The 57,671-nt window shown below is 36.3% G+C and carries 47 protein-coding genes and 1 other annotated feature (1 of these 48 running past the window's edge); of the genes, 12 read left to right on the top strand and 35 right to left on the bottom strand.

All coding sequences use genetic code 11. The features are described from left to right. Positions 1-91, top strand: partial view of an ATP-binding protein gene (locus AC3WJF_RS10985; protein ID WP_492452057.1) — the 3' end only. Its footprint begins 1,154 nt before the window's first position; only the last 91 of its 1,245 coding nucleotides appear in the window; its start codon lies off the left edge, out of view; the stop codon is at positions 89-91. 169 nt (positions 92-260) lie between these two features. Here the strand turns inward: AC3WJF_RS10985 and AC3WJF_RS10980 are convergent, their stop codons facing one another. The 12 genes from AC3WJF_RS10980 to AC3WJF_RS10925 all read right to left on the bottom strand — a co-directional run bounded on the left by AC3WJF_RS10980 (position 261) and on the right by AC3WJF_RS10925 (position 16,290). Then, a complete protein-coding gene (locus tag AC3WJF_RS10980) occupies positions 261-2,123 on the bottom strand; it encodes an arginine--tRNA ligase (RefSeq protein ID WP_492452055.1) in 1,863 nt (620 codons plus the stop codon). 43 nt (positions 2,124-2,166) lie between these two features. Next, positions 2,167-2,380 (bottom strand) — a binding site (T-box leader). A gap of 101 nt (positions 2,381-2,481) precedes the next feature. After that, on the bottom strand, positions 2,482-4,644 hold the full coding sequence (locus AC3WJF_RS10975) for a bifunctional glycosyltransferase/CDP-glycerol:glycerophosphate glycerophosphotransferase (protein ID WP_492452053.1): 2,163 nt from the start codon (positions 4,642-4,644) through the stop codon (positions 2,482-2,484). A 159-nt stretch (positions 4,645-4,803) separates the two neighbouring features. Next, a complete protein-coding gene (locus tag AC3WJF_RS10970; protein ID WP_492452052.1) occupies positions 4,804-7,008 on the bottom strand; it encodes an ATP-dependent helicase in 2,205 nt (734 codons plus the stop codon). Positions 7,009-7,535: 527 nt separating this feature from the next. Next, positions 7,536-8,078 carry a histidine phosphatase family protein gene (locus tag AC3WJF_RS10965; RefSeq protein WP_492452050.1) on the bottom strand — a complete coding sequence of 181 codons (543 nt, stop codon included), beginning with the start codon at positions 8,076-8,078 and terminating at the stop codon, positions 7,536-7,538. A 258-nt stretch (positions 8,079-8,336) separates the two neighbouring features. Continuing rightward, on the bottom strand, positions 8,337-9,275 hold the full coding sequence (locus AC3WJF_RS10960; RefSeq protein ID WP_492452048.1) for an aminopeptidase: 939 nt from the start codon (positions 9,273-9,275) through the stop codon (positions 8,337-8,339). Positions 9,276-9,292: 17 nt separating this feature from the next. Beyond that, on the bottom strand, positions 9,293-10,054 hold the full coding sequence (locus AC3WJF_RS10955; RefSeq protein ID WP_492452046.1) for an IclR family transcriptional regulator: 762 nt from the start codon (positions 10,052-10,054) through the stop codon (positions 9,293-9,295). A 47-nt stretch (positions 10,055-10,101) separates the two neighbouring features. Then, the gene (locus tag AC3WJF_RS10950; protein WP_492452044.1) at positions 10,102-11,370 is read right to left on the bottom strand and encodes a M20 family metallopeptidase; all 1,269 of its coding nucleotides are present in this window, start codon (positions 11,368-11,370) and stop codon (positions 10,102-10,104) included. Continuing rightward, positions 11,363-12,316: a DUF1177 domain-containing protein gene (locus AC3WJF_RS10945; protein WP_492452042.1), complete on the bottom strand. Its 954-nt coding sequence runs from the start codon at positions 12,314-12,316 to the stop codon at positions 11,363-11,365. The genes AC3WJF_RS10950 and AC3WJF_RS10945 overlap by 8 nt, the downstream gene beginning before the upstream one ends. Before the next feature lie 103 nt (positions 12,317-12,419). Beyond that, positions 12,420-13,403 (bottom strand): ABC transporter ATP-binding protein, encoded by a 984-nt coding sequence (locus AC3WJF_RS10940; RefSeq protein ID WP_492452040.1) that lies wholly within the window; start codon positions 13,401-13,403, stop codon positions 12,420-12,422. Further along, positions 13,396-14,409, bottom strand: coding sequence for an ABC transporter ATP-binding protein (locus AC3WJF_RS10935; RefSeq protein ID WP_492452038.1), 1,014 nt, complete (start codon positions 14,407-14,409; stop codon positions 13,396-13,398). The genes AC3WJF_RS10940 and AC3WJF_RS10935 overlap by 8 nt, the downstream gene beginning before the upstream one ends. Positions 14,410-14,428: 19 nt before the next feature. After that, positions 14,429-15,283, bottom strand: coding sequence for an ABC transporter permease (locus tag AC3WJF_RS10930; protein WP_492452105.1), 855 nt, complete (start codon positions 15,281-15,283; stop codon positions 14,429-14,431). A gap of 41 nt (positions 15,284-15,324) precedes the next feature. Next, a complete protein-coding gene (locus AC3WJF_RS10925; protein ID WP_492452036.1) occupies positions 15,325-16,290 on the bottom strand; it encodes an ABC transporter permease in 966 nt (321 codons plus the stop codon). A gap of 265 nt (positions 16,291-16,555) precedes the next feature. Here AC3WJF_RS10925 and AC3WJF_RS10920 point away from each other — a divergent pair, with 265 nt between their 5' ends. From AC3WJF_RS10920 to AC3WJF_RS10905, 4 genes are all read left to right on the top strand, one after another. After that, positions 16,556-18,136 (top strand): ABC transporter substrate-binding protein, encoded by a 1,581-nt coding sequence (locus AC3WJF_RS10920; protein WP_492452103.1) that lies wholly within the window; start codon positions 16,556-16,558, stop codon positions 18,134-18,136. 88 nt (positions 18,137-18,224) lie between these two features. After that, positions 18,225-19,334 (top strand): amidohydrolase family protein, encoded by a 1,110-nt coding sequence (locus tag AC3WJF_RS10915; RefSeq protein ID WP_492452034.1) that lies wholly within the window; start codon positions 18,225-18,227, stop codon positions 19,332-19,334. After that, complete coding sequence (locus AC3WJF_RS10910; RefSeq protein ID WP_492452032.1) at positions 19,318-20,475, top strand: amidohydrolase; 1,158 nt, start codon at positions 19,318-19,320, stop codon at positions 20,473-20,475. The genes AC3WJF_RS10915 and AC3WJF_RS10910 overlap by 17 nt, the downstream gene beginning before the upstream one ends. Further along, positions 20,476-21,147 (top strand): AroM family protein, encoded by a 672-nt coding sequence (locus AC3WJF_RS10905; RefSeq protein WP_492452030.1) that lies wholly within the window; start codon positions 20,476-20,478, stop codon positions 21,145-21,147. It begins immediately after the preceding gene. Between the two features lie 147 nt (positions 21,148-21,294). Here AC3WJF_RS10905 and AC3WJF_RS10900 read toward each other — a convergent pair whose 3' ends face one another. Beyond that, positions 21,295-21,612: a M20/M25/M40 family metallo-hydrolase gene (locus tag AC3WJF_RS10900; protein WP_492452028.1), complete on the bottom strand. Its 318-nt coding sequence runs from the start codon at positions 21,610-21,612 to the stop codon at positions 21,295-21,297. Positions 21,613-21,685: 73 nt separating this feature from the next. Here AC3WJF_RS10900 and AC3WJF_RS10895 point away from each other — a divergent pair, with 73 nt between their 5' ends. Next, positions 21,686-22,147, top strand: coding sequence for a GNAT family N-acetyltransferase (locus AC3WJF_RS10895; protein ID WP_492452026.1), 462 nt, complete (start codon positions 21,686-21,688; stop codon positions 22,145-22,147). A gap of 158 nt (positions 22,148-22,305) precedes the next feature. Here AC3WJF_RS10895 and AC3WJF_RS10890 read toward each other — a convergent pair whose 3' ends face one another. Next, complete coding sequence (locus tag AC3WJF_RS10890) at positions 22,306-23,493, bottom strand: amidohydrolase (RefSeq protein WP_492452101.1); 1,188 nt, start codon at positions 23,491-23,493, stop codon at positions 22,306-22,308. 251 nt (positions 23,494-23,744) lie between these two features. Beyond that, entirely contained in the window at positions 23,745-25,376 is a 1,632-nt protein-coding gene (locus tag AC3WJF_RS10885) for a catalase (RefSeq protein ID WP_492452024.1), read from the bottom strand. A 276-nt stretch (positions 25,377-25,652) separates the two neighbouring features. On the opposite strand from AC3WJF_RS10885, the gene AC3WJF_RS10880 reads away from it, so the two are divergent. Both AC3WJF_RS10880 and AC3WJF_RS10875 read left to right on the top strand, forming a co-directional pair. Beyond that, entirely contained in the window at positions 25,653-26,897 is a 1,245-nt protein-coding gene (locus AC3WJF_RS10880; protein ID WP_492452022.1) for an aminopeptidase, read from the top strand. A gap of 295 nt (positions 26,898-27,192) precedes the next feature. Further along, positions 27,193-27,774 carry a M15 family metallopeptidase gene (locus AC3WJF_RS10875; RefSeq protein ID WP_492452020.1) on the top strand — a complete coding sequence of 194 codons (582 nt, stop codon included), beginning with the start codon at positions 27,193-27,195 and terminating at the stop codon, positions 27,772-27,774. Between the two features lie 973 nt (positions 27,775-28,747). Here the strand turns inward: AC3WJF_RS10875 and AC3WJF_RS10870 are convergent. Further along, entirely contained in the window at positions 28,748-29,074 is a 327-nt protein-coding gene (locus tag AC3WJF_RS10870) for a YnfA family protein (RefSeq protein ID WP_492452018.1), read from the bottom strand. Between the two features lie 100 nt (positions 29,075-29,174). Continuing rightward, positions 29,175-29,972 (bottom strand): RDD family protein, encoded by a 798-nt coding sequence (locus tag AC3WJF_RS10865; RefSeq protein ID WP_492452016.1) that lies wholly within the window; start codon positions 29,970-29,972, stop codon positions 29,175-29,177. A 201-nt stretch (positions 29,973-30,173) separates the two neighbouring features. Here AC3WJF_RS10865 and AC3WJF_RS10860 point away from each other — a divergent pair, with 201 nt between their 5' ends. After that, complete coding sequence (locus AC3WJF_RS10860; RefSeq protein WP_492452014.1) at positions 30,174-31,148, top strand: stage II sporulation protein M; 975 nt, start codon at positions 30,174-30,176, stop codon at positions 31,146-31,148. On the opposite strand, the gene AC3WJF_RS10855 is transcribed toward AC3WJF_RS10860, so the two are convergent. From AC3WJF_RS10855 to AC3WJF_RS10825, 7 genes are all read right to left on the bottom strand, one after another. Then, positions 31,126-32,484, bottom strand: a complete 1,359-nt coding sequence (locus tag AC3WJF_RS10855) for a DUF58 domain-containing protein (RefSeq protein ID WP_492452012.1) — start codon at positions 32,482-32,484, stop codon at positions 31,126-31,128. The two genes, AC3WJF_RS10860 and AC3WJF_RS10855, sit on opposite strands and share 23 nt — an antisense overlap. Then, positions 32,435-33,364 (bottom strand): AAA family ATPase, encoded by a 930-nt coding sequence (locus AC3WJF_RS10850; protein ID WP_492452010.1) that lies wholly within the window; start codon positions 33,362-33,364, stop codon positions 32,435-32,437. The genes AC3WJF_RS10855 and AC3WJF_RS10850 overlap by 50 nt, the downstream gene beginning before the upstream one ends. Continuing rightward, the gene (locus AC3WJF_RS10845) at positions 33,361-34,476 is read right to left on the bottom strand and encodes a DUF4350 domain-containing protein (protein ID WP_492452008.1); all 1,116 of its coding nucleotides are present in this window, start codon (positions 34,474-34,476) and stop codon (positions 33,361-33,363) included. Before AC3WJF_RS10845 ends, AC3WJF_RS10850 begins: the two co-directional genes overlap by 4 nt. Beyond that, positions 34,466-35,131 (bottom strand): DUF4129 domain-containing protein, encoded by a 666-nt coding sequence (locus tag AC3WJF_RS10840; RefSeq protein WP_492452006.1) that lies wholly within the window; start codon positions 35,129-35,131, stop codon positions 34,466-34,468. The genes AC3WJF_RS10845 and AC3WJF_RS10840 overlap by 11 nt, the downstream gene beginning before the upstream one ends. A 5-nt stretch (positions 35,132-35,136) precedes the next feature. Further along, positions 35,137-36,057, bottom strand: a complete 921-nt coding sequence (locus AC3WJF_RS10835) for a hypothetical protein (protein WP_492452004.1) — start codon at positions 36,055-36,057, stop codon at positions 35,137-35,139. A gap of 183 nt (positions 36,058-36,240) precedes the next feature. Further along, the gene (locus AC3WJF_RS10830; protein WP_492452099.1) at positions 36,241-37,752 is read right to left on the bottom strand and encodes a DHA2 family efflux MFS transporter permease subunit; all 1,512 of its coding nucleotides are present in this window, start codon (positions 37,750-37,752) and stop codon (positions 36,241-36,243) included. Positions 37,753-37,908: 156 nt separating this feature from the next. Next, on the bottom strand, positions 37,909-38,529 hold the full coding sequence (locus AC3WJF_RS10825) for a TetR/AcrR family transcriptional regulator (protein WP_492452002.1): 621 nt from the start codon (positions 38,527-38,529) through the stop codon (positions 37,909-37,911). Positions 38,530-38,862: 333 nt separating this feature from the next. Between AC3WJF_RS10825 and AC3WJF_RS10820 the strand changes: the two genes are divergently transcribed. Then, entirely contained in the window at positions 38,863-39,042 is a 180-nt protein-coding gene (locus AC3WJF_RS10820; protein WP_492452000.1) for a hypothetical protein, read from the top strand. 384 nt (positions 39,043-39,426) lie between these two features. After that, positions 39,427-40,137 carry a response regulator transcription factor gene (locus AC3WJF_RS10815; RefSeq protein ID WP_492451998.1) on the top strand — a complete coding sequence of 237 codons (711 nt, stop codon included), beginning with the start codon at positions 39,427-39,429 and terminating at the stop codon, positions 40,135-40,137. Here AC3WJF_RS10815 and sinI read toward each other — a convergent pair. Next, complete coding sequence (sinI, locus tag AC3WJF_RS10810) at positions 40,124-40,279, bottom strand: DNA-binding anti-repressor SinI (RefSeq protein WP_492451996.1); 156 nt, start codon at positions 40,277-40,279, stop codon at positions 40,124-40,126. The two genes, AC3WJF_RS10815 and sinI, sit on opposite strands and share 14 nt — an antisense overlap. Before the next feature lie 157 nt (positions 40,280-40,436). Between sinI and AC3WJF_RS10805 the strand changes: the two genes are divergently transcribed. After that, positions 40,437-45,677, top strand: a complete 5,241-nt coding sequence (locus AC3WJF_RS10805) for an AAA family ATPase (RefSeq protein WP_492451994.1) — start codon at positions 40,437-40,439, stop codon at positions 45,675-45,677. 118 nt (positions 45,678-45,795) lie between these two features. Here the strand turns inward: AC3WJF_RS10805 and AC3WJF_RS10800 are convergent, their stop codons facing one another. The 10 genes from AC3WJF_RS10800 to AC3WJF_RS10755 all read right to left on the bottom strand — a co-directional run bounded on the left by AC3WJF_RS10800 (position 45,796) and on the right by AC3WJF_RS10755 (position 57,443). Then, on the bottom strand, positions 45,796-46,038 hold the full coding sequence (locus AC3WJF_RS10800; protein ID WP_492451992.1) for a hypothetical protein: 243 nt from the start codon (positions 46,036-46,038) through the stop codon (positions 45,796-45,798). Then, positions 46,016-47,824, bottom strand: a complete 1,809-nt coding sequence (gene pepF, locus AC3WJF_RS10795; RefSeq protein ID WP_492451990.1) for an oligoendopeptidase F — start codon at positions 47,822-47,824, stop codon at positions 46,016-46,018. The genes AC3WJF_RS10800 and pepF overlap by 23 nt, the downstream gene beginning before the upstream one ends. A 255-nt stretch (positions 47,825-48,079) precedes the next feature. Beyond that, entirely contained in the window at positions 48,080-49,495 is a 1,416-nt protein-coding gene (locus AC3WJF_RS10790; RefSeq protein ID WP_492451988.1) for a toxin Cry1Ac domain D-VI-related protein, read from the bottom strand. Between the two features lie 494 nt (positions 49,496-49,989). Next, positions 49,990-50,364 carry an MmcQ/YjbR family DNA-binding protein gene (locus tag AC3WJF_RS10785; RefSeq protein WP_492451986.1) on the bottom strand — a complete coding sequence of 125 codons (375 nt, stop codon included), beginning with the start codon at positions 50,362-50,364 and terminating at the stop codon, positions 49,990-49,992. A gap of 15 nt (positions 50,365-50,379) precedes the next feature. Beyond that, positions 50,380-50,775, bottom strand: a complete 396-nt coding sequence (locus AC3WJF_RS10780) for a VOC family protein (RefSeq protein WP_492451984.1) — start codon at positions 50,773-50,775, stop codon at positions 50,380-50,382. A 156-nt stretch (positions 50,776-50,931) separates the two neighbouring features. After that, positions 50,932-51,471 (bottom strand): GNAT family N-acetyltransferase, encoded by a 540-nt coding sequence (locus AC3WJF_RS10775; protein ID WP_492451982.1) that lies wholly within the window; start codon positions 51,469-51,471, stop codon positions 50,932-50,934. A 333-nt stretch (positions 51,472-51,804) separates the two neighbouring features. After that, entirely contained in the window at positions 51,805-53,355 is a 1,551-nt protein-coding gene (locus tag AC3WJF_RS10770; RefSeq protein WP_492451980.1) for a hydantoinase/oxoprolinase N-terminal domain-containing protein, read from the bottom strand. Then, complete coding sequence (locus tag AC3WJF_RS10765; RefSeq protein ID WP_492451978.1) at positions 53,348-54,451, bottom strand: S-methyl thiohydantoin desulfurase family protein; 1,104 nt, start codon at positions 54,449-54,451, stop codon at positions 53,348-53,350. Before AC3WJF_RS10765 ends, AC3WJF_RS10770 begins: the two co-directional genes overlap by 8 nt. Further along, positions 54,448-55,716, bottom strand: a complete 1,269-nt coding sequence (locus AC3WJF_RS10760) for a cytosine permease (protein WP_492451976.1) — start codon at positions 55,714-55,716, stop codon at positions 54,448-54,450. Before AC3WJF_RS10760 ends, AC3WJF_RS10765 begins: the two co-directional genes overlap by 4 nt. Positions 55,717-55,841: 125 nt before the next feature. Next, positions 55,842-57,443: a PucR family transcriptional regulator gene (locus AC3WJF_RS10755; RefSeq protein WP_492451974.1), complete on the bottom strand. Its 1,602-nt coding sequence runs from the start codon at positions 57,441-57,443 to the stop codon at positions 55,842-55,844. Positions 57,444-57,671 lie beyond the last annotated feature (228 nt).

Genomic DNA, 57,671 nt, shown 5'->3' with positions numbered 1-57,671 from the left:
CACCATCAATAAAGTAAAGGGAACTATTGAAATCAATAGTCATATTGGAAAAGGAACGACCTTTCTATTAAAAATTCCCGTCCAACCTTGAAAACTGTAGAAAGTCTACTTGCTTGAATGTCTACTGGCCCAAGACATTGCTCGCCACACCATCGAAATGAATGGGCTAAAATGATGATTAATCATGACAACCACAATCTCTTCCATTAGTGGGATAAGGGACAATCTATTCCCTTATCCCTACTCTTTTTTAATAAATTTCACATACGGCTTGGAGCTGGTATCCCAAGAACCGAAAGTGCTTCAGCGATTGTTTTCTTGAATTTCAAGGTGAGCCAAAGTCTAAAATTTTTCTTGTCGTTATCAGCTTTAATTATTGGACAAACAACATAAAAGTTGTTGAATAATGTTGCCAGCTCATAAGCGTAATTACATATCATATTTGGAGATAGTTCATTACAGGCTGTATAAAGGGTATCCTGCCAAATTGCAATATGTCTCAGTAATGCGTATTCAGGTTTTTCCATTTGATTTATCGTGGCCGGTACTTTTGGCTTCATATTTAATTCATCCTCAGCTTTATTCAAGATGCTAACTGCACGGGCATGAGAATACATTAAATATACACCAGTATTTCCGGTTACTTCTGTCGCCTGTTGGATATCAAAAACGACCTCGGTTAATAAGCTAAATCGAAGTAGGTAGTAACGAATAGCTGCTGCTGCAATCATTCTGCTAGGCAAACCATTCTTATCTGAACGTTTCTTCTCAATTATCTCTTCCATCAGATCCAGTAAATCGGATATTTTGATCCCAATTCCCTGTCTTCCGGACATTGCGTACGACGATTTGCCATCTGTAGTATCTATTCCAAGTTCCTCTGCAGCCCCTGGACTTAATGAAACTACTCCATAACTGACATGACGAAGCTTCTCCGCTTGTTTGCTATATCCTAAGTTTTCAAGTGCTTGCTTTACCATTGTTTGCGGATATTCTTGTCTGTGATCAATGACATTTATTACGATATCCGCTTGACCAAATGGTGTATGGATTCCTTTCCGATTCGTCGTCCAAAGCCCTTCTGAAAAGCGTTTGTATTGGAAGTCCTTTTCTAGTAAGCCAAATTTCCATAGATGATAAGCAATATCTTTAGCTGTATAGGTCAATATACCGTTTGAACGGACTAACACTTTATCCATACTATGATCTGATTCTGTATTGTCTACATCTGATGAAGGTTGTTTTAATACCCAACACCCTTTTAATTTGCCGGAAGTTTCTTGATAAAATTGCGAAGTTTCGTTTAGTAAGCTAAAAGCTGATTCCCAAAATCCTTCCCTAACAATATTGCTTTCCCATACCAGCAAATCATAGACAATGCCAAATTCATTCATTTCTTCAAGATGTTCATGGACAATCCCTTCAGCTACTAGTAGCCCTATCCAAGATAAGTTCTCGTTCCCTGTCTCCAACGAATGAAGTACATTTATCCTTTGTTCAAGTAATTTTGGGTTTTGTTTGTATTCTTTATTCACTTTAGAATAAATATCCCAGCAATAATCGCCAAAACGTGATTGCTCATTTTTATGAGAAATATTCAATAAACCAACAACCGTGTCAGCAAGCTGATTTCCCAAGTCATCAATATAATTATGCACTTCCACATTATATCCAGCTCTTTTTAAGAGTCTCACGAGGGAATCGCCAATACAAGCGTTTCTTAGGTGACCAATATGTGCAGATTTGTTAGGATTGATGGATGTATGCTCTAATACTACCTTTTCTCCATTACTAGGTGGTAAAGTAAATTCTCTCTTAGCCCATTCGCTCCAATCGATATACATATTAATAAATCCTGGAGAGGCAATTTCGATTTTTCGAACCAAATTATCTATGAAACCGTCTTGTTCCAGTTTGATTTTCAATATGTTCGCAATTTGTATTGGTGGCTTGCGAAAGACTTTGGCAAGCTGCATAGCAACATTCGTAGAATAGTCACCATGCTCTAAATGAGCTGGCTGCTCGACACTAATTTTTAAGTCATCGTTACTGCTAAGACCCTTTTCATCCAAAAGATCCTTCACAGTTTTTTCGATACTGCTTGTAATCAACTGGCTTATCACTTTAAAAAACCTCCTTTAAAAAAATTAAAGCCTTCGTCTCTAAAAAAGAGACGAAGGCTTTTGCATTCGCGGTACCACTCTTGTTGTTAAACATACATTTAACCACTCAAAAGATAACGGTCTTAGCCGTGACTTCCTACTAACCATTCAGAAATCATTCTTATGGGTCCGTTTCACTGTTAACACTGTACCGGCTCCCACCATTCCGGCTCGCTTTGACGTTCTTCAACAGTTACTCTCCCAATCCTCGAATATAAAATATATTGAAAACATTATATCCGATTCCATAAAAAAGTCAAACTTTAAAATTTAGACAGAAAAATTAGCTTCCTTTGAACTTAATTTAAAGAAGACAAAACTAATTATTCATTGTGAGACTATTATCCTTATAAAGCTGCTTAGTCTCTTGTAAAAAAACGTTCTCTACAACTTTCACAGATGCATCTCCATTATCCCAATCACAATACGTTTGATAAAATTTCTCATAACGATCCTTATATTTTTCTATTACATTCTCAATATTCATCACTGCATCAATAACCTGTTCTGAAGTATATAGCAGTGGACCAGGGACATCAGTTTCAATATTAATATAAAACCCTCTTAATGTATCCCGGTATTTTTCAAGATCATATGTATAGAATAAAATTGGTCTTTTTAAATTTGCATAGTCAAAAAAGACAGAAGAGTAGTCAGTGATTAATATATCGGATATTAAATAGAGCTCTGCAATATCATCGTATTTCGATAAGTTATATGCAAATCCTTCCGCTCCTGTAGTTTCAATATTATCTGCGATGAAATAATGCATTCGCAACAGGATAACATATTGATCTCCCAGTTTTTCTTTCATTTCTTGGAGATTTAGCTGCAAATTAAATTTATATTTACCTGGTTCATAAAATTCGTCATCTCGCCAAGTCGGAGCATATAATACAACTTTCTTATCCGATGGAATACCTAATTTTCGCTTTATATTGTTAGCTATAGAATCCCGGTCTTTGTGATACAAAATGTCATTTCTAGGATAGCCAAATTCCAAAACGGTCTTATCAAATTTGAATGCCCTCTTAAAGATATCGGTAGAGTATTGATTTGGTGAAATAAGATAATCCCATCTTCTAGATTGTTCATAGAAATGCTTTTTATAATTGGGATTAGCAGAGTATATATCATTCATATCAAAGACTAGCTTTTTTAATGGAGTGCCATGCCATGTTTGAAGATATATATTACCCTCTCTTTTCTTTAAATGAAGCGGCAATCTTGAGTTACTAACCCAATATTTCGCAGTTGCCAAATAATAATAATAAGATAAACTAAAACGTTTAATTTGTTTTGGGTTCCCTGGAATATCTTTGACCTTTCGATTAAATATCCATACATACTCAAAATCCAAGTTTTCATTATTCATGTATTCATATATGTATTTAGGACTATCCGAGTAATTCTTTCCTAAGAAGCTTTCAAAAACAATCGTTTTTTCTCTCATCGGCATTTTTAACAAAATGGAATTATAAATAAATAAGCGCATTTTAGTTCTTCCACTAATTGCACGCTTTAAATTCCTAGCAATATGATGAAATGATAATAATTTCGAAAATTTTTCTTTCTTCTCATTTGCTAATAATTTTATTTCCCTCTTCACAACAATGTTCGTATTTTTTATATTTTTTTGGGAAATCTTTTTTGCAGAATCAGATAATAAATCAAAATAGTTATCAATATTGCTTTTATTAGCAAATAACATGACAATATTTTTTCGATAAATATTTAGAAATTTCCGATCTAAGAATTTATCAATTAGCGAATTTTCCTCTTCCTTGTCCTTTAAATCATTATATACAGAAATAAAATCTAATAATTTTTGTTCTCTACTAGATTGCATTAATGCCGGATTTGAAATTGGGTCATTTCTTAGTCTTTTGAAATACAAGCTATCATTCACATATGGTATTTCATCTATCAATTTTAATATAGCATTAATAACTGGTAATTCTGAGTAGCAATTTACATTTTCACTGAAAAGAAAATTGTTTGATATAAAAAATTCTTTTGAGATTAAATGATGAGTGATGGATATTTTTTTGAAATGTGACAGACTGTTTTTGGAAATTACCCTACTCTCAATTTCATCTAATTGATATGTATCTTTTTTCTTTTTGATTTTTTTATTTCGACCGGCTATGAGACTACAGTCGTTAATATTGTCTAGGAGTTTCTCTAATGTAGAACTTTCAATATAATCATCACTATCCAAAAAGTATATATAATTGCCAGTAGATTGACTTACACCATAGTTTCTAGCAGCACCAACACCCTTTCGAAAAGGGAAAGAACTACTAATAATTCTAGTATCCTTTTTTGCGTATTCTTCTATAATGTTGGAGGAATTATCAGTAGATCCATCATTAATTACTATTATTTCTATGTTGTTATATGTCTGATCTATTACTGACTCCAAGCATTCCGGCAAAAATTCTGCTGTATTAAACACCGGAATGATTACGGATATCTTCATTTGCTTCATATCCTTTCACATTAATCGATTCAATAGTTTGAAACTTCATCTATTCAATAAATTAATAATTTCCTATAAATGTACTAACTATTATTTATGTTATACGCTACCATAAAGTTATCGTCAAGTCACCTGAAAAAGGTTGGAAAATCAGCATTCTTAATGTACTGCTTCTAACAATCCCATTTCTAAACATGTCTTAACTGCAAGGTTTTTGACACCTGATTGAAACCGAATTTCGACTGTTTCCTCTTTAACTACTATTATTTCCCCACATCCAAAGACTCGGTGTTTGACCTCTATTTCCGGCAACAATTCTTTCTGATCCCTTATAGCATTTGGATTGTACGGAATGATTGTATTTCCTACTCTTATTACTCTATTATTTTTCGATGTATCCGTATTATTATTTATCAGCTTTTCGAATTCTGGATTTATTATTTTTTTTACTTGCGATACAAATGGAGATTCCTGCACTATTTGTCCATCTCTTTCCTTATAACTAATGAGTTCCAGATGTTTTTTCGCTCTGGTCATCCCAACATAGAACAACCGAACCGCTTCTTCCATGGCATCGTCTCTTGCTGCTCCACTTTTGGAGTCGTCAGAAGTCGGAATGATTCCGTCGATTAGGTCAATCATATATACTCTTTCAAACTCTAACCCCTTCGAACTATGAAACGTGGAGAACGTTACTACATTCTGTCCTTTTTTGAATCTAGCATTTTTAAGAACAGACTCCAAATACTTTAGACGACCCGCGAACTCCTCCATCGTTTCTAACCCAATTGCAATTTCCTCTAATGTATTTAAGATTCCAAGCAAGTATTCTTTTCGGAACCCAAGTCGCTCACACATTTTTTCAATCGCTTTCTCATAACCTAAACGTTCTCGAATAACTCTAATTGCATGCAGCGGTGGCATGCCTTTCATTTCCTGAAACGTTTCTTTGCTTTCGGTTAAAAGCTTCACTTGATATTCCTGAAGCGGAACAAATTTTAATAAATTATCAAAAACTGACTCATTATTATGGATTTCTTTTAATTTCTCCATTTGTTTTTTGCTAATGTATCCATTAAATTTTAAATGGATTTTCTCTAAAATGTCCGTACGTTTATCCGTAAACGTCATTCGCATGAAATTTAGAATATCGTCCACTACCCAATGTGAAAAGAATCGATTATCTGCATCCTTCATGTAAAAAGGGATTCCCGCCCGCTCAAACTCATTCATTAGAGCAATGGACGATGAATTATTTCGGTATAACACAGCTACCTCTGCAAGATTATCAGCCTTCCCTATCTCCTCTACTAAATACTTTGCTTGATTTAAATAGTTCGGGAAACTTTTGATTTCGATTGGGTGATGCGATAAATTTTGGGTAAACATATTTTTGTTATAGCGATTCTTATTTCGCTTGATAAACTGATTGGCTATGTCCACAATATCCTTTGTTGACCGATAATTTTGTTCCATGAAAAGAATACTGGCATTCGGATATACCTCCTTGAAGTTTAAAAGGTACGAGGGTTCTGCACCACGCCAGCTATAGATGGACTGGTCATCATCAGCCACTACACAAAGATTTGTATGCTTCTTCACTAATTTTTCGATAACCTTATGCTGCACCAAAGAAGTATCTTGGCTTTCATCTGTTAAGACATAATCATAACGATCTTGATAAAACTGTAGGATTTCTTCGTTAATTTCCAAAACATGCTCAGCAAGGGCAAGCATATCATCATAATCGAGTAACAACTTATGATATCCCGTTTTTTTGAAAGCCTCATACTCCCGAAAGATTTTCTCTGCTTCCGGAACATCCACTTTCACTTGTCCCCATTTATTTAGAGGAATCATTTTATTTTTGATAAAACTAATGTAGGTTGTCAGTTCATCTAATTGATCATCCGTAATATTTTCGCCAACTATATTTTTGAAAATATTTCGTAGAATGATTTTTTTATGTAAAAGAGAAGCCTTGAAATCTCCTGTCTCACCTTCAATAATCTGATAAGAAACCCCTGTTTTTCGGTAATGATCTCGTACCACCTCAAAAGCAAAGCTGTGGATAGTGGAAAAATCTACAGGTGGTAGATGAGGGAAAAGTCGTTTGAAACGCTCCACCATGTCGATAGCAGAAGCCTTGCTAAAAGTAACCGCCTTAATTCTTTTAGGGTTTATCCCTTTTTCTTCTATTAAATATCCAATCCGCATAATAATCGTAGTGGTTTTCCCTGATCCAGGAGATGCCAATAATAACAATGGACCCTCTGTTTGTAGCACCGCGCTTTTCTGCACCTCATTAAGAGACACTCCTATTTCATTCTGCTTGCCGTTTAAAAAATCTTTCCTTACCTTCATTGCATACTTTCCCTTCACCAATTCTATTATTTTATTATAACACCTGTGAATTGCTCGGGACTACAATACATTGAAGCAGATACAATATATATTTCATAAGAAATATAATTCAGAAACACTAATCTTTCAAATAAAATCCTGTCAACAAATCGTTTAATGCCCTTCACACCCAAAGATAATTCTTTTTCCATCTATAAGGACAAGTATCACGATATTTTTAACCATGTTGGTCATTAGAAGCTTGTTTAAGGACATCTCCCTCGATATTTTTGATTACTTTGGCTTTAATAAGTTTAATAAAAAGACATTGTCTCGGTGATAATCTATGATTGTCTACTATCCTGATGAATACATTACATAAAAAAGCTCCCCAGTTATTTAACAAATTGGGGGGAAGCGCTTAAAACATGTACTTTTTCCTAGTGCTCTACATAAGCGGAATTCATTTTTCTATTAAAATATACTTCTATGAATTTGCTCTTAGCAGGCTAACATGTATTCTTACAGTAGATAACTAAAAGTTTATCTTAATTCCATATTCGATTTATTTGTGTAGAAGTTCCATTAAACTTTAAACAAAATACGTCTGGATTAGAGAGAGCTTTCCACTCTTCAAACCCAAAAGATTGATCAAAATGCTTTAACATTAAGGACATCAAATTTCCGTGCGATGCTATCACAATATTATTTGATGGTCCCTTTAAAACTTCCTCTATTACTTCAATGCCACGATTCATTGCCTGCCTGCTTGATTCTCCACCTTCGTAGCAAATATCCAAATCATTAAATGAATGTTCAAGCATTTTAAACCAATCCTCGTTATCTGGTGAACTTAAAACTCTTTCTGAAAGGAGCTCATCCTCTTTTATTTGTAAACCCATCCTATCTGCTAATGGTTTAATAGATTGTATCGCTCTTCTATATGGACTGGAAATGATTAAATCTATTTGTTTATCTAATAAAAACTCAGTTAACATCTCGGATTGCGATATCCCTATTGGGGTTAGTTGTGCATCAAATGCTTGTCCTTCTGCTTTGCAATGGCGAACAAGATAGATTGTTTTATACATAAGATACCACCCTTTCAACATTCTTCAGATAGTGTGAAAATTCACTAAAAAATTCATATTAAATAATTTATATCATAAATGAGTTATCCATTACACATAAATAACTAAAAGATTTTCTAGTAAGAAGAAATAAGGACTAAAACATGAAATGCTCAACACTGAAGATTAAGCTGACTAGGATACTCTAATAAAAAAAACCGACTTACTCTTATTAATGGAAGTCGGTTAAATATTATAAAAATGCATATATAGATAACTCTAAAATTTGTGTAATATAAGTTTCTCTCCATCAATATGCACTAGAGGATTTTTAATAACACAATCAATATGTACTCCTGCTTCATTCATTCCACCAAAAGGTTTATTGCTTCCGAATGCAATATGGACGGTTCCAAGTACTTTTTCATCTTCTAATACATTACCCGTTAACCTTGCCTTGCTATTCGTTCCAATCCCAAATTCTGCTATGATTCTTCCATTTTCGTCTCCGAGTATTTGAAGTAGCCGCTTGCCCTCTTTTCCGGTGGCATTAATCAGCCGACCATTCTCTATTGTAAGAGTTATAGGTTCACTTAAAACACCAATCCCTGCAATTGATCCATCAATCATGATGGTTCCATTTGCGGAGTCTTCTACAGGTGCTATATAACTTTCACCTGATGGAAGGTTACCCGATTCTCCCTGTTCACGAAAGACACCGGTACTTTTGATACCTTTGCGATCTTTAATTGAAAATACTAATTTCGTGCTTGCCTTTTCAATGATTACTGTATCTCCATTATCCAATAGACAACAGTATTGTTCCGTAAGCTGTTCTACTTCTTCATAGTCCGCTGTAATTGCCCCTTCTTGCAACATATCCATTGTAATACCTGGCATAGTAGCAACCCTTGCACCATTTGCAGATGCTTCTTTTCTAGCCTTAGTATGAGTAAGTGAATGGTGGGTAATACAAAGAACTACTTCAGCAACCTTCATAGCTTGTGCTACAGATCGAGGGGGCTCTTCACCTGATTTACTTCTCGTCACCATCTTTATCAATAAAGTTTCATTTCCTAAAGCAATGCCTGCTAGATAAAAAATATTTGCGACTTCCCTTGACTCCGAATCCGTGACAATCAAAATCTCCTCATTGTCTTTGAGATTTAAATTAAATTTTAGTATCGATTTAGCAACCTCAATCAATTTATCCAACATAATCACCCCTTGATAAACTAAACCTTTAGCTTCAATTGAAATTTGTAGATTACATCTTGGATTTTATCTCTTGCCTCTTTTAATAATGGTAAAAACTTTTCAATTTTCTCATCAGACATTCGATAAGTTGGGCCAGACACTGTAACTGATCCGATAATTTCATTCCGTTCAAATAAAGGTACTGCTAGAGCAACCACATCAGGTGTATATTCACTTTGACTTAAAGCCCATCCTTCACCCTTAATTTTTATCAATTCAGCTCTTAATTCATTCGGATCTGTCATTGTTTCCGGTGTATACTGTACTAGCTCAGAATCTATTACTGTCTTAATAGATTCTTCATCCATGTAAGCTAGAATTGTCCTGTAGGAAGCACCGACATAAAGTGGAGCTCTACTTCCGGCGGAAACCGAAAATTTCACCTTATTTTCGGGCTCTACCGCCACAAGGGTGACTGCTTCATCTCTATCTAAGATTGAAAGAAAGATTGATTCACCTGTGTGATTTTTTAATTCTTCAAGAATAGGGAGAATCAACTGATCTACATTAAGGTTTTCATACATGATTGTCCCAATTTCCCATGTTGCGTAACCTAAAGAATATTTTTTTGTATTTTTATCTTTCGAAATAAATCTATTTTTCTCTAATGTTTCAAGAATCCGATAAATATTGGTATGATGCATCCCCAGTTGGTTGGCTAATTCTCTTCCACCCCAAACCGGCTTTTCCCTTGTAAACATCATTAGCACTTTAAGTGCTAGATCTAATGTTTTCAACATGGAAATAGCCCTCCTCCCACCCTTACTCTTTTATATAATCTTATTCATTATTCATCATAAAGAAAATCAATTACTGCTGCAATATAAACTTTGGCACACCGGACAACATCCTCAACACGTACCCTTTCATTATATCCATGAATACTTGGTAAGTAGGCAGGTCCGTATTGTAAAACTGGAATATCGTAATCCCTGAAATGGCGTGCATCACTGCTTGCCCATTGTAAAACTCCGTAAGCTTCATTCCCTGTTACAAATGAGATGTTATCAACTATGGCTTTGCATACGGGATCATCAGCAGGTGTAAAATTGGCATTGCTTCTGAATCCAAATGGTTGGATTTTATATGAAATTCCCAATTCATCAAGATTCTTTTGCAGATAACCAGTAACCTCTTCTTGCGTAACACCAAACGGTAAACGACAATCAACTTGCACTTTACAGCTTTCTGGTATCACATTTGATTTCGTCCCACCATTAATTGTGCCAATATTGACTGTAATTTTTTCTATTACAGGCTGATATTTTTCTCGTTCCTCTTCTACTTCAACCATATATTTTTTAGTAACTTCTATTAACTCTTGAACATCTTTTGGAATTTCAATCTTTAGATCCCACAGAGTTCTTATTTTTTCAATAGCCGCAATTGCATCGGTGATTGCATTTTTACCAGCTAGCGGTGATAGGCTACCATGACCTGGTTCACCAAATACTTCTAGTTCAAACCAGTAGGAACCTTTTTGGCCGATTGTTGGATTTAATGGTGATGAAGGTTCCGCAATGAGACAACCATCTCCTTCAATAATTCCATTTTGTAATAGCCATGGAACTCCATATTCTCCACCAGTCTCCTCATCTGGAACAATTGCTAAAGTTAACATTCCAGGCAGTTTCACCTTTAATCTATTCAGTAAAGTAAAAGCGAAGATGATTCCTGCCAACCCGCCTTTCATATCACTTGCTCCCCTGCCAAGTAACCAACCATCCTTTACATCTCCAGAGAACGGATCAAAATCCCACTTTGAACGATCTCCTGCAGGGACAACATCTGTGTGTCCACAATAAATTAATCTTTTTCCCTTTTCATTGCCAATGCTAGAAACCAGATTATACATTTTCTCATAAGATTCGTGCCATTCTGTTTCTAATCCATATTGTTTTAAGTAGTTTACAATATACTCAGAAATAACAGTAGAATCACCCGGAGGATTTTCACTAGGTATTTTTAATAAAGAACTACAAAACTCGATTAATTCATCTTTTCTTGCTCCCACTTCATCTATTAATCTTTGTTTTAATAATTCCTTTTCACTCATTTGCAGTCACCCCATTACCTTGTGTTTGTAAATGTATCATTTTTCCGTAAAGATTTTCTAAACGGAGAAATTCCTGCTGATCAAAAAATGAACAATTTTTTTCACCGAATTGCTTTGCAACTTCAATCACATAACGGACTACCTGCTCTACATCAGTCGGGTGGGTAGCACCAGTTCCACATCCAGCAACAGCCGTTTCTGTTGTAATTGCTATACCGACAACAGGACATTTTGTGGCAACAGCAGGCTGTAGAATACTGTTTACATGATAGACACCATTTCCATATGGAGTAATATCTTGTGTTGTAATTGGCAAGGTAACTGGTAATCGCCCCACAGATTGAGTATAAATATTTAACAAATCATTGCTAATTTTTAATATGTACCCTTCTTTTACGGTTGGCGTAATGGCAAAACCTTTATGATTAGTGATCATATTTCCTTTTGTGGTGTCAATTGATAAAATTGCATCCATTTCTTCGGTAACTTCATATTGGTTCATTGTCAGAATATCTACGGGAGAATCCATGAATGGAACTGGGTCATGTGGTAATGTCGGTGCTGTCGGACAAATATGTGTTGTTAGGATGACATCTCCCTTTAGCCTGTCTCCTTTACCAGCCATATCAAGAATTTTTGCTGCAGAGGCAATACAAGATAATGCGCCATCTCCATCTGATACAAATCCCTTGACTTCAGGTCGAGCACCTATTCCCCCTAAACGTCCAATAATACCTAAAGTTGGAGCATCTCCACTATTCAGTTTTCCATTTACTCCTCGAATGACAATTTTGATAAAATCTGTTGAACCTGCTTTCCCTTCCACTGTTTGAACTGTAATCATTCCATCGTCTGAAATTTTTTCAAGATAAGATTTTACCTTTTCTCCTGTTGCATGAATACTGTCCAATAAATCTAACACTTCTATAACATATTTTAATGACATTTTAATTCCTCCATTTTTTAAATAGTTAAAATTTTTGAATCACATATCACTTTTCATTTTCTATTTACTTATTACTTTTCAAATCCCATATAACTGCCCTTTGTTATTGCAGCACGGGATTAATTAAATGACAGGCAACTTTCTGCTTTCCTCCATGCTGTTCCAGATTAGGAACTGCACGTTTACAAATATCCATGGCAAATGGACATCTTTGATGGAAGGAACATCCTGGCGGCGGGTTAACAGGGCTTGGTACATCACCTTTTAACAGCATTCGTTCTTTATTCTCATATGGGCTTTCTTTTGGAATAGCTGACAACAATGCCTTTGTATATGGGTGAAGTGGCTCTTCATAAATTTCATTGTATTTTCCCACCTCGACAATTTTTCCTAGATACATAACAGCAATTCTATCGCACATATATCGAACTACATTCAAATCATGTGAAATAAAAATATAGGTTAAGTTAAATTGTTTTTGTAAATCTTTTAATAAATTAATAACTTGTGCCTGAACAGAAACATCTAAAGCCGATACAGGTTCATCACAAATAATGACATCTGGATTTAAAGCAAGAGCACGAGCAATATTAATCCGCTGACGTTGTCCACCAGAGAACTCATGAGGATAACGATTTGCGTGATAACTACTTAGTCCAACTACTTCTAGTAACTCAAGCACTCGCTCTTTGTGCATTTTTTTATTTCCGACATGATGAATTTCCAATGGTTCAGCGATTAGCTGACCAATTGTTTTTCTAGGATCCAGTGAGGCATATGGATTTTGAAACACCATTTGAATATTTTTCCGAGAGGATCGTATTTCCTTTGTTCCCATTAAAGCTAAATCTTCTCCATTAAATAGCACCTTTCCATCTGTAGGTCGGATCAATTGGTTAATTAATCTAGCCATTGTTGATTTCCCACATCCAGATTCTCCAACAATTCCAAGCGTTTCCCCTCGAAAAACCTCAAAACTTACACCATCTACCGCTTTTACAGCTTGGTTGGACTTTTTGAAAGGAAGCGAGGCTTTAATTGGAAAATGCTTTTTTAAATTTTCCACCTTAATAATTGCTTCAGCCATGATACGCTTTCTCCTTTCTTTCCATCTTTTCTTCCATTGTTTGAAAATGGCAGGAAACAAAATGACTTTCCGATACCTCGACTAATTTTGGTTTCTTAGAAAAACAAATATCTTTAGCATAAGGGCAGCGATTAGCAAAATGACAGCCACTAATTTCCTGTCGTAAATCTGGTGGAGTACCCGGAATAGCAGCAAGTCTATCCTTATTTTCAATATCACTTGTAATCTGCGAATCTAATAATCCCCAAGTGTAAGGATGAAGAGGATGGTCAAATATATCCTTTACATTACCTGATTCAACGGTATTTCCTGCATACATGACAATAACCTTATCACACATTTCCCAAATAATGCCTAGGTCATGAGTAATCATGATAATCGAAGTATTGATTGTTTCTTGCAAATGCCTCATTAAATCAAGAATTTGTGCTTGAACGGTTACATCAAGGGCTGTTGTAGGCTCATCAGCAATTAATAGTTTAGGATTACATGCAAGAGCTATAGCAATCATGGCACGTTGCCTCATACCACCTGAAAATTCATGAGGATACATATTAATACGTTTTTCCGCTTCCGGAATTCCTACAAGCTTCAGCATATCGATTGCCACTTTTTTTGCTTCTTTTCTAGAAACCTTTTGATGAGTACGAACTGCCTCCATAATTTGATCTCCAACAGGAAATACAGGATTTAAACTGGTCATTGGATCCTGAAATATCATCGATATTTCATTTCCCCTAACCTCCCGCATCTCTTTTTCAGTTAAAGAAAGAAGATCTTTGTTATCAAACATAATCCTCCCTCCAACAATTTTACCTGGTGGGTTTGGAATAAGACGGAGTAAAGCAGTTGCTGTAACACTTTTCCCGGATCCTGATTCACCAACAATACCTAGAGTCTCTTTTTTATTTAAGGTAAAACTAACACCATTTACTGCTTTCACCACAGATGATGATGATCGAAAATGGACTTCCAAGTCTTCAACCTTCAGTAGAAATTCTGACATCACGAACCACCTCCAACTGTTATACTTTCATTTTTGGATCCAGAGCATCTCTTAGACCATCACCAAATAAGTTTATCCCAAGGACCGTAAGTAAAATTGCTAAGCCCGAAAATGTAGCCATATGAGGACTTAAAACTATGAAGTCTTTTCCATCTTTCAAGATGCTTCCCCAGGAAGCAGTAGGAGGTTGCACACCTAATCCTAAAAAGCTCAGTGCTGCTTCTGAAATAATGGCTCCTGCAACACTCATCGTTCCATAAACAATCAATGGAGCTAAGCAGTTAGGCAAAATATGCTTAAAAAGAATACGATTGTGTGTCGCACCTAAAGACATAGTAACTTCTACGAATTCCTCCTCTTTTACATTAAGTACTTGCCCGCGAACAATTCTAGCGAATCCCGGTATATTTGCGATTCCTATCGCTATGATTACATTAACTAACCCTTGACCTAAAACCGTCATTAATGTAATTGCCAACAGAATAAAAGGAAAAGCAAATAATCCATCCATTGTCCTCATAATGATGGAATCGATCCATCCCCCGAAATATCCTGAAACTAGTCCTAACAAGGTACCAAATATGGCGCCAAATACAACGGCTGAAATTCCAACAATTAAAGAGATACGCGCCCCATATACAAGACGGCTTAACAAGTCCCTACCATAATTATCTGTTCCTAATAAATGCCCTTTCGCACCAATTGGGGCAAGAGAGTTTGCCACATTCATTTCGTTTGGAGGATAAGGGGCAATTAACGGGGCAATTATAGCGATTACCACCATAACCACAGTAATAATAAGGCCAATGGCTGCCAACCTATTACGAATCAACTTCTTAAATGGACCTGCTTCTTTCTTAACCTGTATCTCCATATTTGGTTCCACTTGCGTAATCGAACCTTGAACAGCAGACATTATTTTGTCCCTCCTTTATTGGAAGAATAGTTCACCCTTGGATTCACAACTTTATACATGATGTCAACAAAAAGATTGACCAATACAAAGATAACCGCAATAAACAGAACCGTTCCTTGTACAACTACATAATCGCGTTTTTCGATTGCATCAACGATTAGTCGTCCCATACCCGGCCAACTAAAAATAGTTTCTGTTAAAACTGCACCGCCTAGCATCATGGAAATTTGCATCCCAAGCACAGTTAATAATGGTGTGAGTGCATTCTTGAAGGCATGCTTACATATAACCCAAAACTCATTTAGTCCTTTAGCACGTGCTGTTTTAATATAATCCAGTGATATTACCTCGAGCATACTTGATCGGGTAATTCGAGCAAATGTGGCCATTGGAATAGTTGCTAATGTAATACTTGGTAAAACTAAATGTTTTAAATAAGAAATAAACCCTTCACCAATATCTCCCATTCCAGTCGCTGGAAACCATCCAAGATTAACACTAAAGTACAGGACCAGCATAACTCCTAACCAGAAGATAGGCATCGATACTCCAATTAGGGATACAAGCATAACCCCATAGTCTAATAGAGAATTTTGTTTGGAGGCTGAAATAATTCCTGCAGGAACACCTATAAAAAAAGCAATTATTAATGCACTTACGGCTAAAACGAGAGTGTTTGGAAATCGCTCCATAATTAATTGAACAATAGGTTCATGATAAGAAAGTGAAACTCCTAAGTTGCCTCTGAACAGTTCTCCTATGTAATGGAAAAATTGAACATATAAAGGACTATTTAACCCTAGTTGTTCCCTTAACTTGTAGACATCTTCAACACTAGCCTGTGGACCAAGCATAACCCTTGCAGGATCGCCGGGAATCAATCTAGTAATAATAAAGACAATGACAGCAACGACTAAAATAGTTGGAATAAGATCCAATATCCTCTTAATAATATATTTTCCCATGAGTAACCTCCCTTTTTATTTTCACAATCTGAAACATTGATTCAGAATATGAATTATTTCAAAGTTTAGCATCGAGAAATTAAAATGTAAATACGAAAGAATCAAAAAAATACCTATGTTTAAAATATTTTAAAAAGTCATTTACTCCGTTGTTCAGTTGTGATAAATTAAATTTTAAGTTCTATATATGAAATACTGATTCACTATTAGAAACAAAAAAGGAGGATTTAGTGTGAAAAATAAGTTTCGAAGTCAATGGTTTTTCATGGTCATTATTTCTGTTGTTCTAGTATTAAGTGCCTGTTCTTCAGGAGGTAACTCTTCTGATCCTGCTTCAACAAACGGAAAATCATCCGCAACAGGCAAACCACAGGATGGCGGTGTTTTAAAATTAGGATTATCCGCTAATCCAAATACTTTAGACCCTATTAAATATACGGGAGTCTATGAATCACAAGTAATGCTTCAGGTCGCTAATACATTGATTGTTTACAACAAAGATCAATCCGATTTTATGCCTTCTCTGGCGACAGAGTGGAAAGTTTCCGATGATATGAAAACTTATACTTTTAAGCTTCGGGACGATGTGTACTTTCAACCAGGAAAATATCAAAATGGTCGAAAGATGACTGCAGAAGATGTTAAGTATAGTCTGGAACGATCAGCGAAAGAATCTGCCATGAATCGTTTACGTGGTGTGAAAAGTGTAGAAGTAACAGGAGAAAATGAAGTCGCCATTCATTTGGAAGCTCCAAACGCAGCATTATTAGCAATGCTAACAGATGCAGGAAATATTATTGTTCCAAAAGAAGAAGTAGAAGGATGGGGAGATCAATTTGGTAGTCATTTAGTTGGTACTGGCCCATTCAAAATCGATGACTGGAAAAAGGATTCAGAAATTAAACTAACTCGTAACGATAAATATTGGGGAGAAAAACCACATCTAGATGGACTAACTATTAAAATTATCTCTGATCCAAACATGATGACAAACGCTCTCCGTTCAGGTGATCTTGATATTGGAATGGACGTAAAGGGACAAAACCGTGAAATTATCAAGAAGGATAACAACTTAGAATTACTTTCAAAACCTGCTCTTTCTTTAACTTATTTAGATTTAAATAATAAAAAAGGGCCAACAGCAAATCCAAAAGTACGTGAGGCTATTTACAAAGCAACAAATGTAGAGGAAATCGTTAAAGGTGCCAACCAATGGGGTGGTGCAGAAAAATCCTATTTACCATTACCAAAAAAATCATGGGGGTATAGTAAAGAGTTAGAAAGTCTTACTCCTACATATGATCCGAAAGCAGCAAAAAAATTACTTGCTGAGGCAGGTTATCCTAATGGATTTAAAACACAACTCTATTTAGCCGAATCTCGCGTTCCATATGGAACGATATTTCAAAATCAAATGAAGAAAAACTTAAATATTGATGTCGAACTAAAAGTTGTTGAATGGGGTACCTACAGTGATACAGTTGCAAAAAATAACGCACCAATGTCAATTGGCGGATGGACATGGTATCCTGACCCATATTTCTTCTTATACCAATTATTCTCTAGCGACCAAATAGGTGCACTTGGAAATGGTAAAGGATATTCTAACCCAGACGTAGATAAATTGTTAAACAGAGCCGTTTCTGAAACTGTAGATCAAAATGAACGTGCAAAATTATATCAAGAGGCGCTTAAACTGATTATGAAGGATGTACCGAGAATTGAACTTGATAACGTTGATGCTACTGCAGGAATCAGCAAAAAAGTGCACGGATTCGATGTTTCACCAGACTATTCTATTCAAATTGTAAATCCAAACGGTACAAACGTGTGGTTATCCAAATAAGTAAAAATGAGTTTTCAAGAAAGGTAGAGGTTTTTATCTCTACTTTTCTTTTGTAAACTCCCATTTTAATAGAAAGAAGGTAATAAAAGTGTCAATAACAGCTATTATTAACACACATGTTTACCAACATCAAACCGGTAACTTCTCCATTCAAACCATCTTGATAGAAGGAGAAAGAATTTCAAGTATACTTTCCTCAACAGAAAATTTACCTGAATGCACTATAGTGGATGGTACAAATCTTTATTTAACTCCAGGCTTTATTGATACTTGTTCGCAAATTGGATTAAAGGAATTAGGTATTCGTTGGGAAGGTAATGATGGGTTTGAACCTGGAGTATATGATGGATCTCTTCTTCACGTTATAGATGGAATATATCCATTTGATAGTGCGTTCCATGATGCAGTGGCTTCAGGAGTTACTGCTGCACATATTGTTTCTGGTCCTGAATCTGTTCTGGGGGCGAAAACATCAGTTATACATACACAAGGGGTTACTGTAGATGAAATGATTCTAAGAAGTCATCTTGGTTTTAGTTTCTCCATGGGAGATGTGCCGAAAAATGCCTTTTGGGAGAAAACAAGAACTCCTCTTACACGCATGGGAATTGCTCAAATGATTAGGGAATCATTAAGAAATTTACAAAAAGAATATAACCTTAAGAAACTCCCTTTATTTATTCGTTCACATCGGGCTGATGATATCGCTACCGCTTTTCGTATTGCAAAAGAATATAACTTGTCAATCATTCTTGTTCACGGCACTGAAATACCTATAATCAAAAACGACCATTTCGATGTACCGTTTTCAGTTATTGCAGGACCAGTATTTCAGCCGGTCGAAAGAGGAGAATTAAGAAATTTAGATCCATCCCTCTTCTATACACTTTTTGAACAGCAAATTCCATTTACTTTTGCGACAGACCATCCAGTAAATTCCGTCAATCATTTACAACTAGAAGGTTCACTTGCTTTAAAAGCAGGAGTTCCTGTGAAGACCGTCATAAATGGTTTAACTTGTGACGCTGCTAAACTTTTGCAAGTTGATCACCTAACTGGCTCCATTCAACCAGGACTATTAGCTGATTTGGTTTTATGGAATAAGCATCCTCTTGATTTAACTGCAAAACCAGTCCGAACCTACATTAAAGGAAAAGAAGTTTATAAAGGAAGTGAGTCAAGTGTTGACTATATTTAGAGGTGCAGACATTTATACTGTGAATGAAGCTAATACAGTTTTAAGTAATGCGGATCTTTGGACTAGAAACGGAAAAGTAATCAAGCTAGGAGTTAACACGGATATTCCTACCAATGCTCAAGTTATAAATGTAAATGGATGTGTCATAACTCCTGGTCTAATTGATATTCATACACATGTAGGAATTTGGCAGGAAATGAATGAAAAAGTGAATGACGCAAACGAATACTCTGACCCTTTTACACCGCTTATGGAAGCAATAGATGGAACTGATATACATCATTTCTCTTTTCAGCAGGCAAAAAAAGGGGGAGTGACAACTGTTCAAACTGGACCAGGAAGCGCGAATCCTATAGGTGGTATTTGGACTATTTTAAAAACATCTGGAATGTCTTTACAAGAAATGATCCTAATTGAAAGAAGCGGCTTAAAAGGGGCACTTGGTGAAAATCCAAAAAATCTTTTTGGGCAATCATACAATAAAACTCCATATACAAGGATGGGTGTTGCCCATATCATTCGGCAAGGATTTCAACAAGCATCGTTACTATCAGAGACGGAGCGACTATATAATCTAGAAAATCGAACAAAACTTTCCCCTTTTATTGAAGTGCTAGAAGGAAGAATGCCTATTCACTTACACTGCCACCGCGCTGATGATATTGCTACAGCAATCCGAATAGCCAAAGAGTTTCAGATTAAGTTGTGCTTGGAACATTGCACAGAAGGGTACTTAATGCTTGATGCCATTAAAGAAAGTAGAGCAAGTGTCACACTTGGTCCGTTCATGCTTCCATCTACTAAATATGAAACAAGAAATTCAACGCCAGAAGCGCCAAAACTATTTCATGAAGCTGGTATCCCTTTTGCAATTATGACTGATCACCCATTTATTCCGATACAATATTTAATTTTATGTGCTGCAGAAGCAGTCAAATTTGGACTCGATGAGACTACAGCCTTAAGAAGCATTACGATTGAAGCAGCAAAATTAGTTGGGTTAAACAATCGGATTGGATCACTCGAATTAGAAAAGGACGCTGACTTTGTTATCTGGTCCCACCATCCCTTTGATGTACGATCAAATGTATTATCTACTTATATCAACGGGAATAAAGTGTATGATAAGGAGATGAATTGAATGAGAAAATCAGTTGGGGTAATTACAATCGGGCAAACACCAAGAGATGATATGATCCCTGCCATTAGAAACTTTCTTCCAAATGAAACCATAATAATAGAAAAGGGAGTTCTAGATGGGAAGTCAGAAAATGAGATTCTCGCACTTGCCCCTGAACCTGGACAAACTACTCTAGTCTCCCGTTTGCAATCCGGGGGAAGTGCAGTGATGGCAAAAGAAAAAATCCTGCCTATTATTCAAACACAAATCAACGAGTTGAATCAGGAAAAAGCTTCACTTATCATTCTTGCCTGCACTGGTACATTTCCTTTATTTACAAGTAACATTCCCATTGTGTATCCTGATTATCTTCTCAATTTCTTAGTAAAAGGATTATTAAGAGATGGAAAGCTTGGCGTGGTTGTTCCCCTTACTGAGCAAGTGGAATCTATTAAAGTTAAATGGAAGAGCGTTGGCTTTTCTCCCTTTACTACTGCTTGTTCTCCATATTCCTTTAAAGAGGAGAATTTAATCGATACCATAAAACAACTTGACTCCTTTCCTATCAATGCCATTGTGCTTGATTGCATGGGGTATACGGAAGAGATGAAAAAAATAGCTCAGGCGCACACTGATAAACCAGTGATTTTATCTAGAAATATGATTTATAAAGTTTCTGGCGAGGTTTTGTGAAATTTTTCACCTATTTTAAAGATCTCTATTAATATAATCAAATATGCATGACAGTTATGGAAGGAACAACAAAACAAAATCCTGTTCACTTCCGATTTCAAACTAAAAACCTTACCACATATTCACCATGGTAAGGTTTTACTATATTTAATCCACTTGAAAATAACTACAAACAACTTGTCCGACAGCTTTTGCTGCTACAAGAAGGGCATCCTCATCAATATCAAATTTTGGATGATGGTTGAAATACGGATTTTCTACTCCTTTTGGTGAACATGCAATATAAAAGAAGCAAGCAGGAAATTCTTGCGCATAATTAGCAAAGTCTTCAGATGGTGCCATCGGAGGAAATTCCCTTACTTCTTTAATATCCTTATTGTTCAAAGCCTGAATACTTTCAACAACCATCATAGTTAATTCAGGATTATAGAAGCCAATTATTTTTAAAAAATTTGCAAAAGGCATTATTTTTAATTTATATAAACACATATATGCTAGTATCTAAATATAGGAATTTTTTTGTGAAGGGGGAAAATAGATGAAGATTAGTCGAACAAGCAATTTTGAAGCAGTCGCAACATTGTGCAAGCCTGTCCACGATTTACATGCAACTCTGTATCCTGAGCATTTTAATGAATATAATTTTGAAGAAATAAAGACTTTTTTTCAAAAAATTATTAATAAGGAAGAATTCATTTTTCTTCTGCTAGAGGAAGAAGACCAAGCTATAGGCTATGCTTTTATTGAATTAAGAGATTATCCTGGTAACATCTTCAAAAAAGCGTATAAATCAGTATATGTTCATCAAATAAGTATCTTAGAAAACTCAAGAAAAAAAGGGTATGGCTCTAAATTGATGGACGAAATTATTGCTATCGCCAAGACAAACGGCATTAATAAGATTGAATTAGATTATTGGTTTGAAAACGAAATAGCCAGGAACTTTTATAATAAGAATGATTTTGTAAAATACCGTGAATTTGTTTATAAAGATATTTAATTAGGCTGTTTTTTGCATAGATTGTTGTTATTCGCCCCGGTAGGGAACGCCGTACCAATATTGGTGTCGGGGCATTACTCTCCATTAATTTTTATTCCGAGTGCAACAAAGTTTACGAAACAGTACAAAAAAGGTACGGATTACACCTTTTTTGTACTTCAATCCAATTTAAAATAACTACAAACAACTTGTCCGACAGCTTTTGCTGCTACAAGAAGGGCATCCTCATCAATATCAAATTTTGGATGATGATTGAAATACGGATTTTCTACTCCTTTTGGTGAACATGCAATATAAAAGAAGCAAGCAGGAAATTCTTGCGCATAATAGGCAAAGTCTTCAGATGGTGCCATCGGAGAAAATTCCCTTACTTCTTTAATATCCTTATCGTTCAGAGCCTGAAGACTTTCAGCAACCATCATTGATAATTCAGGATTATTGTATAGAGGCGGATAATCTGGAGTATACGTAAGTTCACAGATTACTCCAAATTCTTCTTCAACCCCTCTTACAATTCTTTTTACTTCTCTCTCGATTGTTTCTTTCGTTTCCACTGTCATATAACGAATATCGCCTTCTAGTTCTACGCTATCCTTAATAACGTTGAAGGTTCCTTTTCCATCGAAGGATCCAATTGTGATAACACCGATATCGAAAGGACTTAATCTCCGACTAACAATAGTTTGAGCAGCTGTTATAAAATGTGCACCAGCAACAATTGCATCATTCGCTAAGTGTGGAGAGGAACCATGTCCCCCTCTACCTTGAATTTTCAATTTCATATATGCTCTTCCATTGAAGGAATACCCAGCATGATAGCCAACTGTTCCCGCAGGTCCAATCGGTAGCAAATGTATACCAAAAATAGCGTCCAAATCAGCAATCACACCGGATTCTACAATACTTTTTGCACCACCCGGTGGAACTTCCTCAGCGTGTTGGTGGATGATTTTAATAGTACCTGGAATCGAATCTTTTAATTGTATGAAACAATCTGCTAAAACTAACAAATATGCAGTGTGCCCATCATGTGCACAAGCATGCATGACACCTTCATTTTTCGATTTAAAAGGCACATCCGTTTCCTCTGTAATTGGAAGTGCATCAAAATCAGCACGAAGCCCAATTGTTTTACCTGGTTTGCCCCCTTTAATGGTAACGATAATGCCATAGCCATTCCCAACATTTGTTTGAATCTCAACATCTTTTCCTTTATAAAAATCTATAATAAACCGAGCTGTATTTTCCTCTTTAAATGATAATTCAGGATGTTCATGTAAATAACGACGAATATCGATGATTTCTTCTTTCCGTGAATTCAGCATCCTCATTAATTCTTCTCTCATCATGATCGTCTCCTTAAAATGAAATGATGCCTCAATAGGTAATATAGCCATTTTATCAAAGAAAAAAGGGTGCTCAAAAAGGAAAGAACTCAATTATACGAACTGGGTTTTATCAACAATAAAAGATGTTTGGATGGCAAGGATTAATAAAATTTGAGAAAGGAAACCAATAATAAAGTTTTCCTCTTAAATCATTTGTTAGTTTATTCTATCTTAGCTCATTATCTAGCAACCACTCACTTACTTCACTCTTAGTATGGATCTGCCTCATGCCCTTCTTCTACTGCTTTTTGCACTGCTTTGTGAGCATCTTTGAATCCAAGAGGACGCATTTCCTCTCCAATCTCCATCCTCATATTATTCATCTTATTATTCATCTCCTTGCCTTTCACAGCTATACCTTCTTTAAGCCGTCTCCCGTACTCTTGATCCGCTTGTTCCGCCAAGGCAATCATTTTTTCCTGAATATCTTTTGGACAAATGGAAAGATCGTTAACTAGGTTATTAATTAATTCATCTTTTTCCCAGTCTTCAAATTGACGATATGTCTCACCGGCTTGCTTTGTATTATCATGTCGATCAATTGATTCACGTACCAGATTCCCTTCTACATGAGGCGTGTACTCTTTTCCTGCCTGCTCTGATTCATTCAAACCACCCATACTGGATGGTTCATAATTCACATGCGGGTTCTGTCCAGCAGCTTTATCATTAAAATACCGTAATTGCCCACCTTCTTGATTGGTGGCCACACGTTTTTTTGCCGCATTAATTGGGAGTTGCAAATAGTTCGCACCAACGCGGTAACGTTGTGTATCTGAATAAGAGAATGTTCTTCCCTGCAGCATTTTATCATCAGAAAAATCTAATCCATCCACAAGGACACCTGTTCCAAATGCAACTTGTTCCACTTCATTAAAGAAGTTTTCCGGATTTTTATTTAACACCATTTTGCCAACTGGAAGCCAAGTGAACTGGTCTTTCGGCCAAAGCTTCGTATCATCAAGAGGATCAAAATCGAGTTCAGGATGCGGTCCATCCTCCATAATTTGCACTAACAATTCCCATTCCGGATAATCTCCACGTTCAATCGCTTCAAATAAATCTTGCGTTGCATGGCTGAAGTTTTTTCCCTGGATTTCTTCCGTTTCCTTAGCAGTTAAATTTTTTATACCTTGCTTTGGTTCCCAATGGTATTTTACAAGAACAGCTTTGCCTTCCTTGTTTACCCATTTGTATGTATTAACACCGGATCCCTGCATCATCCGATAATTTGCCGGAATTCCCCATGGAGAATATATGAATGTCACCATATGAAAGGATTCCGGTGAATTAGCACAAAAGTCAAAAAATCTTCGTGGATCTTGAATATTCGTCACAGGATCTGGTCTAAAAGCATGAATCATATCAGGAAACTTCATCGCATCTCGAATAAAAAAGATTTTCAAGTTATTCCCGACTAGATCCCAATTGCCATCCTCTGTATAAAACTTAATTGCAAATCCCCGTGGATCACGAACTGTTTCTGGAGAATGCAAACCATTCACAACCGTAGAAAAACGTGCAAATACAGGTGTTTGTTTTCCTTTTTCCTGAAACACTTTGGCACGAGTGTACTTTGAAACTGGTTCATCGCCAACCGTTCCATAAGTCTCAAAATATCCATGTGCACCGGCTCCACGAGCATGCACAATTCGTTCCGGTACCTTTTCTCTATCAAAATGGCTGATTTTTTCAATAAAATCATAATTCTCAAGTGTTGCAGGACCACGATTACTAACCGTTCTGATATTTTGATTATTTGTTATTGGGTGTCCCTGTCGGTTCGTAAGCGTACCATCATCTTCAACATTTGTTTGATTTTTTGATAAGTCTTTTTCCATTATAATCGCCTCTTTTCGGTAAAGATGAAAGATTCTTAAGCATATTTATCCAGTAGTATAATTACCCAATACAAAAAAATTAGTCATCCGTTCTAATCCATTCGATGAAATTAAAAAAGCGTTTACTGAACGAAAAGAGAAAATTCTCAAACAAATTAGTACAATCAAACTCCAAGATAGAGTATAATATCAACTTGATATCACGGTTAAACTAACGAGAATGATATTTTGATTAAAGCGGGACAGTAATCCTGTCCTTAAATGGAGGGTAAAAAAATGGTTCTACCTAATTTTGAAGAAAACTTACAAAAGTATGCCAGACTTTTAGTTGCAAAAGGTATTAATGTTCAACCCGGAGATTGGGTAAAAATGACGATCACGGTTGATCAAGCTCCTTTAGCAAGATTAGTGACAAAAGAAGCTTACAACTTAGGAGCGGAGAAAGTTATTGTAAAATGGTCAGATGATGAAATAAGCAAACTACATTATTTACATCAACCAACAGAAGTTTTAACAAATATCCCCCAATATGAAATTGACGAATCAGAAGATCACGTATTGAATCATCATGTAAGCCGTCTCTCTATCGTGTCGAGTGATCCTGGTCTACTTAATGAAGCAGATCCTGCAAAAGTGGCTGCTTATCAAAGTGTTGCTGGTAAGGCGTTCAAAGCACAACGCGTTGCTACTCAAAATGATGATTTGAAATGGACGGTAGCAGCTGCCGCTGGCGCTGGATGGGCTGCACATGTATTCCCTAATCTTTCTACTTCCGAAGAACAAGTGGATGCCCTATGGGATCAAATCTTTAAAGTTTGTCGTGTTTATGAGAATGACCCTGTTGCTGTCTGGGATGAGCATAAAAAGACATTGAATGAAAAAGCAGCAATATTAAATGAAATCCAATTTGATGCATTACACTATACAGCACCAGGCACAGATTTAACTCTAGGTTTACCTAAAAACCATATTTGGGCAAGCGCGGAAAGCTATAATCCAAAAGGCGATGAATTTATCGCAAACATGCCTACAGAGGAAGTATTCACCGCTCCCGATACCCACCGCATGGATGGCGTGGTACGCAGTACAAAACCGTTAAGCTATGCAGGTACTCTAATCGAAGGCATTGAAGTTCATTTTAAAGACGGCAAAATCATAGATATTTCTGCTGAAAAAGGCGATGAAGCTATTAAGAAATTGGTATTTGACAATGAAGGTGGAACAGGATTGGGCGAAGTTGCTTTAGTACCAGACCCATCTCCAATTTCCCAATCAAATATTGTTTTCTTTAATACTTTATTTGATGAAAACGCTTCGAATCATTTAGCTATTGGTGCAGCATATCCAACAACCATTCAAGGTGGTACCAAAATGAGTGAAGAAGAATTATTGAAAAATGGTATGAACACTTCTACAGTTCATGTTGATTTTATGATTGGCTCTAACAAAATGGATATTGACGGTATTAAACAAGATGGCACTGTAGTTCCGATTTTCCGTAATGGAGACTGGGCAATATAATATCCAGAAATAATATTGGGCAAGAAAAACGAAACTTTTTCTTGCCTTGTTTTTTGTGCTTTTTTGAAAGTTGAGCAAAATCATCCTACTTCCCTCCATCTACAATACATTTACCCCTACAGCAATTTTTATTGATAATAAGAAAAAATCCCTACTATAAAAAGGTAAGCAAATTTTACTTAATCAGATTTGGAAGAATCATAATCTTGCACCCCATTAAAATACATGAAACAATTAAACTACTATATTCGTCATAGAAAACAATAAGATTAAAGTTCGGAAAGGAATACTTGCTTTGAAAAAACAGAAAAAACGAATTGGTAATATTTTGTTTATCATTCCACTCGTATTAATATTGATCTTTTATATACAATCTAGCAAAGAACATGATAATACTAAAAAACAAGTCCATTCTGATTCTTTTCCTAAGGAGCTAAATCCCATTGTAAAAGAAAAAACGAATCAATTGATTCAACAAGCAGCTAAAAAAGGAATCACCGTCGTTATTACAGATGGTTTTCGAAGTGCTGCAGAACAAGATCAACTTTATAAAAAAGGGCGGACGGTAAGCGGAAACATTGTGACCAACGCAAAAGGTGGGGAATCCTATCATAATTATGGGCTCGCCATTGATTTCGCCTTAAAGACTCCTTCAGGAAAAATTATTTGGGATATGCAATACGACGGCAATAAGAATGGGAAACCTGATTGGAACGAGGTTGTTGATTTAGCAAAAAATTTAGGCTTTACTTGGGGTGGAGATTGGAAGACATTTAAAGACTATCCACATCTGCAAATAGATTTTGGCTTATCCATTGCTGATTTACAGAATGGTGCCAGGCCGAATGACGCAGCTTTAACTGCGGATTCGAAATAGGATAAATCCGGTGAATCGAGTAAAACTATTTAAATGATGTTCATTTGGTTGACTTCATGTAAGAAGTACTTTTTTAAACGCAATTACTCAGAGATTGATGATTTTTTCTTCTCAAAAAGATTTTGCAGCCCATAGAATAAAAATGCCTTTAAAAAGAAATAGAGAAAAAATTGTAAGTGATTAAAACGGACCAATGTATAATATCTTATCTTCTTAGAAAAAACGGAAAATGGAAAAGCAAAGAAAGAATTAACCATCGCATTGAGTAATAGAAAACGGATATAATGTCCGTATGTCCACTTTAGTATCCACATTGACCCAATCAAAAACGGACCAATATTAAAAGGAAATTCATTAAATAAATAGGAATTTGGTTTATTATAAAAAACCCACCATTTACGCTTTTTTCCGATAAAAACATTTAAAGCTTCTATAACTCCTATAAGGAGAGAGGCAGGAAAAAATCTTTTTATATTTTGCAACCCCAAAAAAGGGAGCGTGGACCATGATAATAAGACCATGGCAATATTCAGGAATTTATGCAATTTCATCGACATAACTTGGACATCCTTTTCACCTATACTAGATTCTCTCCTTTCTTAAACTATCCAAAAACTTTCCTTATATGTATTGGGCATTCTTCTTACATTTTTGTTTATTATTACTTTCGGTAACTGAGACGAAGTTAACAAAAGATAATAAAAAACCCATAAAATCTAAAAAGATTCTATGAGTTTTACCTCTCAACAAATATTAACTGCTCGAAGGTCTAACTAAAATTTTCGCTTGTATTTTATCATCAACTAGTAAATTAAAGCCTTCTTCAACGATATCCTTTAGGTCAATTTTCTTTCGACATAACTTTCTTTACATATCTAAGCTTCCGGTAGCAACCAGTCAATACTTCAGGGAAAATATGGCGATATACTAGTGTAGATTTGATATCAACATCAATATCGCCTTAACTTTATAATCAATGCCGTGGTCCCCAAAGCATAATGGACACTCCGATTAAACAAATGATTGCCCCTATCCAATCGTAAGTATCTGGTGCTTTTCGATCCACTCCCCACCCCCATAAAACAGACAAAATAATAAAAACTCCACCATAGGCTGCATACACTCTACCGAATGAAGGGAATTTTTGCAGAGTAGGGATGATTCCATATAGCACCAAAATAATACCGCCGATAATTCCATACCAATATGGCTTTTCTTCATGTAACCATTGCCATATCAAGTACCCGCCACCGATTTCTGCGGTTCCGGCAAGGATAAATAAAACGATAGTATAAATCATAATTCACCTTTTTTAACGTAATTTTCCATTCACCCCAAAATGAAATTAAACAGTTCATCATACCATTAGTTTAATTGAAGATGTGAAAAGGGAACGTCCCTTATTCCCACTCCCATTCATCTCGAAGGATGAGATAAAGGACGAGGAGAATGTTTTCTAATTCGTTTTCGCTCTTACCTGCCGCATCCACTCCAATTTTCGGTAGTAAGATGGCAGCAATTTGTTTTGTTAAGTTGCTTCTTTCGGCAAGGGACAATTGCTGAAAGCGATCCACATAGGTAGAAATCAGCTTCCACTCTTTCTGCCTAACCGATTTCATCGCCCATTCACTAACCGATAGATCATCCTTGGAAAGTCCCCTTGTTTGAATTACTTTTTCAACGGGGGAAAGCTTCTTTTTCCGCTTGACCTTTCGTTCATGAACAACAATGGTCCCAGCAACCATATCTCCCAGCCGCTTATGTTTAGAATGAAAAAAGACCATCATCATGCCAAGAAAATAACCGGTAGGCATGGAATCAATTATCCGCATGAAATTACGGATAAAGCTTGAAAGCAAAGTAATGCTGTGACCGTTTTCTTGAACTACTCTAATCCCTATTAGCCGCTTACCAATTGTTTTTCCACCCCAAAAAAATTCTAACACGAAAAAATATCCCCAATTAATAATAAACAAAACAATAATTGTAATGGCTAATGGAACTGAGCTCTCTCCCAAAAACGGTAAGGACGACATCCCTCTCATTACAAAGTAAACGATAACAAATAACAAAATGTTAAAAAACATTAAAATACACTGATCAATGATTAGTGCTGCAGCTCTGCTGCCCAAACCTGCAAGGCGAAACTGAATCGATACGAATTCAGGTGTTTTAATTTCCATTTGCTCTTGATTCATCAAATTCCTCCGCATCTTGGATAAAAATTCCCAAAGTTGTTCCTATTTTACTATAAAATTATTATAATAAAAACATCACAAAAATAAATTTAAAGTATCATAAGATAAAAATAGAGGCGGTGCGATCCTCGCCCTTACTCATCTATTACTTCATTAATTACTAACGCTCCTCCCTATGTCCTTAGAAAAGAAGGTGCCAAAATGGATGTAAGACAATTTATTCAAAACCATCGCGGAGATTGGAAACAGCTTGAAGAGATGACAGCAAGTTTAAATAAGAGTAGAAGATCCATAACTGGTGAACGTATAGCTCAATTTTATCGACTTTATCAAAAAGCTGCCCAAAATCTCTCCTATAGTCAAACCTACTATCAAAATGAAGAAGTTACGCAATACTTGAATGGACTTGTATCAAGCTCTCATAATCTTTTATATAAAGATCAAGTATCAAGCATAAAACAAATCCGTTATTTTTTCAGTACAAAATTTATTGGATTACTTCTGGAACAATGGAAGTTTGTACTGATCGCAATGATTCTTTTTCTGCTCGGAGGTATAGGGAGTTTTCTTTCCGTTGCATCGGATCCGCTTCATATTTATTCCATTCTTCCGACAGAAATTACTCAGGGGGTTAATCCTGATCAACTTGGAAACAATGAAGGAGCGGTAAATTCGTCGGTAATGTCTGCGAGTATTATGACCAATAACATTCAAGTTGCGATTTTGGCATTTGCCGGTGGAATTACTTTCGGTCTTTTAACGGTTTATTTATTAATTTATAATGGCATTATAATTGGTGCACTTGCTGCGTTGTTTTGGTATCATGGCAAATCCTATGATTTTTGGGCTTATATTGTGCCACATGGGATGATCGAGCTTACAGCCATTTTCATTGCCGGCGGCGCTGGGCTATTAATGGGCTATAAGCTCTTTGTCCCTGGACCATATTCAAGAGGCAGACAATTGAAAGAACAAGGAAAACGGTCTGTTCAGCTTCTGCTTGGCACGATTCCTTTATTCGTTATAGCCGGCATCATTGAAGGCTTCATCACACCATCTACCCTTTCCTTAGAAACAAAATATATTGTCGCATTTTTAACCGTTATCGGTTTCATTCTCTATATTGTCATCGGAAAATGGAAACTGGCCAAAGTTACAAAAGGTTCTGATTCATAATGTCAATATAATGAGAAACAGCCGTTATGGCTAGGTTCTCCTCACGGGCCTCCACCATCAGGAGGCCCTGTTTTTCCCATTTTATTTTTTCCCATTTCTTTGCAAGCATCTGTTGCTGAGCCATGCTTTTGATCGTCGCAGCTTGTATATCAACCGGCTTCTCTTTTATTCTTTTTAAAAGTGTCTCATCTTCGATTCCCACCATTAAAAATAAATGCCGTTTCCTGAGACGTTTGAAAAAAACGAATGTGTTTTCTTCATGAAGAAAAGTACGGACATCACTGAATAATAGTAAAAGGCTGCGTTTTTTTTGGACAGTTTCCAAATATCGGAACACTGCTCCATAATTGGATTCAGTCGCATCTACTTTTAAATCATAAATAGCTTGCAGGACCGTTTGCAGATGGTCCATTCCTTTAGCAGGGGGGACATATACGTTTATTTTTTTCGAGAAAGCAAGAACGGAAACATAATCACCTTTCTTAAGGGCAGCTGCGGCCACCGTAAGGCTCGCTTCTATTACCTTTTCCAGTCGGTTTCCTTTCTCTAACTCAGCCCCCATCATTCTCCCACAGTCAATTAATATCATAATATATTTCCCGTGCTCCGGTTCATATACATTTGTCATTACTTCCTGCAGTTTAGCACTTTGCCGCCAATTGATTTTTCGTGGGTCATCCCCAACTACATAGCTTCTAATTTTTGAAAAATCAGAGGCTCCAATCCGCTGTCTTCGTATTTTCGATCCCTCATGCAGTAAAAATTGCTGAGCATTTTCCAAGTACTGCTTTGTTTCGGTTAAATCAGGAATCACTTTTATGGAACAGGTGAGTCGGACGGCGAATTGTTTCTCCCACAACCCTATGAAACTCTTATATCGACAATATAGCTTGTTTATATTATATTTTCCTCTTACGGAAGCAATAGTTTCAAACGTAAGCGTCTTAGTCGTGCTGCCAGTGACTTTTCCTAATATTGGAAATGCATTTTTAAACGATTGTGGCAGACCATCCATCAACCGATAAGAAATACTATATGGAGAGTCATTTCTCACTTCAATCTCCACTGTATAGGGAATTCCTCTTTCCATTTCCGCTGTTAAATTGCGTTTAAAAAAAAGCTGATTTTTTTTCGGGGAAAAAACCAGATCCACCAGACTGATAATAAAAACAGCGATATTTGCGGCGATGATGTAGCCCCACGAAATTCCCCCGCCGGTTCCAATTAATAGGAAAACGGAAAGAATAACAAACAGGAGCATTAAGCGTTTAGTCGGAATAATTCCTCTATCTAGGAACAGGAATCGATCCCACAAGTTCCTCAATGATTTGGTCAACGGCTGATCCCTCCAATTCTACATGCGGGGATAACTGAATACGGTGCCTTAGTGCAGGTTTTACAACCATTTTAATATCATCGGGTGTAACAAAATCTCGGTTCGATAGGTATGCCCAGCTCTTAGCGGCTTTTCCTATAGAGATACCTGCCCTAGTGCTCGCCCCAAAGCGAATCGATTCCGAATCCCGTGTTTTCCTCACAATTTGCATTATGTACTCTAACACATTCCCACCCACCGTTACATTCTCCATTTCTTTTCTTATGCTTAAGAAAGTGTTTAAATCAAGCACCTCATGGATAGGTTTTTCGCGAAAGGTATTTTCCAATACATGTTGTAATACATGTTTTTCTTCTTCAAATGCAGGGAATTCAATTTGCAACTTGAATAAAAAACGATCCTGCTGTGCTTCCGGCAGCGGATAGGTTCCTTCAAATTCAATTGGATTTTGGGTGGCCACTACAAAAAATGCTTCCGGCAAAGGGTAGGTTTCCCCTTGGATGGTTACCTGCTTTTCTTCCATCGCTTCTAAAAGTGCAGCCTGAGTCTTAGCTGGAGTACGATTAATTTCATCCGCCAAAAGAATATTGGTGAAAATCGGCCCTTTTAACGTTTGAAACGTGCTCTCTTTCATGTTGTAAATCATGCTGCCAGTGATATCGCTTGGCAGCAAATCCGGAGTGAACTGAATGCGGTTAAAGCTTCCACCAAGCAACCCTGCAAGCGTCCGTACCATTTGCGTTTTACCGGTACCTGGTACCCCTTCTAGGAGGACATGCCCGCCTGCTAAAATAGCCGACAATAGCAGCTTAAGATTTACACTTTGTCCCAAAATGCGCTCTTCATACTTTTCCAATAAGGATGCTAATTCTGGTTTCATCCTCTTTCCACCTCTTTCCTTAAATGGTCAAGTCTCACTGACCATAGCAAGTATTCCTGCTTGCTGATTTTTTCCTTTTTTAAAACCTGAATTAAACCACCCAAGAATGAATCAATTTCAGATTTTTCTGCGCTAAGCCATTTTCGTTCTAACTGCCCAGAGAGATCCTTCCAGTCCCGGCTGTACGGAATCCTCCATCGTTCTTGAAGCAGAAATTTAACATAATCCGATTGCATCCGCAACGAATCATGGTAACGTGCCCCCCTAAGAAGCCAAGCAGATAAGGCACGAATCGCCTCGTCACTAAAACGAACGGTTTCTTCCCTTGGGACAATAATCGGTCCAAAACGCTTTCCTTTATACCATAGCCAAAGAGCCATCAGTAGAATCCCCTGCAGAATGAGAAGTAAAAACCACTTTGGATAAACGGTCCAAAACGTGGAAGAGTCTCCCATACCATGAACATATTCATCAAACAAGATCGTGCCGTATTTGTTTTCTTGCATTAAATATAAAATAAGTGGCAGGTGATCATGGTCTAAAATTTCCCCATTGGTCATCCAATCAGGTGCAATCGCCACAATCAATTGTCCGTTGCCAAAAGATCGTTTTAATGCGACAGTCCCTGATTTATCATGTAATAAAACAGAATCCTCTTTCTTTGGCAGCAAACGAACGGAGGAACTAATTTCCGCCTTGTATTTCTGTTTATTTTGATCGTATATTTTTAGTATTCCATGAGCAGAAACCTCTTCTGTTTCTAGGTCAAACATCCCTTTAGGGTTGTTTTTTAATAACAGAATGGTGTTCCCCGCTTTCATAAAATCAATATATGCCTGCAATTCTTTTTTTTCCGATAACATCGAAGGTTCCACCATAATAAGTAAATGATTTGTTGCGCTTTTAGGCAATTTATCAGGTGAATGGTCCCAACGCTTGCTTTCCGTTTCTTTATTTAAAAGAGTGAAAAATGCCTTCACACCTGTTGGGGAAGGGGATTCGGTTACATAGCTTGGAAAGACCTTAGGTTTAGGTAAAAAGGAGACATAGCTAATAATCATGAAGATAAGAAATAAAACAGAAAACCATATCCAGCTTTGTCTATTTTTCATGGGTATTCACCTGCCCTGTTTTCTGGAATGGCGGAACTTCCCACAGCCACTCCATAACCCCCATTTTGAACGGAACATATTCGTCTTTCTCGATTTTTCGTTCCCCATACGTTACTTCATCGAAAAATTTCGCAAATTGAAAAAATTGATCAGCCATTTGTTTATTTACTTTCCGAAGCTCGTCGTAATACTCCCAATTTGTTTTCCATATTCTTGCCTCTAGCCATTCTTTTTCGTGAAAGTAAAGAAGTAAAGCAAGAAATAAATGGCGGGTTGACTGGGTGTATGCCCCTAATGCTTCCAGTCTTTTCGCTTCATTAATGTGTTGCTGGACTGACCAGTCTATCTCTAACCTTGATGTAAGCGGCTTTTGGTTCCTAAGATTTCGATCCTGCCTATAATGACGAATCAAAAAAATGACTGCCAATGCGATCAGGAGTAAAACAATGGCTATGATAACAATAAGAATGGGACCCGCACCACCACTTGTAGAATCGAAGGAAGGAAACAATTTGGCTAAAATTTCTCCTATCCATTGTTTCGCTTTTTCCCATAACGTTGCAAGCAATCCCTTCGAATCATCATAATAAACGGTATATTCTTTATGATTTAAAATATGTTCAAGCTCATCCTTCGCCTTGTTAGCATCCATCATATCACCTAACTAAGTGTTGAAGAATGATAGTCTTCAATCAATTCTTTTAAATCATCGGCATCATGTCTTGTTTTTAGATCTAAATACATTACCCCAAACCCTACGTAGGAAATCATGGTGGTAAACAAGCTCACAATATTTACAATGATGGACAATAACACACTATTTCCTAAAGCGATCCCCAATGCCGATTGTATCGTAAAACTGACTATAGAATTAATCAAATAAAAGACAATAAATAATCCTGCTAGAACCCATGTCCGTTTACGTGTCAACCTCCAGCTATTTCCAAGTCCTGGTGATATACGGTCCAGAACAACGGAACCAAGGTAAAAGCTCCAACGCGTTAGAAAATAAATAATTCCTACTGTAAAACCTAAAAATAAGACAATTCCTAGAATAATACCAAGAATGGGGTTCATAACGACGCTACCCCACACTATTAAAGCAATAATGAGAATCGCAGCACCAATTAATCCAAACGCAATCAACCCAAATAAAATAGTGCTTCCAAGCAGCGGCCAAAACCTGGAAAAGGCTTTTTTGATAAGCAGTTTAATTGTATACTCCTCATTTTTCGTGATATAGAGGAGACCAAACAAAATAGCTCCTTCTGCAACCGGGGAGAAAACAAAACTAATGATCCCACTCAAAAATGTTCCTATATCAGCGCCAATACTACTTGAATCAAATGTTTGTGATTCTTCAAAACTGTTGACAATCTGCGTAAACCATTGACTTCCTCCCCCAACTTGTCTGAAAAAGCTGGTTCCTGATGCAAGTTGAACAATCGCTTCCAGCAAATAAATCGGTCCCATGATAATCAGTAATATCATGAAAAAATCCTTAAAATGCTTTTTACATAAACTAAAGGTATGATCCAATATCTCTCCAAACCCTTTTGGTTTTGTAAATTTTTTCTCCAATTTCATACTCCCCCTTTTCATGAATAACATGATGATAAACACTATTTTACCATGCCAATTGCTTTTTTAGGGAAAAAATTGAAATGATGGAAAAAGGGGAATGTACTACATCCTACAAAAAATAGGGCTGCCTAAGCAACCCTAAGAGACTAATTTAATTTGGAAAAAGGACCCGTCGCTTCCTTATCCCACTTCAGGCTTCAATTGTTTGTTATCTTGTTGATTTAATTTTTGAACAGTTTCACTACTTGTATCGACGCGTTTAACAAATAGAGCTAACAATAGTGCGACAATGTTAATGCCAAGTGCAACATAGAATGAATATTGAATACCGGCTAATAAAGCTTTGTGCCCTAGTAAGACTTGAGATGCTTTTGTAAGAGTCGCTGGATCAACACTTGCCATTAAGTCTTCCGCTTTTGATTTTGTAACGGAATTCATAATTGTGATAAGAACGGCTGTACCAATGGAACCTGACACTTGTTGAGCCGTATTGTTAATTGCTGTACCGTGTGGATTTAATCGATTCGGCAATTGATTTAATCCGTTTGTCATGATTGGCATCATCACCATGGACATACCAAGCATCCGAAGTGTGTAAACTAAAATAATATAAGAATAACTTGAATCAATTTGCAAGTTTGCTAGCATGTAAGTAGAGAAGGCTGTTATCATGAGTCCAACTACTGCAAGAATACGCGGACCGAATTTATCAAATAATTTACCCGTAATCGGCATCATAATCCCCATCAATATCGCTCCTGGCAGCATCATTAAACCCGAATCAAGCGGCGAAATTCCCCTTACACTTTGTACATATGCAGGTGTTAAAATCATACCTGAGAACATAGCTACTGCGTTTACAATCGCAATAACAGATCCGAGTGCAAACATTGGGTACTTATAAACACGTAGGTCAAGTAATGGTTCCTTCATTATTAATTGACGAATAATAAAGATGCTTAAACAAATAGCCCCAGCGATTAAAGTGATTATGACGATTGAATCTGACCAGCCATCCGAACTTACAGAACTGAAGCCATATAGTAATCCACCGAACCCGATGGACGATAATACAACAGAAAGGTAATCAAGTGTTGCCTTTTTGTTTTGTTCCATTACATTATTCATTTTCCAAATTGCTAATAACAAACTAATAATAGCTAGCGGCAAGATCATTTTGAAAAGCAAGCGCCAGTCATGATACTCTACAATATAACCTGATAATGTCGGTCCAATTGCCGGAGCTGTGATCATTACCAACCCAAATACACCCATTGCTGCACCACGTTTTTCACGTGGGAAGCTAACTAGCATAATATTCATTAACAATGGTCCCATTACCGAAGAACCTGCAGCTTGGATCATACGTCCAGTTAAAAGCAGTCCGAAGTTTGGTGCGAAGGCTGCTGTTGCAGTTCCTAATGTGAAAATCGTCATCGCTGTAATAAATAATTTACGATTTGAAAAGCGTGTTATTAAAAAAGCAGATGCTGGAATTAAGACACCGCTGACAAGCATATAACCTGTAGAAAGCCATTGTACGGTTGAATAATCTTTTATTTTTAAGTCCACCATAATAGTCGGCAGTGCGACATTTAATAGCGAGTTATTTAGAAAAGAAACAAATGCACCAATAAATAAAATCGCAAGCATTAAATACGGTGGTTTTTTTTGTTGTAATACTGAATCCATCATTTATATCTCCTTATTTTGTAAAATTCCCTCTGTGGACCTAGACATTTTTGCCGTTAGGTCGTTTGCATATTTCCACGTTTATACCTTTTTCTTGAAGTTTTTCTACAATCTTTTTTAAGTTAATATTCTTCTTATTCCTTGATTCCAAGATCATTAGTGCTCTTCCTTATACAAGCCTCTTTTTAGCAGTTCCATTTGATCGATATAATTTTTTAGTGTTTCTTCATCCGATAATTCCATACCAAACATTTGAATTAGATTATGAAAGGTTACTGACATAGTAATTCTCATCATATTTTGCAGATCCTTTTCATCCTTTATGTTCAAATTTTTTGTATTGATTAAGCTAATAATATCTAAATACTGTCTTTTTTGACCCTCCACGTAAACACTGTTCACTAAAGTGTTTTCTAATTTATAATTCATATTTAAAAAAGCATTTTTAAAAAAGCTTTTATGTTCAGGATTTTTGTGGACTTTTATCAAAAATTTAAAGGATTCAATAAATGTCTCAAAAATATCACCATTCTTTTCCTTTAACATGGACATAAATCGATCCGCATTTTTTTGTGAGAGTTTATTTAACAAATAAAAATATAAATCCTCTTTGTCCTCAAAATACTGATAAAAGCTCCCTCTTGGAATACCTGCGTTCTTGATAATATTTGCAATGGATGCATCATGCAATGGGACTCTGGAAAACTCTTCTTTAGCAGATTGAATTAGAGTTTCCTGTTTATCTTTAGGTAAATGAAAAAACGTTTGTTTTGGCATAATTGGTTTTTCACCTCGTTTTTGTGACAACGTGTCATATATGATTACAAATCAAAATTATAAATGACACGTTGTCATAAGTCAATAATAAAAAATGACAATGTGTCATATATTTTGAAATCATGAAGCGGGAAGTGCTTTTGGTTGGCAATCTGCTTAGGTATTGGAATTAATTCTTCATAATGGAAGGTAAAATAGATTCTCTATTTCTAGTATTGAAAATATTTTATAGTCAAGCTATACTAGTGTAGAGTTCATTATTAAGAACAAAATGTATACCTGATAAAATATATATGGAAATTTTGGTATCGTGAATGATATAGGGGGATAACGATGGATTCTAAAAATGCAAGTGTTTATTATCAGACTTCATTACCAAATAAATTAACTTCTATGGAAGAAATTATTCTTAATAAAGAATGGGAATATCAATCTATGCTGGATGTATTAAATAGAATTGAAATAAAGCTAGATGTTTTGTTGAAAATGCAGAATACAGGAAGATTAAAATAGATTCTTCGTTAAACTCACATTAAAATATAATGTTTGATACACAAAACTATTATTTTGTTTCTTTATTCCACTTATCAAAAAAATATATAAACATTCTGCACTTTCTTCTTCTAAGACTAGAGTGGAGACTTGCTTCCTTCAAAATTGAAACCTCTTAGCCCATCATTTATAATGAAGATGTGGAATATTATCTATTTTTGTAATCTTTTGAAACATGTCTGTATCCGAAGACTTAGCTTCGAAAATATATTTTAATGATGAAGTGCTTCTTCCTAACACCTGCATTTTCCAACATAGGTTTCCAAGATTCTATTTTGGAGTCTATGTCAATTTGCAAGCCTAAAAAATAAGGAATCACGAACAAATAGCAAAGGAGAGTTTTTTGTGGGGGAGAAAATATTGCTTGTGGATGATGATGCGAACATCAAAGAAATACAAAGGATGTATTTGGAAAGGGAAGGATTTCATTTGTTTTTTGCCGGAGATGGGACTTCAGCTCTTGAAATAGCAAAGCTTCATCATCCGAATTTAATCATCTTAGATGTTACACTTCCGGATATGGATGGATTTGAACTATGTCAAATTTTAAGGAAAACAACGAAGGCTCCGATTCTGTTTTTGAGTGCAAGAGAAGACGATGTTGATCAAATTCTTGGCCATAGGATTGGCGGGGATGATTATATTACGAAGCCTTTTAGTCCAAGGCTACTCGTTGCAAAAGTAAAAGCACATTTACGGCGATCTCGGGAATGGAAGGATGAAGAAGGAAACAAGGTACCTCTGAAAGAAAAAACAACCCTTACCTTTCACGATCTAGTCATTGAAAAAGAAAATTATGTTGTGAAAAAAAATGGTACGGAATTGACACTCTCTGCAAAGGAATTCATGCTCTTGTGTTTATTAGCAGAACATCCAAATAGGGTGTACAGTGTTGATCAATTATTCGATTTCATATGGGGAGAAGACAGTGTTGGCGATTATCGGACTGTATTGGTTCATATCAGCAATTTACGAAAAAAAATTGAAACGAATCCAGCAAAACCTATGTATATTTTAACGGTAAGAGGGTTTGGATATAAGTTTAGTGTTTCTTAAGTTTGTTTATAGCCTTCTGGAAAAATCCCCTAATTTCATGTGGCTGTAAACCTATTTTTTTTGCTTCCAGGATTAAGAGCTTCCATTCTGTATATTGCTCAGCTGTAGTAATACGATTTTCAACTTTACCGCCTTTTTCCATTCCTAATACCTCCAGAAAATCAATTTCACCATAGTTAAAGTATAAATGGAAAAGTTAAAGTTCTGCTAAAGTCCCATTTAAATTTACCTAAAAGCTTATTTTCACTAAAAGACTGATAAATTATTAAACACAGATTTTAGATTTGTAGGTGATTTCATTGAATGACCAACTATTTTTACCTGGCTACAAACTTTTGGACATACAAACCGAAAACGCAGAATTCTCCTTTTATAAAGGATATTCTGCTGGAATGCAAAAACAGGTGTTAATCAAGGTGTGGAAAAAGAAAAAGAAAAACATAACTTTGTATGATAAGGCTTCCATCTATCACGACTTTCATATGAGCGAAAGTCTTGAAGCTGATTTTATCCTTCAGCCACTCAGCATGATTAAGCATATCAATGAGCCTTACATAGTTTACGAATACTTTCCTTGTGTTACTTTAAGGGAGCTCCTCCTATCCAATCCCGGTCTTCATATTGTGGATTGTTTACAGATTGCCATTAATATATCGTCGGCATTATCTTATATTCATGGGCGGCAAATCATTCATAAAAATATGAATCCGGACAATATATTAATCAATCCAAAAACGTTTAGGGTTAAATTGACAGGATTTAATCATGCAACCACTTTGAAACAGGAAAATTATGTGATTACTGCTCGTCCCAATAAAGTAGATAATCACCTTTCCTACCTATCACCGGAACAAACTGGGCGTATGAATCGCTCAGTCGATTATCGTACCGATTTGTATTCCTTAGGTGTTACGTTGTATCAAATGGCAACAGGCAAGCTTCCATTTGCGAACGAAGACCCTATTAAGCTAGTTCATGCCCATTTGGCGAAGACAGCTCCGGAGCCAAAACAGATGAAAAAGGAAATTCCGGAAATGGTGTCCGCTATCATTATGAAATTGCTGTCCAAAACACCAGAAGGAAGATATAACAGTGCTTTTGGGGTTAAAGAGGATCTACTATTCTGCTTATTACAGCTTCATTCCTTAGGTAAGGTGGATCCATTTTCGATTGGAAAAAAGGATTTCAACAATGTATTTGAATCTGCTTCTAAGCTGTATGGACGTGATCAGGAAAAAAATAGAGTAGAAATGGTGTTTAACCAAGTTAGTGACGGTGAAATAGGAATTGTTCTAATACATGGTCATTCTGGAATGGGGAAAACATCCCTAGTAAATGAAATTCATAAGCCGCTTATTGGCGAAAATGGATATTTTATTTCCGGAAAATTCGAACAACTTAACAGACAAGTACCTTATGCACCAATTATGCTTGCATTTCAAACACTCATTAGGCAAATCATGACAGAAAGTCCCATCTCCATTCAGCGCTGGAAAGAAAAGATTGAGCAAGAATTGACTGGGAATATTTCCATGCTGATCACCATGATTCCCGAGCTTAAATGGTTATTAGGTGAAGAAAATTACTACGAAGAAGAAGGTTCATCCGATGATTACCAAAAACAGCTAATATTTGTTTTTCAACGGTTTGTTAACATCTTTGCAGCAAAAGAACATCCGCTTGTACTATTTCTCGATGATTTACAATGGGCAGATATTGCATCCTTGGAGATGGTCGAATATTTACTTTCTCAGGCAAATTGTCCGTATATGTTGTTGATTGGTGCCTATCGGGATAATGAGGTGGGGGAAAATCATCCATTTGTAAAAACAATACAAAAGATTCGAGAGGCGGATGTTCCTATTACGGAAATTCCTCTGCACCATCTTAAGGAACAAACCATATTAGAATGGGTGCAAGATTCATTATTGGATAGCGGGGAACAAGTAGAGCAGCTTTCTGTATTAATGCATAGAATTACGCAAGGAAACCCTCTTTTTATGAGGCAGCTTCTGCAATCCTATTATGAGGATGGTTATTTGTTGCATCAGCCTGACAGAGGTAATTGGGTTGCGGATTTTAAAGGTATAACAGAGAAACCGGTTAAAGAGGATATTGTTGATTTTATAGTGGAAAGAATTCAAATGCTTCCTGATTCTACCCAACATATATTAAGGCTTTCCTCTTGTATAGGAAATTTTTTCGATTTAAAAACATTGGCAATCATTTCAGAAAGCAGCTACAAGGAAGCATCCGATTATTTATGGCCGGCACTTGAAACGGGTTTAATCATCCCAAACGATATGGTCTATAAATGGGTTTATCCGGAGGACGAGAAATTCCTATTGGAACATTATCCTCCAGCTTACCGTTTTCTTCATGATAAAGTACAGCAAGCTGTTTATTCCACTATGACCAGGGAGGAACAAGAACAAGCCCATGTAACCATCGGACGATTGCTTATGATATCTAGTGATAATATAGACGACCAGCTATTTACAATTGTGAAGCATCTAAATGTAAGCATACGTCATCTGCATCATCACGAGAAATTGCAATTAACTGAATGGAATATCATGGCGGGAGAAAGAGCGAAGGCTTCTGCCGCGTTTCAAGAAGCACTGACTTTCTTTCAAACAGCAAGTGAGCTTACCTGTGCAAATTGGAAAGATCACTATCATCTAACTTTCCGATTGATGAAGGGTCTTGGAGAATGTTACTACTTAACGAACCAATTTCAGAAGGCAGAGGAAATTTTTGATAGCATCATCCAGAATGCACAAACCCGTTATGAGAAACTTACAGTCTATCATATGAAAATTAGGTTATATGCACACCTTCATAGGGTCAAGGATGCTGTAAGATCTGGAATTGAAGGTTTGAGGTTATTTGGAATAAATATAGGCGAAAATCCTAGTAAGGTAGTTATTGGAAAAGAGCTTTTATTACTGAAGGCGAAACTGTATAGGAGAAACAAAGAAGATCTGTTAAAACTTCCTGAAATCCATAATAAAGATCAATATTTGATATTACAGACTTTCATCGCGATGACCGCTCCTTCTTTTCACTTAGATCAGAATCTGGCCACTTTACTTATGCTAAGAGAAATGAGGTTCACTCTAAAACATGGATTAACAGATATTAGTCCACTGGTATTTAGCAATTATGCATTGATTTTGAGCGCCGGCTTTGGTGATTTTAAAGGCAGTTATGAATTTGGAAAATTAGCGTTTGATCTTGCGGAGCATAATGGACCCCAGAGTTTAATAGGTAGAATTAATTTTACCTTTGCAGTATTTGTGAATCATTGGAGAAATCCACTTAATGAGAATCTCCACCTATTAGAGACGTCCCAGCAGTATTGTATTGAAGCTGGTAATATTCATCTAGCTGGTGCAAACGCTTCATTTATTGCTATTACCTTATTTATGAGTGGTAGTCCAATAGAGAAAGTAATGGAGAAGGTTTCCGGGCAAATTCAGTTTGTCAGGATAATAAAATACCCCATTTCTAATGGTTTTCTGACAGAGCTTTCCGGATGGCTGCAATTCCTGAACGGTGCAAATTCCGTTCGTACTTGGGATTTCGAAACAGTCCTTGATGATGATTCGGCGAAAATCATACATTATACGCTAAGGCTGCAAATGTCCTATCTTTTTCAGAAAAAAGATTATGCGAAGGAAATACTAAAGGCACTACGACCACTGATAAATAAACGTTTGACGCTGGTAGTCATTTCCGATTATTATTTTTATCACGGTCTTTGGCTCTCTCGTTTTTATGATGATGCAGATACGGAGAGTGAGAAAAAGGCGATTAGAAGAAAATTGGACCAATGTATAAAGAAACTAAAGAAATGGGCGGATTTGGCTCCTGAAAACTACATGCATAAGTATTTACTACTGAAAGCGGAGATGGCATGCATGGAGAAAGAAAAGGATTCCATTCTTTCGTTTTATAATGACAGCATTTATCATGCAGAGAAGCATGGTTTTATACAAGATGCGGCGATTTGCAACGAGTGTGCGGCAAGGTATTATGCGAAGAAAGGATATAAGAAGCTTGCGAGTGCTTTTTTTGCCGAAGCTTATAAGGGGTATGTAAGTTGGGGAGCTAAGGCAAAGGCAGAACAATTATCGGAAGAGAATAACGCCTTTTTTCAACCTGAAGTTTCCATAGAAGGGACGGCTGGGCAGCTATTTGATATACATGCCGCCATCCAAGCGACCCAAAGTATTTCGAAGGAAATCATTCTAATTAAATTATTGAATAAATTATTGGACATCACGATGGAATATGGCGGTGCAGACAGGGGTTCTTTTTTATATAAAAAAGATGATCAACTAGTAGTTGGTGCACAGAAAAGTTTAGATGAACATAACATGGATAGCCTGATAGGTAAGCAAATTTTAGAAATGGAATCTATTTGTGTAAATGTTGTTCATTATGTAGAATCCAGCAAGGAAACGATTGTATTGGATAATGCAGCAGTAGAAGGAATGTTTACGGAAGACGTTTATATTAAAGGCAAGAAGTTGAAATCGTTATTATGTCTTCCTATTTTAAATAAAGGAAGTTTAATAGGAATTCTTTATTTGGAAAATAATAAAGCGACTCACGCCTTTAAGGAAGGAATGATCCATTTTCTAACATTCCTATCAACGCAAGCTGCCATTTCTATTGAAAATGCTTATCTATACGAAAAGCTGGAATCAAAAGTCATCAAGCGAACAACCGAGTTACATAATGCCAACCATCACTTGGAAGAACTGAACCAGAAGCTTGAACTAGAAAGGCAATCTCGCAGCCATTTTCTATCTAATATATCGCATGACCTACGTTCTCCGCTAGCTTCTGTAAGGGGTTATATAGAAGCTATTTTAGATGGTGTGATTAAGGAAGAAAATCTACACGATTATTTGAGAAAAAGTATGGAACGTATAGAAGACTTGCAATTACTTATTCAGGATTTATTTGAGCTTTCAAAAATGGAAACAGGACAGTTTCAATTTTCCTTTGAAATCATTCCAGTTGATTTGCTAATGGAACATATCTTTCAAAAATATGAATATGACATCATAAAAAATGGTTTAACAGGCAAGTTGGAAAATCACGCTTCCGATTCTTTCGGCCTGTCTCCAATGGTAGAGATTGATTTTGAACGAATGGAGCAAGTCTTTTCCAATCTCATAACCAATGCCGTAAAGCACACAAAGCATGGCGAAATCATCTTGTCCTTAAATAACGATAACAATCGGAAACAAGTCATTATAAGCATACGTGATACCGGACCAGGCATTCCAGATGATGAATTGCCCCTAATTTTCGACCGTTATTACTCGAGAAATAGAAATAGCTCTATCAAAAATGGCAACGGCCTCGGTTTATCCATATGCAAAGAAATTATTACAAGCCACAAAGGCGAAATATGGGCAGAAAGTGAAGAAGGCAAAGGAACCACCTTCCTCATTCGTCTTCCGATTGTGGACATGGGGACAAGTCCCTTGTCCCGAAATGGAAAGGAATGGATCAGAAGTTGATTCATTCCTTTTTCAATGGAATGGTGTCAGGCACCACTCGTGGACGTTTTGGAGTTTTGTACGTGTGGAATGGACTGTAAAGGCGATGCTAACTTGTGGATTCTGTTTAACGGGATTCTCATAAAAAGCTATCCCAATTTAATTCATCCATTTCCTCTGTTTTTTCCACATCTCCCCTGTTTTTCCACACTTCCCCTATTTTTTCACACCTAATTTGGAAATCAAGACGAGCATTTCTAAGAAAATAACCGATCCAATGTCCAATAACATTTCCAATACAACGAAAACGCTTGGGCAAGTTAAGCCCAAGCGTTCTTTGTTTTATCCTGTTATTACTGTTAAAAACTTCTTTCCAATTCATCAATTAATGTTCCAACATATGCTACAGCCTTGCGAATCGGTTCTGGTGTAGACATATCCACATTAGCTAAATTCATCAAATCAAGCGGTTTTAATGTTCCACCAGCTTTTAATACAGTAAGCCAACGTTCGACTGCCGGCTGACCTTCTTCCTCTATCATTTGCGCAGCGGCAGTTGATGCGGTTAACCCTGCCGAATACGTATATGGATATAGTCCCATATAGTAATGAGGTTGACGCATCCAAGTTAAACCAGCGCCTTCATCCAGCTCTACGCTGTCTCCCCAGAAATTCGCTAACAGCTCCATATTTTGTTCACACAGAATTTTCGCTGTAATTGGCGTTCCTTTTTCAGCTAAATCATACACTCGACGTTGAAACTCTCCTTCTAGTAAATGCGTAACAAAATTATGATAATACGTTCCTAAAGATTGAAGAATGACCCATCTACGCATTCTTGTATCATCAGACTGTTTTAAAATATGTTTACTTAGTAATAATTCATTCATCGTGGATGGTGCTTCTACAAAGTATCTAGAAGGTCGAGTATTTGAAAGAATCTGGTTGCGACCCGCTAATACAAAGTGACCTGCATGGCCTAACTCATGAGCTAGTGTAAACGCATTCCTCATAGAATTATTCCATGTCATCATAATATAAGGATGTGCTCCAAATGGACTTGAGCAAAATGCACCAGATCTTTTTCCAATGTTATCTGCTCGGTCAACCCAACGATTTTGTAGACCTTGTTCCATGATTTCACTATACTCCGGTCCCATCACCTCCAAAGATTCCAACACAAGTTTAGAGGCTTCTTCATACGTAATTTCAGGGTCATACTCTGGATCAAGAGGAGCCTTTAAATCACTATAATAAAATTTTTCCAAACCTAATACGCGCTTTTTTAATTTTGCATACCGCTGCATATGTGGTGCAAGCTCAGTTAAAATGGTATTCAATTGATTGTGATACATTTCTTTTGTCACTTGTTGACTATGTAATAGCATATCTGTAACTGATTCATATTTACGCATTCGTGCTTCTATAACTTGTCTTTTAACCTCTGTAGCGTAAGTTGCCGCATAAGTATTTTTATATTGGCTAAGGGTGTTTACAAAGGAATCATAAGACTTTCTACGTAGCTCTGTATTAGATGCCCCCTCAAATGTAGCGTAAGAATTAAAAGTTAAAGGGTATTCCTCTCCACTTTCTGTTGTAAAAGAGGAGAACTGCATATCGGATGTTTTGCCTCTTTCATAAATCATATACGGGGAGTCCAGTACTTCTCCTAAAGCAGCTAACACTTCCTCGGTTTCAGGAGATAACATATGGTCTTTTAATTCCAATAAATCCATTAATGTTTTCGAAAAATCTTTTAACCCTCGCTCTTGACTCATATAATCTTTTATCAATTCTTCAGACAGTCCAAGAATTTCTGAATCAATAAATGACAAACTTGCACTAACCTTAGAGGCCATTGAAGAAGCATGGGAAGCATTTGCTTGATTAATAGAATCGGTTCCATCTGCCGACTGACGAAGGCTAGCAAATGTCATCACACGAACCAACCGCTCACTTAGCGAATCTCTAGCAAGAAGACAATTAAACAAGTTTTTTGCACTTTCAGCAAGACGACCTTTGTACTGCGTAACCGTCTGGATATCGTTCTCTATCGCCTCTAACTCTGATAGCCAATCTGTGTCCGTTTTAAATAAATCACTCAAATCCCAAGTTTCTTTAACAGCAACTTCTGAACGAGATAATGTTTTGTTCTTTACTCCAGTCATATTAATACCCCTTTCAAACGTATATTATTTGGTTACGGAAAATATTTCGTCTTCCGAAACTTTTTATTTTATTGTACAAGAATACTGAATGTTTGAAAAGATTTTTATACAGAGATTAGTATATGTACGTCATGAACACCTACGGATTTATTTACATCATGTGTAAAAAAAAGAAACAGGATTTTTTCCTATTTCTCTCCAATAATGCGATCTTCTATTTAATAATTTTTACAAAATCCCAGTATCAATAGCTTATTAGTAGTTAGCTATACTACCCTCACTTGTCACGTTGATAATATAGGCACCGGAATGAATGCGTTTCATGAATTGAACCATAACACTTGTTGGTACAGACACACATCCAGCTGTAGGGCGTCCATTATCACAATGCAAGAAAAACCCGGAACCGCCTCCGACACCATTATGATAATTAATGACAATTGCATAATGGTATTGAGTAGGATAATCTGCTAAATGTTCATCATATTTACTGGATGATGTTCTCTCTTGCCAAGTATTATATTGAGGATCGTTTACGTTTGAAATCCAATAACTATTTGGTGTAATTTTTCTAAACGGCAATTGGGTACCGGGATCGCTCGTTCCAAAGGCAAATCCAAGACTGTAACTCCCCTTTGGTGTTCTACTTACGCTTTCACTTGCCATTCCTACACCTTGGCTCCCAACATGACCACTTGTTGTAATCACCTTTTCCCATATTCCATTCCTTTTTTCGAAAAGAGTGACTTGGGCATTAGTTCCACTAGCTACTACGGTAACGATTTGATTGGTTTTTTTAGCCGTTTGACTTTGAGCCACTATGGCGGCTAGTCCTGTTTCTCTTTTTATTTCTTTGCTACTTGTCGAAGAGTTAGCAGCATTCTGTTGTTGTTTAACCTCAGTAGTCGTTTTCGTAGAGCTCTGCTGTTTATCCTTACTGGAAGCTTTTTGCTTTTTCTTATTCTTCTTGATAGTTCGACTTGCCTCTTTTTCTTTCGCTACTAAAACGCTATTTACTTTTTCCAATTGTTTTTTAAGATTATTTTTTGCCTTAGTATTCTTGATGGAATCAACCATTTTCATTGCGTTCATGTATTGATCTTTAGAAACATCATCTTTAACCGTTAACGTTTTATTATCAGAGAAAAATGATTGTACCTTTTTATTCGCAACTTGGATTTCTTTAAACTGAGAATTTATTATTTGAACGTCCTTTTTATATGTACCAGCGATTTTAGAGTTAATTTCTTTTACTTTGTCAAAATCCTTTTTCAACGATGTAATTTGTGCTAATTTTACATCATTTACAATTACTCCTTTTTCTAATAAATTATGTATCTCTATTTGAAAATTAAATAGAAATAGAATATCACTAATTTCATTCTCCAATGGGGATTTTATCTTGCTATCTTTTATTTCTTTTACTTTCTCAAGAGCATTGGCTATTTTTTGTTTGGATAAGTCATTGGCTAAAGCCTCTTTATTTGCACTTGAATATAATTTATTTACTTCTTCCTTGGCAATTTGAACTCGTTGTTTATTCTTTACCTCTATTCGTTTTTGCTCATCCGCTTTTACAGTATTTACATGATTTATATATCCATAGCCACCTGCTCCAGCAAATAAAATAAAAGTAATGAAACTAATAGCTATTTTTTGGTTATTTTTCATCTTATAAAACTCACTTTCATCGTTTAAAAATAATTAGTCTAGTAATTCATTCTTTATTATAATTTCACTAGAATAGTATATTTGTAAACCTTCATTTGGCATATTTATTCAAAATGAAATAAATAATATTAATATGAAATATTACTAAATATGCACGTTAGATTGAGGAGCGATAAGTACAAAAAGGTCCCACTTCCCTGGAATTAGCAACCTTACCTTTTATGCGGACAGAGAATCCGCTATTCTTATTAAATCGCCTTAATTTAGGGATTAAGCGGACACAGATTCCGTTAAGTACTTAAAAGCATAAGGAAATCAATACATTTTGGGCATATAGCGGAACGTGTGTCCTCAAACACACGAAATTACTGCATTATTTCACAAATAAGAGATCGTGTGTCCTCCAAGATAAGCTAAATTTTAAAATGGCCAAATTTTAAGGGGTAAAGCATCATAAAAATGAAAAAAAGAAAGGCAAATTATTCTGCCTTTCTTTACTTATTATGGAGCTCTTCTTTCCATTTCTTAACCAAATTCTTCGGTGCCGCTCGCAAATACGCTTCCTGAATTAGGTCGGTCAATTCACCCCAGTGTTCACCATCTGGATTTTGAATTGAAACCCAGCCATGATGCCCTATATAGGGAGCTTTGAAAAAATGCTCTTTCTGTAGCAAAATTTCCTGAGTTTCACGGTCTGATTTAAATGATAATCGAAATCCTGTATCGTTTTCTCCTGAAATTACAAATGATTTTCCTTGGATTTTAAAAGTATTGTGGCCAAAACCGTCGATATGTTCAATTGCTTCAGGCAGTGCAAGACAGATTTTGCGCAATTTTTCAAGCCTACCTACAGTGTCTTGTGGTTCCATGTTTTTATTCATCTACTATTTTGCATTCTTATCGGGTTGATGAATTCCGAATGTATTGCCTTCAGTGTCAATATAATATCCTTGCCACGCCATTCCAGGTAGAGCATATTTCGGCATAGCAACCTTGCCACCATTTTCTAAAATTTTCGCCTCAGTTAAATCGTAACTTTCCACTCCCATTGTACAAGCATATCCGTTTAAAGCTTGACTTGGTTCTGGCGGTGCACTTTGACGTTGCATCAATGCTCCATTGATTCCAAGTTCATTTTCATCGCCAGTCACAGCTCCAAAGTATGGCATTCCAGCATACTCACTCCAATCTTGGAATGTCCAGCCGAATACCTCTCCATAAAACTTCTTTGCACGATCCATATCATCTACATGAATTTCGAAATGAACTACTCTTCCCATAATTTCCTCCTATTTAATAAAAAAATTCTTTTCGCTAATAAATTCTGTTTTTCGCTTTTAATTTCCTCTCTATTATAGAAAAGAATATAGGGAAATATTCAGTTATCATAAAATTAGCACTGCACGGCAGATTCTTTGATAAAACAATTCCTACATTTAGTTTGTAATTCTCCCAAAGAGCAATGCATCATAATATTTATCTTCAATAAAATAGTTGTCTTTCAATCTTCCTTCTAATTCATATTGATTCTTTTCAAGTATCCGAGCAGAACCAATATTGGCATCCACTACATTAGCATAGAGTTTGTGAAGACGAAGCGATTCAAATGCAAAATCCGTCATCAATGTTACAATCTCTGTTCCATATCCCTTTCCCCAATGGTCTCTATGAAATACATAACCAATTTCAGCCTTGTTGGCTTCTTGGTCAAAATTGAATATCATAGCTGTTCCAACAATTTCATGAGTTGATTTTAGAACAATGGATGCGTATAAATGAGTACCCTCAGACTCGCGCTTTAACATTAATTCAATAAACTCACGAGTTTCCTGCAAAGTATTCATTAAATTCCAGCCAATAAATCGGGAAACTTCTTTATCTGAAGCATAATTATGAATCTCTTGAACATCCTCAACACTTAATGCTTTGAAGTAGATATATTCCCCTTCCAATGAATGAAATAAACTAGTATTCATCTGTCTCCCTCTTTCCTTTGGTAGATATTGCAAATAATTGTGTTAATGAAATTTATGCATTTATTTTAATGTATAGTAAGACAAAAATAATCACAAGATTTTAAGCAAAGATGAAACGAACACTAAGTCGAAACGATTACTTGGTGGATTTTGATATCCTAATTTGTTTGCCTTTTATCAATAAGTTTTAAATATAACAAAGTATATTAAACGCAAAAAAAGAGTTCGGAATAGAACATTCCGAACCCTTGTTGTCGATATTCACTATCAAAGAGCAATCGTCATCAGTTTAAATTTTTACAAATCTTCTATTTTTCATAAATGATTCGCGCCTTACTGCATCTTCCCTACCACTTTCACTCTTAATCTAGTCGCATTTTCCGGATGATAAGCAAGCGGAGTTTCTTCTACTTCCACTAATTCAATCGTATCGGAAACCGCTCCAGCTAATACGGCTTGTCTCACTGCTTTTTCTTGAGCGTCTTTCAAAGATTCCTCACGTGGTTCTCTAGAATAAATATAAATCTGTTCATATTGCCCACTAATTTGGGCAATAGATGCACCAATCGCATTTGCTACATCTCCATTTTCCACTTTCATGATATTGGATACCCCACGAATAGTATCTGGAACAATTATGCTGCCCCCACCTACGATTACTAGCTCGACATCTTCTGAAGAAGTTTTCATCTTATCAATGGCTTGCTCGATAATAGATGAAATTTCAAATAGAACATCTTTGGCAAACTGTTCATCAATATGCGCTACTAAACTCTTATTTCCTACTTCAGCCAAATCGAGTCGAACAGCGATGTCCGTTGTCGTAAGTGTTTCGCCTCCAAAGACAAGTGCTTCTTGACCGATCTTGTATCCTACACTATCAGGTCCAACAGTGATCTTGCCATTGTTTACTCGAACAATACTTCCTCCACCTAGCCCAACAGAAATAATATCTGGCATTCTAAAATTTGTGCGGATATCCCCAACCTCGACTGCTACGGAAGATTCTCTTGGAAATCCGTCCTGTAGGACCCCAATATCGGAAGTCGTACCACCAACATCAAGAACCATCGTATTTTTGACTTTTGCTAAATATGAAGCACCGCGTATGCTGTTCGTAGGTCCGCATGCTATTGTTAATATTGGGAATTGCTTCGCATAATCTATAGACATCAAGGTTCCATCGTTCTGGCATAAATACACTTCTGCATCAAATATCCCTTCTTCTTCCAATGCTTGAACAAACCCTTTAGTTGTCGTTTCAATTACTTTGCATAAGGCTGCATTAAGAATGGTCGCATTTTCTCGCTCAATTAAACCAACAGACCCAATCAATGAGGAACAGGAAACCGGGAATTCTTCACCATATACTTCTTGAATTAGGTCGCGAACCTGTAGTTCTTGATCATTTTTGATGGAAGAAAAAACGCCAACAACAGCGATCGATTCTACTTTATCTTGCCAATCATCTAGAAGCATTTTAATTTCAGCTTCGTCAAGTTCTCCCAATAACTGACCATCGTATTCATAACCACCATGTAATAAAGCATAATTCCCTGATAGCTTTTCAACAATATCTTGAGGCCATGCAGTATATGGAAGGACGGAAGCCGTTGCAGGATATCCTAGACGAATCACACCGACTCGGGCTAATTTTTTCCGTTCGACAATCGCGTTAGTACACTGCGTTGTTCCTAGCATCGCATGAGTGATTTTTGTTTTATCAATGTTCGCTTCTTTTAATAAGTTACGTAAAGACGTTTCAATACCTGTTTTAATATCTAAACTTGTCGGCGATTTTACACAATGAATCAGATGATGATTTTCATCTAAAATAATCGCATCTGTATTTGTTCCACCAACATCAATTCCAAGCTTATACATGTTCAGCTACCACCTTTTTAACCAGTTCCTCAATTGGAACATAATCGTAATCATAACCAAAATATTTTGGACCAGCTGTTTCGATTCCTTTTTCCGTCCTCCATTTTTCATGAGCTGGTAAACCAATCACTCGAACACGTTTTCCATATTTTAAGCTTTCTGTTGTAACGGGTAATAAAGTTTCATAGTCTACTAGACAAAGTAAATCAGGTGTCATCGCTACAACCTGATCATTTTTTTCGGCAATCAGATTTTCATTTTGAAAATGAACCTTCATATTTTCGTCTTTATATCCTTCCATTCCTTCTAGATTTATTTTTCCAAGATTAAATCCGCCCTTTGTTTCGCGAATAACATCGACAATTTTCCCTTGGAATAATTCATATCCAGAAACTAACTTTAGTAATTCTTGAAGCTTTTCTTTCGCATCTCTATCTTTTGAAGAAATAATTTCGCCAATCTTTTCAGAAAGCGTAATGATATTATGGACTCCACTCTTCTTGATCTGTGCACCAGTTGTTGGATACAAACTAACTAAAGAACTAGCCCCCATTTCAACCGTTGCCGACCGGGCTAATCGTTCCGTCCATTTATTATCAATAGTTTCAAAAATCCCGATATTACCTTTTTCATCCGTAATTGCCATCGGTGTTGCCGAAATACCATCCAAATGAAATGTCACCATTTGTAGCTCTGGGAATGCCCTTCCCATTCCGTCGCAGTCAATGAGTGGTAAATCCAGTTGTGCTGCTACCACAATTGGAATCATCGAATTAACCCCGCCAGCTTCCATTGGATATGTTCCTGAGATCTTGTCTTTCCCTAAATACTGAGCAAGTTTTTGAAAAACGTTAACAAACTCGTCTCCTTTTGGAAACTTTTCTATTAAAACAGAAGGTGCCCCCATCATTGCAGCTGGAATGAAAAAGTCCTCATCTTCTATTTCATCTACGGAATACAATCTTACTGGTCCATTTTTTTCAATAGCAGAAAGAGCCATCAACTTTCCTACATAAGGATCTCCTCCTCCACCAGTTCCTAAAAAGGCAGCTCCTATCGCTATATGTTCAATGGCTTCTTTATCTAAATATCTCATCTATTTTCCTCCAACATAACAGTCTTTTGTACAGATATACGATACCCGAAATAATAAATTGCAAATGAAATGACAATCCCAATTAAAGGCTGATTAGGTATTTGTGGCAAGCTAGGGAATAAAGATAAAACAACTGGAGCACTACCAATTAAAGCACCAACTAGCCAAGAAAAAATGCCTAATCGGTTTACGCCTTCCACTTCTCTCCAACTATTCTTATCCCCTTTATTCATCACCCAATAAGAAGCAATCATCACACCTGCAACAGGTGGAATCATCGCAGATAATATCGACATAATAGGTGTGAAGTAATTTAATATACCCACTACAGCAAGCAAAGTCCCTACCATTCCAGCAATTCCAACCGCCATTTTTTCCTTTTGCTTAGAAATGTTAAAAACATTAATGAGGGCAAATCCACCCGAAATCGCATTCACCAAATTAATTTTCCATGTAGCTAAAATCAAAGCGACTCCGCCAATAAATGGTGTAGCTATATCCATAAAGACAGCAGTAATATCACTTGTTTTATATGCGATTGTTAAAACCGCTCCTACTCCAATCATGAGCACACCGGCTGGAATAATTCCAAAGATTGCTGCTTTTAATACATCTGAACGCTTTTTGGAGAATTGGGAATAATCACCCGCTATTACTGCTCCTAATGCAAATGAACCAATCGTTACTGCCAGTCCATTCGTAAAACTCATATTTCCTTTAGGCTTGTAGTTTTGGATTAGTTGTAAATGATCCCCACTCAGTGTTTGGATTAAACCATATACACAAATGACGACCAATAAAGGAACGGCAATATAACTTACTACACGCAGCACTTTAATTCCGTAAATAGCGGAAATGACCATCACCAAGCCACTAAAGAAAGAAGCTAACGGAACGGGCACATGCATGTGGTACACCGCTAACAAATTAGCTACAGCAGCACCACAAACATTGGCCTGAATTCCAAACCAACCTAAGCAAGCAATAGCCAAAATAATCGATATTATCGTCCGAGATCCTTTGTTCCCAAACACTTGACCGGCAACTTGAACTGTTGGCTTTCCTAAATCACTACTTTGAATCCCTTGCAAAATCATAAGGATTACTATAATTGAATACCCAATCAATGAAACCAATAAAGTCTTAAATAAGCTCATACCAGAAACAAGTGCATTACCTACTAAAAGACTTGGTATACAAATCATCGCTCCAGCCCAGATAATCCCGAGACTATACCAGGATTGAGACGCTTCATTTTTTTTCATAATGCCCCTCCTAAGTTCTTATTAAATTTTTTCTAATTATAAAAGAAGGAATATACCCGAGTCTTTTTCAAAAATGAAAAAAAACATCCGAAATTTTGTCCTTTCAGACAAAACCACGGATGTTTCTATCTATTAATCAATCGATATATCATACAGGCTATATACACATCGTAAAATTCGGAAAAAATGGTTACATCATATCCAATCAGTTCACTAATCTTTTTGATCCGATACTTTACGGTATTTTTATGAACAAATAACAGTTTCCCACACTGGTCAAAATTTCCATTCGCATCCAAAAGAAAGGTCATCAGTGTCATCAAAGATTCTTTATCATTTAAAATAGGAGCAATGACAGAAAAACTTTCTTCAATCATTTCCTCTCCTTGTTTACTCATATCTATGGCTCGCTTCATCGACCTGACTTCAGCTGCCGTATACAATTTACGCATTGGAAAGATTAAGTGAACTTTCTTTCCTACATTATTGACTAACTGATACATGCGACGTACATCTTGAGTGTTTCTCATTTTAGGCGAATAAACAATTTCCGATATATGCGAGAAGTAGTTCGTCGTTTCGATAAATTCAGATGCAATCTCAAATTCGTGGTATTTATATAAGCAATTCCCTAAAAGAACAATAATACACTTATCAACGGTTTGGATCACTCTTGTTTTATAATATTTCGAAAGTTGTTCTTCCAATTCATCTCTAATACCCTTTTCTTTAGATAAATCGTCAATATATACTAACCACATCATTTGAATAGAAGACACATCGATGTGAAGCAGCTTAGCTAATCTTCGCATTTTGTCGCTCTCATCATTAATTATGGCTTTTACTAAGGCATATTCACTTACTTCATCATGCTTGTCTCCCCAAAGATTAATCGCCACTTGTACCACTTCACTAATTTTTTCAATAGTCTTAGCCGGCAATTTTGAATTTTCTTTAATTAGAAACAGATAAAGGATCTCTCCATTTTTTTGGTGAATACTCTTCCATTCAACAAAACAAGCTAGATTACTTCTTTCTAATTGTTGTTTTCCATTTCTATCATCCAATTTATATTTAGAAAATTCTTGGATAACTTTCGAAACATCTAAGGATGAATTTCGCGGCCACATTACTTGGTTCACAATTTCAAAATTAGTATTTGTCAGCAGGATATTAGATTTCAGGCGATCAGATAACATCTTGAGGGTAATTTCCACACTTCGCAGATGTTCTGGCAACAAAGAAACCTTCTCTAAAGTATCCTTAACAAAATGATCACTAACCGCCTGGTTACTTACAATTACTTCCATAACTTCGTAAATTACTTCATTATAACGGAGAGAATAATCGTTTTTAGGCATACAAATGATAATAAACCCCTGCGAGTCTGCTAATTGCAGCACCTCTTCTGGTATCTCTGGCAAGATAATTCCCACATAATATAAAATCAGACCTAGCTCTCCTAGATCATGTAAGTGCTGAATAGCTTCACATTGTTTTTCTACACTATCTTTTACGGAATAAAAAGAGCTAATGACAAGCTCTTCCGCATACCATTCCTCTTGAACGGTTTGGATAATCTCTGAGAAAAATTCTGCATTAGATACTTCTAACACAGATAAAGATGATACGGTGCGATCCAGATTATTTTTACCCGTTAACACCTCTGCTCCTCTAAAGGATGGCAATTGCAGCAAATCTTTTACCGTTACCCCATTGTCATTCACCACCTAGGCATTCTTATCTTAAAATGAATGTATAGCTTTCTATTGATTATCAAATTTTACTACTTTGGCGCATCAAAATGCAAAAAATACTATACAATTGCCTCCAATCGCATAGTATTTGTCATTAATATTTTGTTTTCAATCATTTTAATTATATGCTGTTTTCGCAAAGATTGTTGCTTTCGTATAAGTATATAATCTTTGAAATGGATAGGATTCGCGCTCTTT

It is taken from the genome of Heyndrickxia sp. FW510-T9, assembly GCF_058781025.1.
The sequence above is the reverse complement of the archived record's forward strand: the minus strand, read 5'-3'. Positions and strand labels throughout refer to the sequence as shown.

Excerpts from the sequence above, each read along its gene's own strand:
- AC3WJF_RS10870 (WP_492452018.1), bottom strand. The coding sequence starts at position 29,074 with ATGATTTATACTATCGTTTTATTTATCCTTGCCGGAACCGCAGAAATC.
- AC3WJF_RS10850 (WP_492452010.1), bottom strand. The coding sequence starts at position 33,364 with ATGAAACCAGAATTAGCATCCTTATTGGAAAAGTATGAAGAGCGCATT.
- AC3WJF_RS10930 (WP_492452105.1), bottom strand. The coding sequence starts at position 15,283 with ATGGAGATACAGGTTAAGAAAGAAGCAGGTCCATTTAAGAAGTTGATT.
- AC3WJF_RS10905 (WP_492452030.1), top strand. The coding sequence starts at position 20,476 with ATGAGAAAATCAGTTGGGGTAATTACAATCGGGCAAACACCAAGAGAT.
- AC3WJF_RS10885 (WP_492452024.1), bottom strand. The coding sequence starts at position 25,376 with ATGGAAAAAGACTTATCAAAAAATCAAACAAATGTTGAAGATGATGGT.
- AC3WJF_RS10895 (WP_492452026.1), top strand. The coding sequence starts at position 21,686 with ATGAAGATTAGTCGAACAAGCAATTTTGAAGCAGTCGCAACATTGTGC.
- AC3WJF_RS10775 (WP_492451982.1), bottom strand. The coding sequence starts at position 51,471 with ATGAATACTAGTTTATTTCATTCATTGGAAGGGGAATATATCTACTTC.
- AC3WJF_RS10955 (WP_492452046.1), bottom strand. The coding sequence starts at position 10,054 with ATGTTGAAAACATTAGATCTAGCACTTAAAGTGCTAATGATGTTTACA.
- AC3WJF_RS10840 (WP_492452006.1), bottom strand. The coding sequence starts at position 35,131 with ATGATGGATGCTAACAAGGCGAAGGATGAGCTTGAACATATTTTAAAT.
- AC3WJF_RS10765 (WP_492451978.1), bottom strand. The coding sequence starts at position 54,451 with ATGAGATATTTAGATAAAGAAGCCATTGAACATATAGCGATAGGAGCT.
- AC3WJF_RS10790 (WP_492451988.1), bottom strand. The coding sequence starts at position 49,495 with ATGAAAAATAACCAAAAAATAGCTATTAGTTTCATTACTTTTATTTTA.
- AC3WJF_RS10760 (WP_492451976.1), bottom strand. The coding sequence starts at position 55,716 with ATGAAAAAAAATGAAGCGTCTCAATCCTGGTATAGTCTCGGGATTATC.
- AC3WJF_RS10900 (WP_492452028.1), bottom strand. The coding sequence starts at position 21,612 with ATGCCTTTTGCAAATTTTTTAAAAATAATTGGCTTCTATAATCCTGAA.
- AC3WJF_RS10965 (WP_492452050.1), bottom strand. The coding sequence starts at position 8,078 with ATGTATAAAACAATCTATCTTGTTCGCCATTGCAAAGCAGAAGGACAA.
- AC3WJF_RS10970 (WP_492452052.1), bottom strand. The coding sequence starts at position 7,008 with ATGAAGGTAAGGAAAGATTTTTTAAACGGCAAGCAGAATGAAATAGGA.
- AC3WJF_RS10800 (WP_492451992.1), bottom strand. The coding sequence starts at position 46,038 with ATGAATTGGAAAGAAGTTTTTAACAGTAATAACAGGATAAAACAAAGA.
- AC3WJF_RS10830 (WP_492452099.1), bottom strand. The coding sequence starts at position 37,752 with ATGGATTCAGTATTACAACAAAAAAAACCACCGTATTTAATGCTTGCG.
- AC3WJF_RS10925 (WP_492452036.1), bottom strand. The coding sequence starts at position 16,290 with ATGGGAAAATATATTATTAAGAGGATATTGGATCTTATTCCAACTATT.
- sinI (WP_492451996.1), bottom strand. The coding sequence starts at position 40,279 with ATGGAAAAAGGCGGTAAAGTTGAAAATCGTATTACTACAGCTGAGCAA.
- AC3WJF_RS10860 (WP_492452014.1), top strand. The coding sequence starts at position 30,174 with ATGGATGTAAGACAATTTATTCAAAACCATCGCGGAGATTGGAAACAG.
- AC3WJF_RS10945 (WP_492452042.1), bottom strand. The coding sequence starts at position 12,316 with ATGTCATTAAAATATGTTATAGAAGTGTTAGATTTATTGGACAGTATT.
- pepF (WP_492451990.1), bottom strand. The coding sequence starts at position 47,824 with ATGACTGGAGTAAAGAACAAAACATTATCTCGTTCAGAAGTTGCTGTT.
- AC3WJF_RS10960 (WP_492452048.1), bottom strand. The coding sequence starts at position 9,275 with ATGTTGGATAAATTGATTGAGGTTGCTAAATCGATACTAAAATTTAAT.
- AC3WJF_RS10890 (WP_492452101.1), bottom strand. The coding sequence starts at position 23,493 with ATGAGAGAAGAATTAATGAGGATGCTGAATTCACGGAAAGAAGAAATC.
- AC3WJF_RS10920 (WP_492452103.1), top strand. The coding sequence starts at position 16,556 with ATGGTCATTATTTCTGTTGTTCTAGTATTAAGTGCCTGTTCTTCAGGA.
- AC3WJF_RS10770 (WP_492451980.1), bottom strand. The coding sequence starts at position 53,355 with ATGTATAAGCTTGGAATTGATGTTGGTGGAACAAATACAGATGCGATT.
- AC3WJF_RS10880 (WP_492452022.1), top strand. The coding sequence starts at position 25,653 with ATGGTTCTACCTAATTTTGAAGAAAACTTACAAAAGTATGCCAGACTT.
- AC3WJF_RS10785 (WP_492451986.1), bottom strand. The coding sequence starts at position 50,364 with ATGGAACCACAAGACACTGTAGGTAGGCTTGAAAAATTGCGCAAAATC.
- AC3WJF_RS10865 (WP_492452016.1), bottom strand. The coding sequence starts at position 29,972 with ATGAATCAAGAGCAAATGGAAATTAAAACACCTGAATTCGTATCGATT.
- AC3WJF_RS10950 (WP_492452044.1), bottom strand. The coding sequence starts at position 11,370 with ATGAGTGAAAAGGAATTATTAAAACAAAGATTAATAGATGAAGTGGGA.
- AC3WJF_RS10820 (WP_492452000.1), top strand. The coding sequence starts at position 38,863 with ATGGATTCTAAAAATGCAAGTGTTTATTATCAGACTTCATTACCAAAT.
- AC3WJF_RS10940 (WP_492452040.1), bottom strand. The coding sequence starts at position 13,403 with ATGGCTGAAGCAATTATTAAGGTGGAAAATTTAAAAAAGCATTTTCCA.
- AC3WJF_RS10780 (WP_492451984.1), bottom strand. The coding sequence starts at position 50,775 with ATGGGAAGAGTAGTTCATTTCGAAATTCATGTAGATGATATGGATCGT.
- AC3WJF_RS10935 (WP_492452038.1), bottom strand. The coding sequence starts at position 14,409 with ATGTCAGAATTTCTACTGAAGGTTGAAGACTTGGAAGTCCATTTTCGA.
- AC3WJF_RS10845 (WP_492452008.1), bottom strand. The coding sequence starts at position 34,476 with ATGAAAAATAGACAAAGCTGGATATGGTTTTCTGTTTTATTTCTTATC.
- AC3WJF_RS10825 (WP_492452002.1), bottom strand. The coding sequence starts at position 38,529 with ATGCCAAAACAAACGTTTTTTCATTTACCTAAAGATAAACAGGAAACT.
- AC3WJF_RS10975 (WP_492452053.1), bottom strand. The coding sequence starts at position 4,644 with ATGAAGATATCCGTAATCATTCCGGTGTTTAATACAGCAGAATTTTTG.